This is a genomic window from Rhizobium sp. CRRU65, assembly GCF_048551595.1.
Classification (GTDB): Bacteria; Pseudomonadota; Alphaproteobacteria; order Rhizobiales; family Rhizobiaceae; genus Rhizobium; species Rhizobium leguminosarum_J.
Map to the genome: position 1 here is coordinate 54,886 of NZ_JBLYZH010000019.1, position 55,125 is coordinate 110,010.

General features: G+C 61.8%; 57 protein-coding genes and 1 other annotated feature (2 of these 58 cut by a window edge). Of the genes, 21 read left to right on the plus strand and 36 right to left on the minus strand.

Going from position 1 to position 55,125, the window contains the following annotated elements; translation table 11 throughout:
- The 5 genes in view from dhaM to ACM5SV_RS30280 are tightly spaced (at most 51 nt apart) and all read left to right on the plus strand, a layout consistent with a single transcriptional unit that may run on beyond the window.
- A protein-coding gene (gene dhaM, locus ACM5SV_RS30260; protein WP_003540653.1) for a dihydroxyacetone kinase phosphoryl donor subunit DhaM crosses the window boundary here: on the plus strand, positions 1-338 show its 3' portion. The gene continues 61 nt to the left of window position 1, outside the view; only the last 338 of its 399 coding nucleotides appear in the window; its start codon lies beyond the left edge, outside the window; its stop codon occupies positions 336-338.
- The gene (locus ACM5SV_RS30265) at positions 338-682 is read left to right on the plus strand and encodes an HPr family phosphocarrier protein (RefSeq protein ID WP_017994418.1); all 345 of its coding nucleotides are present in this window, start codon (positions 338-340) and stop codon (positions 680-682) included. Before dhaM ends, ACM5SV_RS30265 begins: the two co-directional genes overlap by 1 nt.
- Positions 666-2,270 carry a putative PEP-binding protein gene (locus ACM5SV_RS30270; protein WP_029870647.1) on the plus strand — a complete coding sequence of 535 codons (1,605 nt, stop codon included), beginning with the start codon at positions 666-668 and terminating at the stop codon, positions 2,268-2,270. Before ACM5SV_RS30265 ends, ACM5SV_RS30270 begins: the two co-directional genes overlap by 17 nt.
- A gap of 1 nt (position 2,271) precedes the next feature.
- Complete coding sequence (locus tag ACM5SV_RS30275) at positions 2,272-2,685, plus strand: hypothetical protein (protein WP_011652427.1); 414 nt, start codon at positions 2,272-2,274, stop codon at positions 2,683-2,685.
- 51 nt (positions 2,686-2,736) lie between these two features.
- On the plus strand, positions 2,737-3,729 hold the full coding sequence (locus tag ACM5SV_RS30280; protein WP_029870646.1) for a dihydroxyacetone kinase subunit DhaK: 993 nt from the start codon (positions 2,737-2,739) through the stop codon (positions 3,727-3,729).
- A 10-nt stretch (positions 3,730-3,739) separates the two neighbouring features.
- Here the strand turns inward: ACM5SV_RS30280 and ACM5SV_RS30285 are convergent, their stop codons facing one another.
- From ACM5SV_RS30285 to ACM5SV_RS30295, 3 genes are all read right to left on the minus strand, one after another.
- Positions 3,740-4,468, minus strand: coding sequence for an esterase family protein (locus ACM5SV_RS30285; protein WP_222014973.1), 729 nt, complete (start codon positions 4,466-4,468; stop codon positions 3,740-3,742).
- On the minus strand, positions 4,465-5,424 hold the full coding sequence (locus ACM5SV_RS30290) for an acetylxylan esterase (RefSeq protein ID WP_012757899.1): 960 nt from the start codon (positions 5,422-5,424) through the stop codon (positions 4,465-4,467). The genes ACM5SV_RS30285 and ACM5SV_RS30290 overlap by 4 nt, the downstream gene beginning before the upstream one ends.
- An 82-nt stretch (positions 5,425-5,506) precedes the next feature.
- Complete coding sequence (locus ACM5SV_RS30295; RefSeq protein WP_012757900.1) at positions 5,507-6,127, minus strand: NAD(P)H-dependent oxidoreductase; 621 nt, start codon at positions 6,125-6,127, stop codon at positions 5,507-5,509.
- A gap of 93 nt (positions 6,128-6,220) precedes the next feature.
- On the opposite strand from ACM5SV_RS30295, the gene ACM5SV_RS30300 reads away from it, so the two are divergent.
- Positions 6,221-6,892: a TetR/AcrR family transcriptional regulator gene (locus tag ACM5SV_RS30300; protein WP_012757901.1), complete on the plus strand. Its 672-nt coding sequence runs from the start codon at positions 6,221-6,223 to the stop codon at positions 6,890-6,892.
- Between the two features lie 42 nt (positions 6,893-6,934).
- Positions 6,935-8,446 carry an epoxide hydrolase family protein gene (locus tag ACM5SV_RS30305; protein WP_012757902.1) on the plus strand — a complete coding sequence of 504 codons (1,512 nt, stop codon included), beginning with the start codon at positions 6,935-6,937 and terminating at the stop codon, positions 8,444-8,446.
- Between the two features lie 39 nt (positions 8,447-8,485).
- On the opposite strand, the gene ACM5SV_RS30310 is transcribed toward ACM5SV_RS30305, so the two are convergent.
- Positions 8,486-9,268, minus strand: a complete 783-nt coding sequence (locus ACM5SV_RS30310; protein WP_222014974.1) for an alpha/beta fold hydrolase — start codon at positions 9,266-9,268, stop codon at positions 8,486-8,488.
- Between the two features lie 371 nt (positions 9,269-9,639).
- Between ACM5SV_RS30310 and ACM5SV_RS30315 the strand changes: the two genes are divergently transcribed.
- Complete coding sequence (locus ACM5SV_RS30315) at positions 9,640-10,332, plus strand: GntR family transcriptional regulator (protein WP_012757904.1); 693 nt, start codon at positions 9,640-9,642, stop codon at positions 10,330-10,332.
- A gap of 5 nt (positions 10,333-10,337) precedes the next feature.
- Here ACM5SV_RS30315 and ACM5SV_RS30320 read toward each other — a convergent pair whose 3' ends face one another.
- Positions 10,338-10,733, minus strand: coding sequence for a hypothetical protein (locus tag ACM5SV_RS30320; RefSeq protein ID WP_003540671.1), 396 nt, complete (start codon positions 10,731-10,733; stop codon positions 10,338-10,340).
- Between the two features lie 120 nt (positions 10,734-10,853).
- The gene (locus ACM5SV_RS30325) at positions 10,854-11,465 is read right to left on the minus strand and encodes an O-methyltransferase (RefSeq protein WP_012757905.1); all 612 of its coding nucleotides are present in this window, start codon (positions 11,463-11,465) and stop codon (positions 10,854-10,856) included.
- Between the two features lie 262 nt (positions 11,466-11,727).
- Between ACM5SV_RS30325 and ACM5SV_RS30330 the strand changes: the two genes are divergently transcribed.
- Complete coding sequence (locus tag ACM5SV_RS30330) at positions 11,728-12,498, plus strand: siderophore-interacting protein (protein ID WP_222014975.1); 771 nt, start codon at positions 11,728-11,730, stop codon at positions 12,496-12,498.
- A gap of 190 nt (positions 12,499-12,688) precedes the next feature.
- Here the strand turns inward: ACM5SV_RS30330 and ACM5SV_RS30335 are convergent, their stop codons facing one another.
- The 6 genes from ACM5SV_RS30335 to ACM5SV_RS30360 form a co-directional block, all read right to left on the minus strand.
- Positions 12,689-13,903: an FAD-dependent oxidoreductase gene (locus ACM5SV_RS30335; protein WP_221962026.1), complete on the minus strand. Its 1,215-nt coding sequence runs from the start codon at positions 13,901-13,903 to the stop codon at positions 12,689-12,691.
- A 1-nt stretch (position 13,904) separates the two neighbouring features.
- On the minus strand, positions 13,905-15,134 hold the full coding sequence (locus ACM5SV_RS30340) for an Atu1372/SO_1960 family protein (RefSeq protein ID WP_012757908.1): 1,230 nt from the start codon (positions 15,132-15,134) through the stop codon (positions 13,905-13,907).
- Positions 15,135-15,157: 23 nt separating this feature from the next.
- Entirely contained in the window at positions 15,158-15,820 is a 663-nt protein-coding gene (locus ACM5SV_RS30345; RefSeq protein ID WP_012757909.1) for an amino acid ABC transporter permease, read from the minus strand.
- Entirely contained in the window at positions 15,817-16,476 is a 660-nt protein-coding gene (locus tag ACM5SV_RS30350) for an amino acid ABC transporter permease (protein WP_017994424.1), read from the minus strand. Before ACM5SV_RS30350 ends, ACM5SV_RS30345 begins: the two co-directional genes overlap by 4 nt.
- A 7-nt stretch (positions 16,477-16,483) precedes the next feature.
- Positions 16,484-17,236, minus strand: coding sequence for an amino acid ABC transporter ATP-binding protein (locus ACM5SV_RS30355; RefSeq protein WP_029870632.1), 753 nt, complete (start codon positions 17,234-17,236; stop codon positions 16,484-16,486).
- A 183-nt stretch (positions 17,237-17,419) separates the two neighbouring features.
- Positions 17,420-18,298: an ABC transporter substrate-binding protein gene (locus ACM5SV_RS30360; RefSeq protein ID WP_012757912.1), complete on the minus strand. Its 879-nt coding sequence runs from the start codon at positions 18,296-18,298 to the stop codon at positions 17,420-17,422.
- Positions 18,299-18,460: 162 nt separating this feature from the next.
- On the opposite strand from ACM5SV_RS30360, the gene ACM5SV_RS30365 reads away from it, so the two are divergent.
- A complete protein-coding gene (locus ACM5SV_RS30365; RefSeq protein ID WP_128438444.1) occupies positions 18,461-19,516 on the plus strand; it encodes a GlxA family transcriptional regulator in 1,056 nt (351 codons plus the stop codon).
- 149 nt (positions 19,517-19,665) lie between these two features.
- Positions 19,666-20,139: a MarR family winged helix-turn-helix transcriptional regulator gene (locus ACM5SV_RS30370; protein WP_018074510.1), complete on the plus strand. Its 474-nt coding sequence runs from the start codon at positions 19,666-19,668 to the stop codon at positions 20,137-20,139.
- Between the two features lie 32 nt (positions 20,140-20,171).
- Here the strand turns inward: ACM5SV_RS30370 and ACM5SV_RS30375 are convergent, their stop codons facing one another.
- On the minus strand, positions 20,172-21,473 hold the full coding sequence (locus tag ACM5SV_RS30375) for an epoxide hydrolase family protein (protein ID WP_222014976.1): 1,302 nt from the start codon (positions 21,471-21,473) through the stop codon (positions 20,172-20,174).
- A gap of 231 nt (positions 21,474-21,704) precedes the next feature.
- Between ACM5SV_RS30375 and ACM5SV_RS30380 the strand changes: the two genes are divergently transcribed.
- Entirely contained in the window at positions 21,705-22,121 is a 417-nt protein-coding gene (locus ACM5SV_RS30380) for an NUDIX domain-containing protein (RefSeq protein WP_222014977.1), read from the plus strand.
- 41 nt (positions 22,122-22,162) lie between these two features.
- Here ACM5SV_RS30380 and ACM5SV_RS30385 read toward each other — a convergent pair whose 3' ends face one another.
- Together ACM5SV_RS30385 and ACM5SV_RS30390 are read right to left on the minus strand one after the other, a co-directional pair.
- Positions 22,163-23,224 (minus strand): DUF3095 family protein, encoded by a 1,062-nt coding sequence (locus tag ACM5SV_RS30385; protein WP_012757917.1) that lies wholly within the window; start codon positions 23,222-23,224, stop codon positions 22,163-22,165.
- A 117-nt stretch (positions 23,225-23,341) separates the two neighbouring features.
- The gene (locus ACM5SV_RS30390; protein ID WP_419425469.1) at positions 23,342-23,737 is read right to left on the minus strand and encodes an Ohr family peroxiredoxin; all 396 of its coding nucleotides are present in this window, start codon (positions 23,735-23,737) and stop codon (positions 23,342-23,344) included.
- 262 nt (positions 23,738-23,999) lie between these two features.
- Between ACM5SV_RS30390 and ACM5SV_RS30395 the strand changes: the two genes are divergently transcribed.
- Entirely contained in the window at positions 24,000-24,797 is a 798-nt protein-coding gene (locus ACM5SV_RS30395; protein ID WP_222014979.1) for a class I SAM-dependent methyltransferase, read from the plus strand.
- Positions 24,798-24,814: 17 nt separating this feature from the next.
- Here the strand turns inward: ACM5SV_RS30395 and ACM5SV_RS30400 are convergent, their stop codons facing one another.
- The 3 genes from ACM5SV_RS30400 to ACM5SV_RS30410 form a co-directional block, all read right to left on the minus strand.
- Positions 24,815-25,162: a hypothetical protein gene (locus tag ACM5SV_RS30400; protein WP_012757920.1), complete on the minus strand. Its 348-nt coding sequence runs from the start codon at positions 25,160-25,162 to the stop codon at positions 24,815-24,817.
- 137 nt (positions 25,163-25,299) lie between these two features.
- Positions 25,300-26,616, minus strand: coding sequence for an extensin family protein (locus ACM5SV_RS30405; RefSeq protein WP_113545882.1), 1,317 nt, complete (start codon positions 26,614-26,616; stop codon positions 25,300-25,302).
- Positions 26,617-26,767: 151 nt separating this feature from the next.
- Positions 26,768-28,585: a methyl-accepting chemotaxis protein gene (locus ACM5SV_RS30410; protein WP_012757922.1), complete on the minus strand. Its 1,818-nt coding sequence runs from the start codon at positions 28,583-28,585 to the stop codon at positions 26,768-26,770.
- 290 nt (positions 28,586-28,875) lie between these two features.
- On the opposite strand from ACM5SV_RS30410, the gene ACM5SV_RS30415 reads away from it, so the two are divergent.
- A complete protein-coding gene (locus ACM5SV_RS30415) occupies positions 28,876-29,262 on the plus strand; it encodes an acyl-CoA thioesterase (protein ID WP_012757923.1) in 387 nt (128 codons plus the stop codon).
- Positions 29,263-29,281: 19 nt separating this feature from the next.
- On the plus strand, positions 29,282-29,869 hold the full coding sequence (locus ACM5SV_RS30420; protein WP_222014981.1) for a hypothetical protein: 588 nt from the start codon (positions 29,282-29,284) through the stop codon (positions 29,867-29,869).
- 304 nt (positions 29,870-30,173) lie between these two features.
- Here the strand turns inward: ACM5SV_RS30420 and ACM5SV_RS30425 are convergent, their stop codons facing one another.
- From ACM5SV_RS30425 to ACM5SV_RS30445, 5 genes are all read right to left on the minus strand, one after another.
- Entirely contained in the window at positions 30,174-30,842 is a 669-nt protein-coding gene (locus ACM5SV_RS30425; RefSeq protein ID WP_222014982.1) for a DUF4405 domain-containing protein, read from the minus strand.
- Between the two features lie 33 nt (positions 30,843-30,875).
- Entirely contained in the window at positions 30,876-31,358 is a 483-nt protein-coding gene (locus tag ACM5SV_RS30430; RefSeq protein WP_113545884.1) for a cytochrome P460 family protein, read from the minus strand.
- A gap of 71 nt (positions 31,359-31,429) precedes the next feature.
- Positions 31,430-31,822, minus strand: a complete 393-nt coding sequence (locus ACM5SV_RS30435) for a carboxymuconolactone decarboxylase family protein (protein WP_260690150.1) — start codon at positions 31,820-31,822, stop codon at positions 31,430-31,432.
- A gap of 49 nt (positions 31,823-31,871) precedes the next feature.
- Complete coding sequence (locus ACM5SV_RS30440) at positions 31,872-32,960, minus strand: alpha/beta hydrolase (protein WP_222014986.1); 1,089 nt, start codon at positions 32,958-32,960, stop codon at positions 31,872-31,874.
- Positions 32,961-33,101: 141 nt separating this feature from the next.
- Positions 33,102-34,001, minus strand: a complete 900-nt coding sequence (locus ACM5SV_RS30445) for a LysR family transcriptional regulator (RefSeq protein WP_012757929.1) — start codon at positions 33,999-34,001, stop codon at positions 33,102-33,104.
- Between the two features lie 155 nt (positions 34,002-34,156).
- Here ACM5SV_RS30445 and ACM5SV_RS30450 point away from each other — a divergent pair, with 155 nt between their 5' ends.
- Positions 34,157-35,146, plus strand: coding sequence for an aldo/keto reductase (locus ACM5SV_RS30450; protein ID WP_222014988.1), 990 nt, complete (start codon positions 34,157-34,159; stop codon positions 35,144-35,146).
- A gap of 101 nt (positions 35,147-35,247) precedes the next feature.
- On the opposite strand, the gene ACM5SV_RS30455 is transcribed toward ACM5SV_RS30450, so the two are convergent.
- The 3 genes from ACM5SV_RS30455 to ACM5SV_RS30465 all read right to left on the minus strand — a co-directional run bounded on the left by ACM5SV_RS30455 (position 35,248) and on the right by ACM5SV_RS30465 (position 38,617).
- A complete protein-coding gene (locus ACM5SV_RS30455; protein ID WP_012757931.1) occupies positions 35,248-36,432 on the minus strand; it encodes a DUF1501 domain-containing protein in 1,185 nt (394 codons plus the stop codon).
- 114 nt (positions 36,433-36,546) lie between these two features.
- Positions 36,547-38,058, minus strand: coding sequence for a DUF1800 domain-containing protein (locus tag ACM5SV_RS30460; protein ID WP_222014990.1), 1,512 nt, complete (start codon positions 38,056-38,058; stop codon positions 36,547-36,549).
- 211 nt (positions 38,059-38,269) lie between these two features.
- Positions 38,270-38,617, minus strand: coding sequence for a DMT family protein (locus ACM5SV_RS30465; RefSeq protein WP_012757933.1), 348 nt, complete (start codon positions 38,615-38,617; stop codon positions 38,270-38,272).
- Positions 38,618-38,930: 313 nt separating this feature from the next.
- Here ACM5SV_RS30465 and ACM5SV_RS30470 point away from each other — a divergent pair, with 313 nt between their 5' ends.
- Positions 38,931-39,767 carry an RDD family protein gene (locus ACM5SV_RS30470; RefSeq protein WP_222014992.1) on the plus strand — a complete coding sequence of 279 codons (837 nt, stop codon included), beginning with the start codon at positions 38,931-38,933 and terminating at the stop codon, positions 39,765-39,767.
- A 79-nt stretch (positions 39,768-39,846) separates the two neighbouring features.
- Here the strand turns inward: ACM5SV_RS30470 and ACM5SV_RS30475 are convergent, their stop codons facing one another.
- The 3 genes from ACM5SV_RS30475 to ACM5SV_RS30485 all read right to left on the minus strand — a co-directional run bounded on the left by ACM5SV_RS30475 (position 39,847) and on the right by ACM5SV_RS30485 (position 43,362).
- A complete protein-coding gene (locus ACM5SV_RS30475; RefSeq protein ID WP_222014994.1) occupies positions 39,847-41,097 on the minus strand; it encodes an MFS transporter in 1,251 nt (416 codons plus the stop codon).
- 465 nt (positions 41,098-41,562) lie between these two features.
- Positions 41,563-42,366 carry a class I SAM-dependent methyltransferase gene (locus ACM5SV_RS30480; protein ID WP_024322382.1) on the minus strand — a complete coding sequence of 268 codons (804 nt, stop codon included), beginning with the start codon at positions 42,364-42,366 and terminating at the stop codon, positions 41,563-41,565.
- Between the two features lie 84 nt (positions 42,367-42,450).
- Complete coding sequence (locus ACM5SV_RS30485) at positions 42,451-43,362, minus strand: AraC family transcriptional regulator (RefSeq protein WP_222014996.1); 912 nt, start codon at positions 43,360-43,362, stop codon at positions 42,451-42,453.
- A gap of 92 nt (positions 43,363-43,454) precedes the next feature.
- Between ACM5SV_RS30485 and ACM5SV_RS30490 the strand changes: the two genes are divergently transcribed.
- Positions 43,455-44,192, plus strand: a complete 738-nt coding sequence (locus tag ACM5SV_RS30490) for an SDR family oxidoreductase (RefSeq protein WP_222014998.1) — start codon at positions 43,455-43,457, stop codon at positions 44,190-44,192.
- A gap of 299 nt (positions 44,193-44,491) precedes the next feature.
- Here ACM5SV_RS30490 and ACM5SV_RS30495 read toward each other — a convergent pair whose 3' ends face one another.
- Entirely contained in the window at positions 44,492-45,364 is an 873-nt protein-coding gene (locus ACM5SV_RS30495; protein WP_222014999.1) for an NmrA/HSCARG family protein, read from the minus strand.
- A gap of 100 nt (positions 45,365-45,464) precedes the next feature.
- Here ACM5SV_RS30495 and ACM5SV_RS30500 point away from each other — a divergent pair, with 100 nt between their 5' ends.
- Positions 45,465-46,385 carry a LysR family transcriptional regulator gene (locus ACM5SV_RS30500; RefSeq protein WP_221969652.1) on the plus strand — a complete coding sequence of 307 codons (921 nt, stop codon included), beginning with the start codon at positions 45,465-45,467 and terminating at the stop codon, positions 46,383-46,385.
- A gap of 12 nt (positions 46,386-46,397) precedes the next feature.
- On the opposite strand, the gene ACM5SV_RS30505 is transcribed toward ACM5SV_RS30500, so the two are convergent.
- The 5 genes from ACM5SV_RS30505 to ACM5SV_RS30525 form a co-directional block, all read right to left on the minus strand.
- A complete protein-coding gene (locus ACM5SV_RS30505; RefSeq protein ID WP_222015000.1) occupies positions 46,398-47,864 on the minus strand; it encodes a SulP family inorganic anion transporter in 1,467 nt (488 codons plus the stop codon).
- 70 nt (positions 47,865-47,934) lie between these two features.
- Positions 47,935-47,990, minus strand: a sequence feature (sul1 is cis-regulatory element that is thought to sense ions involved in sulfur or methionine metabolism; They are found in Alphaproteobacteria).
- A 141-nt stretch (positions 47,991-48,131) separates the two neighbouring features.
- Positions 48,132-48,383: a hypothetical protein gene (locus tag ACM5SV_RS30510; protein WP_222015003.1), complete on the minus strand. Its 252-nt coding sequence runs from the start codon at positions 48,381-48,383 to the stop codon at positions 48,132-48,134.
- A gap of 101 nt (positions 48,384-48,484) precedes the next feature.
- Positions 48,485-48,862: a response regulator gene (locus ACM5SV_RS30515; RefSeq protein WP_222015004.1), complete on the minus strand. Its 378-nt coding sequence runs from the start codon at positions 48,860-48,862 to the stop codon at positions 48,485-48,487.
- A 271-nt stretch (positions 48,863-49,133) separates the two neighbouring features.
- Positions 49,134-50,894, minus strand: coding sequence for a phospholipase D-like domain-containing protein (locus ACM5SV_RS30520; RefSeq protein WP_222015005.1), 1,761 nt, complete (start codon positions 50,892-50,894; stop codon positions 49,134-49,136).
- Positions 50,895-51,165: 271 nt separating this feature from the next.
- Positions 51,166-51,954 (minus strand): DUF899 domain-containing protein, encoded by a 789-nt coding sequence (locus ACM5SV_RS30525; RefSeq protein WP_222015006.1) that lies wholly within the window; start codon positions 51,952-51,954, stop codon positions 51,166-51,168.
- Between the two features lie 209 nt (positions 51,955-52,163).
- On the opposite strand from ACM5SV_RS30525, the gene ACM5SV_RS30530 reads away from it, so the two are divergent.
- Positions 52,164-52,811 carry an ankyrin repeat domain-containing protein gene (locus tag ACM5SV_RS30530; protein WP_221969514.1) on the plus strand — a complete coding sequence of 216 codons (648 nt, stop codon included), beginning with the start codon at positions 52,164-52,166 and terminating at the stop codon, positions 52,809-52,811.
- A gap of 78 nt (positions 52,812-52,889) precedes the next feature.
- On the plus strand, positions 52,890-53,381 hold the full coding sequence (locus tag ACM5SV_RS30535; protein WP_041935540.1) for a YHS domain-containing (seleno)protein: 492 nt from the start codon (positions 52,890-52,892) through the stop codon (positions 53,379-53,381).
- Positions 53,382-53,400: 19 nt separating this feature from the next.
- On the opposite strand, the gene ACM5SV_RS30540 is transcribed toward ACM5SV_RS30535, so the two are convergent.
- Positions 53,401-55,125, minus strand: the 3' portion of a protein-coding gene (locus tag ACM5SV_RS30540; protein ID WP_221969512.1) for an adenylate/guanylate cyclase domain-containing protein. 492 nt of this gene lie beyond the right edge of the window; only the last 1,725 of its 2,217 coding nucleotides appear in the window; its start codon lies off the right edge, out of view; the stop codon is at positions 53,401-53,403.

Sequence of the window (55,125 nt, forward strand, 5' to 3'; positions counted from 1 at the left end):
GGGGGATCGCCGATATGGTGCGACAGATGGTGGGCGACAGCGTGCCGCTCGCCTGGTCGGGCGGCAATGTCCATGGCGAACTCGGCACCGATGCCGGCGGTATCCTCAGGGCGATCGAGGCCGCTTGGTCCGATGCCGGCGTCGCCGTCTTCGTCGATCTCGGCGGTGCTGAAACGAACAGCGAGATGGCGATCGAAATGCTGGGCCTTCCCCGCGCAGCCCTCGTCTCCATCTGCAACGCGCCTTTGGTTGAAGGCGCCGTCATCGCCGCCGCCGAGGCGTCGGGGGGCGCTTCGCTGGCCAAGGTCGTCGCCACAGCCGAGGAACTGTCCCCCTGATGACAACAGGATTGCGTAGTGAAAAACAGGAGCCCGATCCATTGCATGTGAATTGCCAGACGGAGGTAGAAGTCAAGCACGGCGTCGGGCTGCATGCCCGCCCCTCCGTCACCTTCACGCGGCTTGCCAAGTCCTTCCCCTGTTCGATCGAGATCGCCGTCAACGGCAGCGATGTCTGGCTGAACGGCAAGAGCATCATCAAGATCATGGGCGCGCGAATCCGAAAAGGGTCGATCCTTAGAATACGGGCCGACGGCATTCTCGCCGAAGAGGCGATCCGCGCCCTGAAGGAACTCATCGAGCGCAACTTCGATGAGGAAAAGAAACATGGCCGAACCGCTTAGACTGAAAGCCAAGAGCGCATCCCCGGGCATCGCATCCGGCCCGGCCTTTCTCGCGGAGGAGCCGAAGGCTCCTTCCGCTGCCGAGCAGCCGGACACCGCCCCTGCGTCCCGAGCCGTCGGGGGATACGGCGCGCTGGAGAAGGCGATCGACATCTCGATCAGCGAACTCGAGCACCTTGCCGATGGAGCCGACGCCGAAAGCCGGGATATCATCGATTTCCAGATCGAGGTGCTGCGCGATCCGACGATCGCGGAAGCGACCGGCGCACGCCTGGAAGCCGACGAGAATGTCGTCTTTGCCTGGGTCGCCACCCTCGACGCCTATATCGGCGAACTCGAAGCGGCCGATGAAGAGCAGATGCGGGCACGCGCCGTCGATATTCTCGACATCAAGAACCGCGTGCTCGGCGCGCTCGCCGGCACCCCGATTGCCGATTTCCCGCCCGGCTCGGTCTTCGTCGGCAAGGACATGGAGCCGAGCCGCTTTCTCGCCCATGACTGGTCGAAAGGCGGCGGCATCGCGCTGTTCGCAGGCAGCACCGCCGGCCATGTCGCCCTGCTCGCCCGGGCGAAATCGGTGCCGATGGTGATCGGCACAGGCCGCTTTTCAGCCGCAGACGGAGATCCTGTCAGCGTGGATGGCAACGCCGGTGCGGTCATCCTGCAGGCGGGCAGCATGCTGATCCCGCCGCTCGCGCCTGCACAAGAACCCGCCGGCGACACGCAAACCACCGGCGGCGAGTTGCGCACGGCGGACGGCGTGCCGATCCTGCTCTCGATCAACATCAACGATCCCGCCGAGATCGATGCGCTCGATCCGGCAACGGCAGGCGTCGGCCTGATGCGCTCGGAATTTTCGATAACCTCAGTGGCCGATGCCGCCAATGAGGAACAGCAGTTGGCGATCTATCGCCGCGTACTGGAGCAGGCAGGCGACAGGCCGGTAACGATCCGCATGCTCGATATCGGCGGCGACAAGCCGCTCCCCGGCCTGGAAGATCTGCCGGCTCTTGCCTCGGGCCTACGCGGCATCCGACTGCTGCTTGCCCGGCCGGAAATCGCCCGCGTCCAAGCCCGCGCCCTGCTGCGCGCCGCCGTCTTCGGTAGGCTGTCCGTAATGCTGCCGATGGTGACCTTTCCCGACGAAATCGACAGGATGCGCGACATCTTCCGGGAGGAAGCCGAAAAGCTCGGCCGCCGCGCCCTGCACCACCGAATGCCGCCGATCGGCATGATGGTGGAGGTGCCGGCTGCCGCTTTGATGCTCGACGCCTTCGGGGCGGCGGCATTCTTCTCGTTCGGAACCAACGACCTCACCCAATATCTTGCCGCCTCCGCCCGCGACGATATCGACGCCGATGCCGGCAAGGCTGCACCCGCCGTGCTCCGGCTGCTTGCCCAGGCGGTGAAGCTGACCGCCGGCAAGCCAGTCAGCATCTGCGGCGACATGGCCGGCAATCCGCACTATCTGCCCGGCCTGCTCGCCGCCGGTCTTAGGCATTTTTCCGTGGCGCCGGCCCGGCGTCCCGCGATAAGATCGGCGATCATCGGCCTCAACGCCGATGGCACAAAGGCTGCCGGAGAGTAGAATGGCGCGCGAAGACACCGAAGACGCCATTATCGCCTACAAGTCCATTCTGGCGCAGATCATCGACAACAGGCCATCCGGCACGCGCCAGCGCCTGGCGACGGCGCTTGGAAAACATCGCAGCTTCGTCACCCAGATCACCAGCCCGACCTATGCAACGCCGCTGCCGGCGCGCCATCTCGCCACCATCGTCCGCGTCTGCCATTTTAGCGCCGCCGAACAGGAGCGCTTTCTCGAAGCCTATCAGGCCGCCCATCCCGGCAAGCTGCCGGACCTCGGCCATTCCGAGAAATTGCGGCACCTTTCGCTGATGGTGCCCGACTTCGGCGACGACAGGAAAAACCGCCTATTGGAAGAGGCGATCTCCGATCTGGTGCAGAAGATCGTCGCGATTTCAGGGGCGAGTGAGCAGTGAGTAGTGAGCGGGTTGACGTAACGTAATGCTTTTGGCCTTGGGAGGGGCTTGATGAAGAAGTTCATGAACACTGCGGAAACCATGGTCGCCGAAAGCGTCGAAGGCTTCGTGCGCGCCCATGAGGCCTTGGTGGTGTTCGGGCCTGAGCGCAGATGCATCCGCCGCCGCCATCTCACCCCTGGCAAGGTGGCGCTTATATCTGGCGGCGGCGCCGGCCATGAGCCGATGCATATCGGCTTCGTCGGCCACGGCATGCTGGATGCCGCCTGCGTCGGCCATATCTTCACCTCTCCGACACCGAGTCAGATCATCGCTGCGATCGAAGAGGCCGATACCGGCGCCGGCTGCCTGCTCGTGGTCAAGAATTACGACGGCGATCTGATGAATTTCGAAATGGCGATCGAGATGGCCGGCGACCGCCACAACATCGACATGGTCGTCGTCAGCGACGATATCGAGACATCAAGGTCCGGCGAAGGCAATGGCCGGCGCGGCGTTGCCGGAACGCTGATCGTCGAAAAACTCTTGGGTGCTGCGGCCGAACGCGGCATGTCGCTTGCCGAATTGAAGCAGCTTGGCGAGGGATTGAACACCCGCATCCGCTCGATGGGTGTCGCGCTGAACGGCGTGACGGTGCCGCAGACCGAGCGCACGACATTTTCGCTTGGGCCGGGCGACATGGAAATGGGCGTCGGCATCCATGGAGAACCCGGCCATGCCAGGCAGCCCTTCGCCGCCTCCGACGCCATCATCGGCCATCTCTGCGAAACCATCGCCGGCGATATCGCGGTGGCGCCGGGTACCCGCGCACTGCTCTTCGTCAACGGCCTCGGCGGCACGCCGCCGGCCGAACTCTACCTCGCCTATAACGGCGCCCGCCGCTTTATCGAGCAAAGCGGCATTCCGATCGAGCGTTCGTTGGTCGGAACCTATGTCACCTCGCTCGACATGCAGGGACTGTCCGTCACCCTTGCTTTGCTGAGCGACGAGGAGATCGCCCTCTGGGACGCGCCGGTGGCGACGGCGGCGCTGCATTGGCCATAATGGCGCCCCGTCAAATATAAAGCGTTGCCATCTTCCGCCAGGCGCCGGCGCGGTGGGCGCGTCCATCCCAGACATGCAGCTGATGGCCGATATTCTTTTCGCCGAGCAGCCGACTGAGATATCGGTTGTTGTCGAGGAAAGGGTCGGCGTCGCCGATGGTGAGAACGATGTCGCGCTCACGCAGCCTGTCGAGCCGCCAGTCGCTGCCGAGCCCTGGAAGAAAATGCGCCGGCGTGTGGAAATAGACGCTGTCATCGTAATAGCCGTCGAACAGGTCGCCGAAGGATTCCACCTTCGTCGTCAGGTCGTAACGGCCGGAAAAGACGACGAGCTTGCGAAAGAGATGCGGATGGCGAAAGAACAGGCTCGCCGCCTGGAAGGCCCCGAGGCTGCAGCCATGCACGATGGTGCAGTCATGTGGATTTTTCGTCGCCATCAGCGGCAGCACCTCGTTGAGAATGTAATCCTCAAGGGCACCATGCCGGCGGATGCGCTCGGCGGGGTGACGGTGAAAGCCATAGAAGGTCTCTGCCGCCAGGCCCTCGATGCAATAGAGCTGGAGATGGCCAGCTTCCAGCTTGTCGGCGAGACTCGCGACTAGGCCGAGCTGTTCATATTCGAAGAAACGCCCGTCTCGCGTCGGAAAGACCAGCACCTTGGCGCCGGCATGGCCGAACACCAGCATCTCCATGTCTCGATGCAGCCGCTGACTATACCAGCGCAGATATTCGCGGTTCATGGCACCCTGAAAAACTGTCTCACCTTGTCGCGGAGAACCGCCTCTTGCTCAGCGCTGCCAGGATAGTCGAAATGCCCCGCATCCAGGATGAAGATTTCATTAAATTTTGGTATCGCATTCGCGACAGCGAACTGGCAGGGTGGCGCGACGGCAGGATCGAAAAGGGCGACGGCCGTCAACATCGGCACCTTGATCCGGCTGGCGGCGGTCGCCGCATCGTAGAAGCGCAGCGTTTCCAGCACGTTTCCATGTTCAGCCTGATATTCCTGCACCGATTCCGCACTGCCGACGCTCGGCAGCATCAGCCGCAGCGGCTGATGCCCGAAACTCGGCAGCGCCAGATGGCCGCGATCGATGCGCTCGTCGTAGGCGATCGCCATTGCTCCGACACCGCCGCCAAAGCTGATGCCGCTATAGCCGATATACCCTGAAAGCCAGGGATAAAGTGCCGTAAGCGTCGAAACAGCGAGCCAGATATCCTCGACGCAGCCGCCGATGATATAGGCCTCCGGTGTGTCGATGTCGTGCAGCACATGCCAGGACGGGTTCTCGGAGATCGGCGGATGGGCGCTGAGCGACAGCCCGCGGCAGCAGGGAAATATGAGCGCCGTTTCCCTGACCGGTAGATCGAAATCAGGACCATCCCGCCCGCCGTAACCGTGCCCGACGACGAGGCCGCGCCGCACCTGCCCTTCCCGCGGCAGGAGCAGCCAGCCGCCGATCCGGAACTCGCCGGTCGAGAGATAGACGAGGTCGAGCACATGCCAGTCGGGATGGGTGATCCGGCTGCGGGAAAGCACCGGCTGCGGATCGACCGTCAGCGCCTCGAGATAACGCGCCTTCCAGAACACATCGAAACCCTCAGGGGCTTCGGGCGGCTCGACCGCAAGAAGCTCGTCAAGCTTCATGCCGTAGGTTGGATCGAAGGCGAAGGGATGTGTCGTCGGAATAGTCATCCAAGGCTTGTCTCGTGAAAAGGCCGGCGGCGCAAGACTCTGCCTTAGCCAGCCGATAAACCTTACCGACACTCGGACACCTTTACGCGGCGTCAGTCGCCTCGTATCGCCCGGATGTGACGAAGAGCCTGCGGCCAACGGCACGCGCAGCCTCCAGATGAGCGGTCGCATGGTCCGGTCCGGCTTCGAACAGCACCTCTGATGTCACGACCCGGGCGCCGCAATAGTCGAAGATCCCATGATCGATTTGCGTCTTCATCGCGCCGAAATAACCGTGCCGCGCATAGGTCCTGACATCAGCGCCGCCGAGGCCGACCAGATGCACCGGCAGTCGGCCAAGCCGCTTCACCAGCCTAGCATCCGCGCCGTAGTCGTAAGCCCAGCCATTGGTGAAGACCCGGTCGATCCATCCCTTGAGCAGCCCCGGCATCGACCACCAATAGACGGGATAGACGAGCACCAGCGCATCGGCGCGATCGATTCTTGCCTGCTCGGCGGCAACATCGGCGGGCAACACCCCTTCCCTGAGATGCAGGGCGATATCGGCAGCACTGAAGCGAGGATCGAAGGCCTCGGCCGCAAGATCGGCGATCTCGAAGGAATGGCCGGCATCGGAAAGAGTGATGCCCTCGGCGAGATGCGCAGCAACGCCATGGGTAAGCGACCGGGGATCGGGATGCGCGACGACGATGAGCGCGTGCATGCAGAAAACTCCCGTTGAATGATTGCGGACGGAAGTCGCGGGCTGTATACCTTTGGTAAGCTACTTTCAGTAAGTTACTTTTGGTATATAGCGATGTCAAGCGCCGAAACAACAGGTCAGCCGACCAATCCGCAACCGCGCCGCCGCCTGTCGCGGCAGGATCGGCATCGCCAGTTGCTCGACGTCGCTTGGCAGATCGTCCGTGACGAAGGAACGGAAGCGCTGACCCTCGGCCGGCTTTCAGAGCTGGCGGGCGTAACGAAACCCGTGGTCTATGATCATTTCGAAACCCGCCCCGGCCTGCTCGCAGCGCTCTACCGCGAATTCGACGCCCGCCAGACGGCTGTGATGGACGCAGCCCTTGCGGCAAGCCAGCCGTCGCTCGCCGACCGGGCCACAGTCATCGCCACCTCCTATGTCGACTGCGTGCTTCTTCAGGGCCGCGAAATCCCCGGTGTGATCGCAGCACTTGCCGGCTCGCCGGAACTCGAAAGGATCAAGCGCGAATACGAAGCGGCCTTCATCGAGAAATGCCGCATCGCGCTTTCGCCCTTTACCGGTGCCGGCACGATCGCCGCAGCCGGCCTCTGGGCCATGCTCGGCGCCGCCGAAGCCCTCTCTTATGCCGCCGCGTCGGGCGACATCACCGCCGTCGAGGCAAAGAACGAACTCTTCGAAACCATCGTCGCGATGGTGGCGAGAAGTATGGGCGGCGGCACGCATCCCGATCACCTGCGCAATACGGCCGGCCTCGCATCGAGATGATCCGGCGGGGATACCTGTATCGAATCCACCGCCCGCTTCGTCATGGAACTCGGTTATTTCGCGACCCTGGCGAGCGACGCGACGGCCGCCTTCTCGCACCTAATGATGCATGCTGCGCACAAGCCGAACGGCCCGACCTACGCCCATGCTATTCTGACGACGGCCGAACTCATCGAAGTCTTGCCCAAGGCGTCTGCTTCAAAGGACAATGCCATGACCATGCTCTTCAAAATGCTCACAAGTGCCGGCTCGGAATCCCCGAACCGCGACCGGCGCAGGTTCCTGACCACCGCGGCGATCGGGATCGCCGCCGTGGGCGCGACCAGCCTGTTTCCGTCCTATCCGGCATCGGCTGCCACGGGAGATGCGATCCGCCCGTTTCGCGTCGACACTCCCGAGGCGGACCTCCTCGACCTTCGCCGGCGCGTGCTGGCAACACGCTGGCCCGAACGCGAGACGGTCGACGACCAGACGCAGGGCATACAGCTCGAAAAGATCAAGCCGCTCGTCGATTATTGGGGCACCGGCTACGACTGGCGAAAGGCGGAAGCGAAGCTGAACGCGCTGCCGCAATTCATCACCGAGATCGACGGCCTAGACATCCACTTCATTCACGTCCACTCGAAACATCCGAATGCCCTGCCCGTCATCATCACCCATGGCTGGCCGGGATCGGTATTCGAGAACCTCAAGATCATCGGCCCGCTCACCGATCCGACCGCTCATGGCGGACGCGCCGAAGATGCGTTCGACGTGGTCATTCCGTCGATGCCGGGCTACGGCTTCTCCGGCAAGCCGACCGGCACCGGTTGGGGGCCGGACCGCATCGCGCGGGCCTGGGCAGAACTGATGAAGCGCCTCGCTTACAGCAGCTACGTCGCCCAGGGCGGCGACTGGGGCTCGCCGGTCTCCGGCGCGATGGCACGGCTCGCGCCACAAGGTCTGCTCGGCATCCACATCAACCTGCCGGCTGTCGTGCCGCCCGAAGTTGCCGCGGTGCTCGCCGCTGGCGGGCCAGCGCCGCAGCGACTCTCCACCGAGGAACGCGCGGCGTTCGATGCCCTCAGCGCCGCAGCCAAGATGGGGAACAGGTCCTATGCCACGATGATGGGCACGAGACCGCAGACGATCGGCTACGCCATATCGGATTCCCCGGCCGGCCTTGCGGCATGGACGCTCGGTCATCCAGGCTTCACGCACTGGACCTACGACAGCAGCGATCCCGAAAAGTCTCCCGACGAGGTGCTCGACGACATCACGCTTTACTGGTTGACCAACAGCGCCGCTTCCTCGGCCCGGATCTACTGGGAATATGGCGGCGGGCGCAGTCCCGTCCTTGCGGCCGGGGAGAAGACCTCCAAGATCGCGCTTCCGGTCGCCATCACCGTCTTTCCTGGGGAGAGCTATCAGGCCCCGGAGACATGGGCCCGTCGCGCCTATCGCAACCTTATCTATTTCCACAAGGTCGACAAGGGCGGCCACTTCGCCGCCTGGGAGCAGCCCGAGCTCTTCTCCGCCGAGCTTCGAGCAGCGTTCAGGCCGCTGCGCCGGTGACCAGCCGGCGAACGGCCCTGCCGCTTTCCGGCCTCGGCATCAGTCCGTATTCTGCCCCGCCGCCGTGAGGATCAGCTTTGTGATCTCGTCCGAGTGGGAGATCAACGACAGATGGCTGGCCTGGATTTCAATGGTCTTCGCCCCCATGCGCTTGGCCATGAAGCGTTCGAGATCGGGATTTATCGTCCGATCCTCGGTCGAAACGGCATACCAGCTCGGCTTCGAACGCCAGGCAGCCTGTGTCGTCTTGCCGGTCAGCAGCGCCTTTTGAAATGGCTGCTGCACGGCATAAAGCACTTTGGCCTTCGCCTCCGGCAGGTCGCCGGCAAAATCACGCAGGAATGCTTCCTCGCCCAGCCGACCTTCGTCGGCGTCGAAGACGATGCCGGCGGACGCCGGCGGCGTCGGGAAGGTTTTGGCGAGAGCGGTATAATCCTCACCTGCATCCGGCGCCCGCGCCGCGACATAGACGAGCGCCGAAACGTCAGGGTGCACGCCGGCCTCGGTGACCATCATGCCGGAAAACGAATGCCCGACCAGAACCGTCGGGCCATCCTGTCGGTCGAGCACCCGCTTCACGGCAGCGACGGCCTCGGGCAACGTCGTCAGCGGGTTCTGCACCGCCGTGGCGTTGAGCCCGGCCGCCTGCAGGCGGGCGATCACCTCGGTCCAGCACGAGCCGTCGGCAAACAGCCCGTGCGCCAGCACGACGTTGCGCGCCTTAACGGCAGAGGGTGTCGCGGCCATGCCGCGGGTGGCAAGCAGAGAAGCGGCGGCGCCGGCAACAAGGGCAGCCGAGAAAGTCCGTCTGTTCATCATCATGATCTGGTTCCTTGTGCGTCCAGGAATTGAAGGATCGAAAGCATGTCGGCTCGGGACCGAAGAACCGAAGCCAAGTCAAAATCGGTTGGTCTGTGATGCCGTGTCGGAACAGTTCGCTTTGCCCGGCGCGATGCGCTGGCCTTCGTCGCGTTGCGGTTCCCGTCGTATTCAAATCGGTATTGGAAGCGGCTTCGTGTATGCAGAAGCCTGCTTGCTGGAGATTTATGTATTCCCATCTGATATAAAGTCAATTATTGAATACGTAACACCTTCGTGATGCTATCAGTGTATACGCCTAGCGGCACGTCAATCGCATTTGCATACACAATCGATCGAGCCGTCGATGCTGAAACAGATCGGAGATAACGGAAATGGCGAGTGGTTTCGAAACCGAGGATGACGGCGATGATCGCGGGTTGCTCTCCGACCGCATTCGCAACGCCCTGACGGACGAGATCGCCACCGGCACGCTGGCGGCGGGCGCAGCGTTGGACGAACAGCAGCTTGCCGATCGCTTCGGCGCCTCCCGCACGCCGGTTCGCGAAGCGCTGCGTCAGCTGGCGGCGGGCGGCCTCGTCGAGCTTCGCGCCCGGCGCGGCGGCGTCGTTGCCCGTATGACACCGGAGCGCATCATGGAGATGTTCGAGACGGTGGCCGAGATCGAGGCCATTTGCGTCAGGCTCGCCACCTACCGCATGACACCGCTGGAACGCAGCCATCTGATCGAACTGCACGACCTCTCAGAGTCGATCGTCGAGACCGGCGATTTCGATGCCTATGACAGCTTCAACCGCCAATTCCATGAAGCCATCTATCACGCCACCCACAATAGCTTCCTTGCCGAACAGGCGATCGCCGTGCGCAACCGCCTGAATGCCTTTCGGCGCACGCAGCTGCGCCAGGGCGAACGGCTCCGCCGATCCCGGGACGAACACGAGGCAATCATGCAGGCGATCGCCGAAGGCGACGGCGAGATGGCATCCCGGCGCATGCGCGCCCACATGCTGAACGCCGCCACCTCGCTCAGCCGTTTCATCGAAACCAACAAGCCGGGGGGAGTTTGACGTTCCTACGGCACGGGGCAGCGGTATTTATAGGCGATCAACGTCGTCATCAGCTCGTCGCCGGTGGCCTCGCGAATGCCGGGATTCTCTTCCAGGAATGTACACAACGTATTGCCGATTGCTTCCGCGGTCGTTCCAACCGGCACACAGACGTTTACCCCAACGGAGTTGGCAAAATACGCCGAGTTCACCATTGCTTTCGGCGCAGGAACGACTTCAGTGAAAATACGGCGGGCCAAATACTCGTCCCGGTTCCACTTGTCCAACCAACCCGCGACATATCCGACGACAAACTGCCGGGAGCCGCCGCAATCAGAATAAAGCAGGTCACCGCTGGAAAATCCGGCAGGAATCTTTGCTGAAACCGTTGCCAACAGGGTGGCGATAAGAATGCCCGACATCACATCTCCAAAGCTCGCGATGGCGGAGCTTTGATCGGGAAAGTGTCGGAAATTAGCTTCAAACGTGTCATCTTTTTTGCTGCAACTAAAAACAAAATGGCCGCTAATCTCACGTCAGCCTCAATCGAACCGACTGACCTCAAGCCCGCTGCCGACCGGCAGCAGCACGCTTGATATCCCGGGCTTGGCACGGACAGCCTCACCATAGCGTTTGAGATCATCGCCTCCCGGGCGCAGCATGTTGTCGGCGACAATGATCGCGCCTGGATTGAGCTTGGGGTAGAAGGCTTCGAGGCAGGGAACGTAGAGATCCTTCCACAGATCCACCAGCACGAAGTCGATGCCGGAGGAAAGCGCGCCGATCATCTGGACGGCATCGCCGACCTTGAATTCCACATGCTCGGCGAGCCCTGCCTTGACGGCCATGTCTCGTGCGTAGCCAGACTTGTAGTCGTGCATTTCCATGGTGATCAGCCGCCCGCCGGAAGCGCGCGCGGCTTCCGCCAGCCATATCCCGGAATAACCGAAGGAGGTGCCGAGTTCGAGAATGGTCGGGCTCTTGAGGCTCTTGGCGAGGATATTGATGAACTGCCCGGTCGCGGGCCCGACCGCGCGCAACCGCTGATCCTGTCCTCCATCGCGGCCGCCCGGAGGCAGCTCGCGCGGGCTGTTATGCTCCGTCTCGATCATCGCGTGATAGATGTCGAGCACGTCCTGGATTCTGCTGTCCATTGTCTTCTCCATAACCGCTGATCGGCCGATCATTGCCCAACCGGAACGGCACCGGAAAGTTAAACTTTGGCAATCATCGCCATTGCTAGCTCCCTTGCGGTTGCACATGCCGCCGCCGTCGGCTACATCATGCCGTCAATGGTCGGGTCACCCGGCCACGTAAGCGTTAACGTCACTCAACGCGTATGATCGAACGGCTTTGCGGCTTCGATCTGCGCGACTGTGTCCTGCGGATCGAGCTTCAGAAGCCCCGGAAGGACACATGGATAGCAATCAATTCAAAGATCAAGCTTCATCGACCCCTGGCATCGAGCGGATTCGCCACGACACGCGGCGGCGCTTACTGACAGTCGAAAGCGTCGTCGATATCACTCCGAGCATGCGCCGGGTCGTATTGGCAGGTGACGATCTCGCCGATTTCATCAGTCTCGGTGCTGACGACCACATCAAGATCTTCATTCCCATTGCCGAGGGTGGAGAAGAGCGCCGTGACTACACGCCGCGCCGCTATGACAATGCCGAGCGGAGATTGACTATCGACTTTGCCTTGCATGAGGCAGGTCCGGTGACGAAATGGGCGATCGACGCCAACCCGGGCGACAGGCTCGAGATCGGCGGACCAAGAGGCTCCGCCGTAGTCTCGAAGACCGTAAAACGATGGCTGCTGATCGGCGACGAAACAGCACTGCCGGCGATCGGCCGCCGGATCGAGGAAATCGGCGCCGGAACCGTCGTCACCACAATCGCAGCCGTCACCGGCCCGTTGGAAGAGCAGACCTTCGAGACATCAGCCGAGCTGCACCTCCACTGGGTGCACCGGCCGCTTTCGCAGGCAACCGATGCCGCAGCACTGCTGAAACTGTTGAGTACGGTCGATGTCCAGCCGGAGACCTTCATCTGGGTCGCGGCGGAAGCCTCGGTGACACGCGATATCCGCGCCTACCTGCTGGAACGAGGTTGCCCGCTCGGCTGGATCAAGGCTTCCGGCTACTGGGTCTTCGGCAAGGCCGATACGACCGAGAAATTCGGCTAGGACCAACCTCGCATTCCGGATTCCATTTGGTGATGAGCTCTGACTCCCTTCGTTCCGGATTTTATGATCCGGAACGATCAGATGGATGTGAAGAGGTATGAATTGAGCGAAGTCTCGGCAGCCTCTGCCGGAACGCTGCGGCAGGTGGAAGAGCGTCAGCAACTGTAGGCACCGGGCGCCAGCCACCGACTTATTGAAAGAGGAGATCGACCACGCGGCGGGCAGAGCCCAATGCAAGCGTCCAACCCAGCATGCCGTGACCGGCATTGATGTAGAGACCTTTGATGTGTCGGGAGGCGGCGATAATGGGTTTGGAGGTCGGCGTCATCGGCCTCTCGCCCGACCATCTCATCAGTTCGTCCGAACGCTCGAAAAGGTCGGGCAGCACAACAGACGCGGCCAGCCTCAGCGTCTCGAAACGTCCGGCATCAAAACCGGCCCCAGAACGCTCGATATCTGCCAGTCCGGCGGCACGAAAACGGTCGCCGATGGCTGCAAAGGCAAGCTTTCGCTTGACGTCTGTCAGGCTGATACTTGGTGCAAGGCCAGTTCTTGGAACGGTGAGCGAGTAGCCTCTGATGGGGCGTATGTCTCGGGCCTCGGGCAAATCGGATATGAGGGAACGGATCTGCGGTCCTGCGGCGACGATGGCTGCATCGACGTGAAGCTCATCGCGGTCTTCGAACCTCAGCCCCGTCAGCACGCCTCCCGCTTGGACGAAGCTCGAGACCCTCCTGCCGAAAAGCACCGACACCTGCCGGCGCTCGATCATCCAGGCGGTCAGCTGGCGGCAAAATCCGGCCGCATCGCCGAGGGCATCACCGGGAGTGTAAACGGCCCCGGCAATCTCTCCCTGATACGCGGCGAGCGCAGGCTCGATGTTTTCCGCCTCCACTCGCGTCAGCAGGCGCTGTTCGAAGCCGAGGGCATTCTTGCGCGCGACACTGGAATCGGCGGCAGAAAAACTTTGCCGATCGGCATAGAGGTGCAGTTTTCCGGCGACACGATAGTCGAATTCGATATCGGTTTCCTTAAGCAGGATTGCGAGCTCGTGACGGGATTGCTCGGCAAGGCGCAGGATCTCCTCTGTATTGTTCCACCAACGCCTGAACGGTGTATTGGCAAGGAATTTCAGCCCCCAGCAGAGAAAGTCCCGATCGAGTTGCCAGTGGATCCGGAAGGCTGGATCGCGGCCCATCGCAATGGCTGGCAGATGCTTCAGCAGGGCTGGTGATGCCATTGCGTCACCGTAGGCCCAGGACAGCTGCGCGGCGTTGCCGGCACTCGCCCCCATGCCGGGCTCGCTTGCCGCATCGATAAGTGTCACATCATGCCCCGCCCGGGCCAGAAGATAGGCCGACGATACGCCGATGACGCCGGCGCCGATCACCGCAACGCGCGCCATCTCAAGCCTCGTCGCCGACGACGGCCGTCAACTCGACTTCAACAGGAACCCCGCGCGGCAGGGATGTTACGCCGATTGCGATGCGGGCATGCGCCCATCGATCCGGGAAGAGCTCTCGGAGCAATTCGGAAGCCCCATCGATGACGGCGCCGTGGCGCTCGAAAGCAGCATCCGCCGCGACATAGCCCGCGAGCCGGACGAAGCCCAGGATGTTGTCAAAGCCGCCCGCAGCCCCTTCCAGCTGCGCGAGCGCATTGAGAAGCGCCCAGCGCGCGCATTCTCGCCCCTCTTCGATGGAGACGGATGCTCCGAGATGTCCCGTCCGCAGCACCACACCATCCTTCAGCGGCACCTGACCGGAAACGGTGATGATGCTGCCGGTCCGCACAGCCCCGGAAAATGCGCCTGGCGGCGAGGATGCTTCCGGCAGAGCAAGCTCGAGCTGTGCCAGCCGTTCGCGTACGCGATTGCTTCCAGCCGATGAAGCATCGTGTGCCTTGCGGACTGCTGCTTCTGCGCTGCGGTCGACGAAGGCCCTCATGATATTCCTGTCGAGTTCGCTCAGCCGGTATTCGGGGTGCCACTGGATGCCCAGGCAAAAGCCGTCCGTGTCCCCTTCGAATGCTTCGATGGTTCCGTCCGGCGCCCGCGCGGCGACACGGAAGCGTCCTCGGCCGGCCAAAGCATGCCGGTGCAGGCTGTTGACGCGTGCCGGCCCCTTCCCCACCCAATCGGTCAGCACGCTGCCTTCCTCGACGATGATCTCGTGCGCCAAAACGTCGGGGATATCTTGCGGGATGTGGGATACGGCCGCGGCCGGCAGCTCGGTTTGAAATTCGCCTCCAAGGCATTCGCCGATCAGTTGCATCCCGTGGCATATGCCGAGAAGCGGCTTGCCCGTTTTCAAGGCCTGCTCGACCAGCTGAGTTTCGAACTGTCTGCGCGCGCCTGTCACCTCAGTCCCCGGCCGCGCACCGGTGAGGACGATGCCATCGGCGAGCGCCAACGCAGATGCCAGGTTCCGGGTGTTATAAGGTAGGATCAACGGAATTCCCCCGGCCTCGGCTATGGCGTCCGCATAGTTGGCACGCACCACATACTCCGTTTCGGTCGGCGCATCGGGCGCCTCGCTAACGTCGGGTGTCATGAGGATCACCGGCCAGCGAGGTTCATGCGATTGCGTTGCATGCCGACGTGCGTTGCCCGTGGCAACGGTCGTTTCAATGGTCATGGTCTTGGCCTTGTGATGACGAGTTAGCGGGCGGCCGAAAGGGCTAGCCGGCGCGAGAGGACCGAGAAAGGCCAGGCTATCGCGAAATAGCAGAGGCCGACGGCAATGTAGATTTGCAAGGGCAGGAAATACTCGGTCGCCATGGACCGCCCGGTGAGGACCAGTTCGTTGACGGTAATCAGCGAAGCGAGAGAAGAATCCTTGAGCAGCGAGACGAAGGTGATGATCATCGGCGCCAGAATGACACGGGCGACCTGCGGCAGGATTATCAGGACGAAGCTCTGGGCCGGGGTAAAGCCCGCGGCCAACGCGGCTTCGCTCTGCCCGGCCGGTATAGCCTTCAGGCCGGCGCGGAAAAGCTCTGCGACCTGGGCCGCGAAACACAACGCCAGGCCCGCAATCGCCGCGCCGAAAGCATCAAGGACAATCCCGACACCCGGCAAGCCGAAATAAATCAGAAACAGAACCGCCAGCAGCGGCACGCCACGCACGATCGTCACATAGAGAGCCGCAAAATACCGCAGCGCTGCGAAACTGGATTTCTGGCAGAGCGAAAGCAGCAGGCCGAAAACGAATGCCAGGGCAAACGCACAAACGGAAAGCAGGGCCGTATTCACCATCGCCCGCAGCAGCAGAGGCAGCCATTCGGCACCATAATCGCCATAGGGCGCCAGGAAAGCACTCATCCTTTCAATCTCCCGTAACGTCTTTCGAGGAACTGCGTTGCCTGCATCAATGGCAGGCTCAGCAACAGGTAGAGTGCCGCCGCCGTCGCATAGATCATTGTTGTCTGGAAGGACGACGTCACCATTGAACGGGCGAAGAACATGATTTCCGGCGCCGCAATGGCCGAGACGACGGATGTATCCTTGAGAAGCTGCACCGCGTAGTTTCCGAGCCCCGGAAGCGCTATCCGCATGGCCTGCGGCGTCAGGATCTCAAAGATGGTCTGGAGTGGGGTCAGCCCTGCAGCAAGCGCCGCCTCCGCCTGCCCGCCAGGCAGCGCGGCGAAACCGGCGCGAAAGATTGCGCAGGTGATCGCCGCCCCGATGAGCCCGAGGCCCAGGATGGCCGCCGTGATCGACGTCAATTTCACGCCGAGGCTGGCAAGCCCGAAGTAGAGGATAAACAGATGCGTCAAGGCCGGCACATTGCAGAGAATCTCGCAGCAGGCATCGATCGCGAGATTGATGAACCTGATCCCGGCAAATTGCCTGAGCAGAGCGAGAAGGAACCCGAAAGCGGCTGCGAACACGAGCGAGGCGATCGTGACGAAAACGGTTACGCCAAGCCCGGCGACGAGCCCCTGGACGACCGAGAAGAATACGGAAAATCCAATCATGACACGCCTAGTGCCGGATCTTGTTGAGAAACGCTTGCGTGCGCGCTTCCCGAGGAGCGGTTATGACCTGGCGTGCCGGGCCGGATTCCACGATCGTGCCGCCGTCGAGAAACAGAACGCGGTCGGCAATCTCGCGTGCAAACGCGATCTCGTGCGTGACGATCAGCATCGTGCGCCCTTCGTCTGCCAGCTCCTCCATCACTTTCAGAACCTCCTGGACCAGTTCGGGATCGAGTGCCGATGTCGGCTCGTCGAACAGCATGAGCTTTGGCTTCTGGGCAAGCGCCCGCGCAATCGCGACGCGCTGTTGCTGGCCGCCGGACAGCTCGAGTGGTGAGGCTTCGGCGCGGTGCGTCATATGGACTTTGGCCAGCATCTCCAAAGCCAGTTCGCGTGCCTCGGCGGCAGGCAGACCGCGCACCTTGCGCGCCGCGATCGCCACGTTTTCCGTCACCGACAGATGCGGCCAGAGATTGAAGAGCTGGAAGACCATGCCCATCTCGGCGCGCTGCGGTGCAAGTTGCCGGTCGCTCATGATACGGCCATTGCGCGTACCGATCCGCTCGCCATCGAGGCGGATCTCGCCAGCACTGGGCTTTTCCAGAAAATTCATGCAGCGCAGACAGGTGGATTTCCCGGAGCCGGAAGGGCCGATCAGGGCAATCTTCTCACCTGGCGCGACGTCGAAATCGATACCTTTGAGAACTTCGATAGGACCATAGCTCTTGCGCAGGCCTGCAACGCTCAGAAGCGCATTCATCGCCGTTTCCTTATGCGATTATATCTACAGCGCCGCGCGTCTTTTCAGACGCGCCAAGGACGCTGTAGCACTTTGAATTGCTGCATAATTTTCTCCTGAAATCGATTCCGATTTAAGGAATTATGCAGTAGGCGAAGAGGGTGGACGAAAGCTGCCGACTGCTGCTTCCGTCCACACGGCCGTTCAGCCGCCAGCTGCGCAGGACGGCAGCTTGTAATCTGCGGGGCGATCGACACCGGCGCGGAAGTTTTGACCCGCAGGCTTGAACCAGACATCCGACGACAATCCGTAGCGGGCGCCGATTTCCTTCATCTCGCAAGTCTTCCACATGTCGGCGATAATGGCGTCCATCTTCTGGCGCAGATCGTCGTTCTTCTGGTTGAGGCCATAAACGACCTGGCCGAGACCGGTCAGCAGCGGAAAATCCGGACTGTTATCGGTGAAGGCGAGGAAGTGCATATTCCAATCGGGGTTCTGCTTGATGGCGTAGGAGATCACCGGCGGATCGCCGATGACAGCGTCGATGCGCCCGGCGATAAGATCGCGCACGGCCGCATCGGAAGTGTCGTAGAGCGAAAGCTGGAGATCTTTGATGCTCTTCAGTTCAGGGACGAACGAAAAGCCGGTGATCGTGCCGATCTTCTTGCCTTCCAGATCAGAAAGCTTGTCCCAGCTCGTCTTCGTCGATTGCATGATGCCGTTCTTGAAGTAGTGGATCGGCTCGGACAGCGTCATGATCTTCGTGCGTTTTTCGGTCCAGCCCATGGTGCCGAGCATGACGTCGACGCGGCCCGACTGAACGGAGGCGATCGTACCCGACCATTCCATGAGGGCAGGCTGAATCTTGAGGCCGAGCTTCTCGGCAATGCGTTGCATGATTTCACCGTCATAGCCTACCAGCTTCCCGTCCTGCCAGCCGGAGCCGGGCATGTCGCCGGTGAAGGCAACCGTCAGCTTGCCCTGCTCGGCAAGTTCGAAAGCATTGGCGATAGATGAAAGGGACATGAAGCTGCCTGCCAGCAGAGCGCACGTCACCATCCTTCTCGAAAGAGAAAGTGCCATTGTTCTGATCCTTGATTTGTTGGTTCCCCGGTCCGGTGGTTTCTGTCCCCGGAAGTCGTGTTCGACGAGAGGAAACTTGACACTGAAGGCTGCGGCTGAATTTTATAAATCGGACATTTTCTTTGAAAAAAGGACATGATGACTCTATCATCGCCACACGCCATGATCACATCCGAGGAACCTTCCGAAATATCTGCCAACGAGCCGGACTATGTGCGCTGGCTCGACGATCTTTGGGCCGAGCGGCTTCTGCTCGCACGCGACCGAAAGGCCGATCTCTCTGTCGGCATTCTCCTCTGGCCGACTTTCCCGATGATGTCGCTGACGGGTATCGTCGAGCCTCTCAGGCATGCGGCGGACTTTGCCGACAATTCCCGTCCATTGCATTGTCGCTGGTCGATCATGGGGGCTCCCGGCCATGCAGCGGTCGCCAGCTGCGGCATCCGGGTTCACGCCGATGCGCCCTACATTAACCCGACCGACTTCGACTACGTCGTCGTTATCGGCGGCCTCCTGCCACATCTGCGCGCCGCACCTAGCAAGCATCGCGACTATCTCAGGGTGGCGGCATCGGCAGGTGTCCCGCTCATTGGTGTGTGTACAGGCGCCTTCGTATTGGCGCAGGAGGGACTGCTCGCCGGACGCAAGGCGTGCGTTCATCCCTTTCACGCGGAGGATTTCCGAATTGCCTTCCCGCGCCTTGCCTTCTCCACGCGCGATGACTTCCTGATCGAAAACGGCCGCATTACCGTGCCTGGCGGCGTATCGATCCTGTCGCTGATGACGGAGCTCATCCGCACGCATTGCGGGCCGGATCGGGCGGCCAAGGCCGTGCACCAGCTTTCGCTCTCGGAGCAGAAGCACATGAGCGCCTTCGATCACGGCCGCGCCACAACATTTCGCCGCACAGAAGATTCGCGCATACAGCGAGCCGTTGTTCTCATCGAGAGTCGGAAAGGCCGCGACGTCTCACCGGAACAGGTGGCCTCTCTGGTCGGCCTGTCACCACGCCAGTTCGCGCGTCTGTTCCAGGACAATATCGGCATGACCCCGAAGCGTTTTATCGTCGAGACGAGATTGCGCTATGGCCGGTTTCTAGTCGAAAATAGCACACTGCCCATGACGGCGATCGCCTTTGAAATCGGATTCTCCGACTCCGCCCATTTCGCGACCGCTTTTCGCAAGAAGTATGGGAAGCCTCCCAGGAGTTTCCGCTGATCTTTGTCGAGTCACCACAAACGGCAGGTTCGAAAACCAACTTTGACACTATTGCGATTTAATCGGATACGATCTATATAGATGTCATCGTCAGAAAGCTTGGACAGGATGGAACGATGCCGACATCTAAAGCAGCTAAGGGGCCGGATATGCCTGCGCCCGCCTCCCCGCCAGCGGGCAAGGAAGGCAGGAAACTTTCGAATTTCCTGTGCTTCGCGGTCTATTCGGCAAATCTCGCCTTCGGCCGCGCCTATAAGCCGATCCTGGACGAGCTTGGCCTGACCTATACCCAATACATCGCCATGGTGGCTCTCTCCGAAGAGGATGACCAGACCGTCGGGGTGTTGGGGGAAAAGATGTTCCTCGAATCCAACACGCTGACGCCCATCCTCAAGAAGCTGGAGTCGAATGGTTTTATCACCCGTCACCGCGATCCCGCCGACGAACGGCAGGTGCGGGTCAGCCTGACGCCGGCAGGACGCCAACTCGTTGAAACCGATCCCGGCAACGCGCTGCTTGGCGCCATCGGCCTCGGCGACGACTTTCCCGTCGTGCAGAAATCGGTGACGACGCTGCGCGACAACCTGCTGCGGTCAACTCAGGGCGAACCGGAGAAATCGTAATCGCGGCCTCAGTCGCCTGATCCCGCCTGAGTCTACTGCCGCAGCGGCCGGAACGCGGTCCTGAGCTCGGCAGTGAAAGCCATCGGCTGTTCCCAAGCGGCGAAGTGACCGCCCTTCGGCAGCCGGTTGTAGTGGATGAGCTTCGGATAGGCCTTCTCCGCCCAGCTCTGCGGCGCCTGGTAGATCTCATCGGGAAAAGCACTGACCGCCACCGGGATCTTGATGCCCCTGGGGTCGAAGAAACCGCCCGACGGATGGTGCGCGTTGTCCCAATAGAGGCGTGCCGAGGAGATTGCTGTGTTCGTCAGCCAGTAGAGCGTGACGTTGTCGAGGATATCGTCCTTCGTCAGCCCCTCGGGCTCTCCGTCGAAAACGCGGGCGATCATCCGGTAACTGCGGATGTCGTGATCGAGCATCCACGACGCAAGCCCGACCGGCGAATCGACAATCCCGTAGAGCGTCTGCGGCCGGTTGTTCATCTCGATCGCATAGCCCAGCCCATTCTTGTAGAAATCGTCGAGCTGATTGAAGGCGCGCCTTTCGTCCGGCGACAGGTCGGATGGCGGCATGCCGCCGGCGCCAAGAGCCTTGGCGATGTCAGCCGGAACCGTGGCCGCCATGTTCGTATGGATGCCGAGCAATCCCGGCGGCTCCTGCGCCGCCATCAATTCGGTCACCGCGTTGCCCCAGTCGCCCCCCTGCGCCACGAACTTCGTGTAGCCGAGACGTTGCATCAGCGTCACCCAGGCGTGGGCGATGCGCGGCGGGTTCCAGTTCCCCGACCCCGTCGGTTTCCCGGAAAAGCCGTAGCCCGGCAAAGACGGGATCACCACGTCAAATGCGTCCTCTTCGCTCCCGCCATGCGCTGTCGGATCGGTGAGCGGTTCGATGATCTTCAACTGCTCGATGATCGAGCCAGGCCATCCATGTGTGACGATCAACGGCAGCGCATCTTTATGCTGGGAGCGCACGTGAATGAAGTGGATATCCAGCCCGTCGATCTCGGTGATGAACTGCGGCAGCGCATTGAGCCGCGCCTCCATCTTGCGCCAGTCGTAATCCGTCGCCCAATGCTTCGCGAGTTTCTGGATCGTTGCGAGCTGCACGCCCTGGGTATCGTCCGCGACGGTTTCCTTGTCAGGCCAACGGGTGGTCGCGACGCGCCGGCGCAGATCGTCAAGCTGATCCTCGGGGAAATTGACGCTGAAGGGGCTAACCCCGTCGCCGTTTGCCTGAGCGCTACGCGTCCCGGCAAGCATACTCATGGCTCCGGCGGCGGCCGTGGCCGCAAGCAGTTCGCGCCGCGTGGGCGTTGATAGGAATGTGGGTGGCATGACGCTCTCCTCTCCGTTTGATCTGTTCGGAAACGGACGAAGATCGACTGACCGACCTCGTTCGCATCAGCAGGTCATTCGCGTCTGTCCGGGGACTATGCTCCTGGGCAACGTCGGGGGTCAACCTATACGGTCAGACTATGAGTCGAGGGGCTTGATGGACACCGGTCATTGCAAAGAACCGTAGCTCCGGGCAGCATCGGCGCGAGATCGATGAGGAGAGGAGAATGCATGCCCGACATCGCGATGGGCGTCTTGAGCCAGAATGGAACCGTTCTTCCGGCCAGGCGCAGTTCCGAGCGCAAAGTGCACCCGGATCGCTGGAGCCTCCCGGGCGGCCATATCGAAGAGGGCGAAGACGCCGAGACGGCAATGTGCCGGGAATTGATGGAAGAAATAGGCGTGACGTCGGAGCTCTGGCAGTTTCTAGGACGGTTCGTATCGGAAGACCCGCCCGAAGCATCCGTCACCTTCCATGTTTATCACGTCGATAAATGGCACGGCCGGCCGCGACTTGTCGGTGATGAACACACCGAGCTCAGATGGTTCACCGCCGCCGAGATAGAAAAAGAAACCGAATTGGCGTTGCCTCAGCTCAGTGAAATGCTGGCAAATCTGGCCATGCGGGAAACAGGCACGCCCGCTTAGGTTGATAGGCGGCCACGACGTCTCTCCGGCTGGACGGGTCTTCAGCGAGCATGATGCAGGACGTCGCCAAGCGCACCGGCCTCCATCATCTCGGCCGCCTTGGCATAACCGCCGCCCATTCCGTCGAGGAAATGCAGATGCGAATCCGGGCTGCCTGATGGCACGAGGCAGGTCATCAGCGCATGCGACTGGCGGTGCAGTCCGAAATTGATCTCGCCGCGCGCCCTTGCCAGAAGAAGCATGGTTTCGACCCTGTCGATCTGTTCGCGCGTGCAGTCCAGCGTCAGGCGCAAACCGTCATCGAATTTGCGGAAATCCGAATGGGAGGCGACCTCCGACCAGCGTTTCGCATCGACGCGCTTCCCGCTGCCTTTGGGCATGGCAATATCCCTGGGGATAGCCATATCTACGGGAACCGGATGAGACCGGTGCGACGGCGCATCGAAGACGGCAAGTACACGCTTCGCCAGCGCCGCAAAGACCTCCGGGCTCGTATCGTCATCCGGCTCGACCAGCAGCGATAGGATCTCGCCCTGCTGGCTCGGGAATGGCGTCCAGTCGCAGCTCAGTCCGGTCAGATCGGGCTTCGTCGCGTAGCGGCCCGGCCTGACCAGATACCTGCCGCTCTTGATCTGCTGCTCCGCCCATTTGAGCCCTCCCCCTGCAAACATCGCATAGGTCGCGTTTTCCGAAGCCGCATAGCGCGCAACTCTTACGTCGCGCCCACTATTGCGGATTTCGCGCACCGTGAGCAACCCGATACGAAGGGTGAGATCGAGATCGCTTCTTGCAAAGCTCGCGACCTGCCGCAACGCCGAGGTCGCGGCCATGATGCCGTGCGGCGGCAAGGCGAATGCCGCCCCGTCTCCACGAAACACGAAGGGGAAATCGAACGAACCCCAGGCATTACCGAGAGCGGCGATAACAGATGCGCCTGCGAAGTTGACATCTTCATAGCGTCCCGACTTGATCGCCAGCGTCGAGCTGACGACGTCGGTGATGCCGATCAGCCAATCCTCGGGCAGCGGCTCATAGACGGCTGGGTCGAGTACGAGCGAAAACTCGTCATAGGCCTGGTGTGGCTGGGCGTGGCTATTGATCATGGCATGTTCTCCAGATCGGCAAGGTTCCGGTGCCTGCTACCTCAAGAAGGGGTCTGCCGGCCGATCGGCAGGCCCTCCGCATGAAATCCTCTGGCGGTGAGGTCCGCCCTTCCCCGCTCAGACAAGCGTAGTCTCGACGTCGATATTGCCGTGTATCGCCTTGGAATAGGGGCAGATGCCATGGGCTGCCTCGATCAATTCCTGCGCAACGTCGCGATCGATGCCGGGCAGGCTGACATTGAGGCGCGCCCTGAGGAAGAAGGAGCCATTATCGACGTTGAGATCGATCTCCGCATCGACCTCTGGACCATCAGGCAGCGTGATCTTCCGCTGCGAAGCGGCAAACTCGATGGCGCCGATATAGCAGGCAGACCAGGCGATGCCGAACAGGTTTTCGGCAGTCGGATGCGGTTGCGGCAGTTTGATGTCGATCGTGCCGTCGCTGCTGCGTGCGGAGCCATTGCGACCGCCGGAGATGTGGGTTTTGCCGGTAAAAAGAAGCTTCTCGGTCATGGTGATATCCTTTCGGTTTTAGTTTTGTACGTGTCCGATTAAATCGGATGCGCTCTAATACGCTTCGCTAAAACTGATGTCAATACAATTCCGATTTAATCGGATACGATTTATTTTTCACAGCCAGTCTCGTCGCGCCAAGGCAATCCCTCAACGGCAGCTCGGCTCGCCCCCACAAAGTCAGGTCTTGTCCGGGGGCAGAGCTCTCTATAGTTTCTGCAAACAAGCTCGCGGCGCCCGTGAAGAAGCCCAGAGAGATGCCATGTCCTCCATAACAGCAGACAATGCGGGACAGTATGGCGACAGCCGGAAGCTCGCCGCGCGGGCTCGACTGCATAGCCAATACACCATCGCCGAGACGGCCTGGTTTCCATGGGTTGCGGCGCAACTGTCCCTGAAACCGGGCGATCGCGTCCTCGACGTCGGCTGCGGGCCAGCCTGGTTCTGGGCGGCAACGGCAGGGCTGCTGCCGGCGGACCTCGACTTGACGCTCGCCGACCTTTCGCAAGGCATGGTCGACGAGGCAGCGGCGCGTTGCAGCGCCCTGCCGTTCGGCTCCGTCCGGGGCTGCCAGGCCGACGCAGCCGCGCTCCCCTTCGAAGATGACGCCTTCGATGCCGTGATCGCGATGCATATGCTCTATCACCTGCCCGACCCGGCGGCGGGCATCACGGACATGTCAAGAGTGCTGAAGCCGGGTGGCTTACTCGCGGTCACAACCAACGGCGCCGGCAATATGCGCGAGATCTACGCGCTGACGACCGTATTCGGCAGTGCTCCATCCGACCCGGCTGCCGAAGCCTTTGGATATGACGCTGCCGAACGATCGATGCGGTCGCAGTTTGGAAACGTGACCATGTCGCAGCATCCGGCCAGCCTGCGGATCACTGAGCCCGAGGATGTCTTCCTGTCGCTCACCTCCTATCCGCCCGGCGATGGCGCCTGCGAAACTCAACTCACCAGATTCCGTCAAGCCATTGCCAACGCCTTCAGCCAACGCAACGGCGTGCTTGAGGTCAGCAAAGAGACCGCGCTGTTTCTGAGCAGGAAGACGGCCTGATCGGTGCCGGGCGGCGCTCAGACCTTCTCTTTCTTCCTGATTTTTTCTTTCGGCTCGACAGGTGCATCGGGCGTCGGCGCCAACAGCTTGCGCAGTGACGAGATCTTATCCTTCACCAGCGGCCGGAAACGCGTCGCGCGATAGGGCATGTCGGCCGCGCCATAACCTTCCGGCCCGTCATCATTGCCGCGGTTGATCTCCGCGAGTTTCACCCCGATGAACGTGCCGTCGATATAATGGGTATATTCGCCCACCCAGCGGATCGTATAGATCTCGCCCTTGCGGATCAGTTGGTCGATGCTGACATGCTTGAAGGTATCGTTGATGCAGACGACCTTCTGGCCGACGTGGAAATCATAGCTCATGGATCAAACTCTCGAAACGGCAATCCGTCTGGCCGATCTATAGCGTGCCCTGCGGCGGGGATGAACCGTTTTCTGCCAGCCCGACCCAATTGCGGCCACAACATCGGCACCCGCCGCATGGTTTTGGAGGACATGCATCAGTCGCAATAGGCCTTGCCGCTCTTGCGGGAGCGAAGATCGAAGTGGAAGTGGTTCCAATGCTCCGGGTTGCTGCCGGGGCCGAGCACGGTGTTGAAATAGCGGCAGCTGTCGCTGCGCACCGCCTTCAGCAGCCGCCCCTCACGCAGCGAGAACAGGCCCTTCTTGCGCACGTCGATCTCGTGGCCGTTCTTCAGCACGAACTTGCCGACGTCGATGGCGTTGCCGCGGGCGTGTTCCGACATCGGATTGTATTTCTGCCGGCTGTTGTTCATGCGCCGGCAGGAATAGCCGCCGAGCGGCTGGATCGTCTTGATGCCGGACCAGTAACGATAGCGGGCGGACGGCGCCAGTTCGTTTTTCACCCATTTGGCGAAGGCAAGCGTCACCTGACAGTTCAGCGTTACGGCCGGGCGGACGCCGATATTGCCGGAAAGCCCCTTCAACGACACGGGATAGGGCACCTGGCAGGCCGGCCCATTCGAGATCGGTGGCTTGTCGTCGAAGAGCACGCCCATGCGCTTCAGCTCGCGCCGGCAGGCAAGCTCGGAGGACGGCATGACGCTGGGATCGACGGGTGCTGCCGGCTCGCTCATCATCGGATTATTCGGCCGCAGCATCGCGACCTCTTCGCTCTCGTCCTCTTCGGGAACACGTGATGGCGCCACCACAGGGCTGCCGTCGTTCCAGGCGGGCGCCCGGCTCATCTGTGCCTCGGCCGCCGGCTGCGGCATCGCCTGCGGTACGGGCTGGCGCATCGGCTGGTTGAGTTGCGTTGGATTGTCGGTGCCGATGCCGTCGACAACAGGCTCGGTGGCATTGCCCTCGGCGATCTGCTGCTGTTGTTCCTGTGCCAGCCCGACGACCGGCTCCGCCCCGAGATCGTCATCCATGTTGACGCCGCCGGACGGGATCGCAAGATCTTGCGTGCCGCCCCAGTTCTGGTTCTGCTGCGCCAGCGCCTCGTCGCTGTCGATCATCGGCAGCTTACGTCCCGGTGCGGTTTGCGGCGGAGCGGCTCGTGCCGCGTGGCCGGTGCCGGCGAGGTTTGGCGTGTCGAGGTAATCGACGGAGCCCTGGCTATTGCCGACGGGCGCGCTGGAAACCGGATAGGAGGCCTGGCTTTCCACCGGCGCCATTCGGACCGAAGGCGCCATGCGCGCCGCTGGTGCCCGCGCGGGCGAGATCGAACTGACCCTGGTGCCGTTGTCGACATTGGCGGGCGGCACCAGTCCGTCGCTGATCGAACAGGTCGTCAGCGCCGCCGAGAGGATAACGGGCAAAAGGGTTCGCCGAGGAAAGGAAACAAACGCCATACTCTTATCGCTTCCGCAGGCTGGCTGGGCAGTGACCGAAAAAACTCACTCCAATTTTAATTAAAAACGGTGAATGAAAACTTACCGGCACAATCTGAACGCGACGGAATTGAAAAAGGCCGGTTTCCCGGCCTTTCATCTCTCCGCTTCCTCACGCTGCCCGTGTGTATCGGGTCACCGCCGACTGCTCGGCGCGCAGGCGGAAATTCGAAAGCAGCGTCTTCAACTGAGTGCTCTCGTCGGCGAGCGTGCGGCTTGCCGCCGTCGTCTCCTCGACCATGGCGGCATTCTGCTGCGTCATCTGGTCCATGTGATTGACGGAGCCGTTGATCTCGTTCAGCCCGGTCGACTGCTCGCGCGCCGCCGTCGCGATTGATGCGACGTGATCGTTGACCTGGTTGACCAGCGCCTCGATCTCCAGCAGCGCTTCGCCCGTCGAGCGCACCAGCGCCACCCCACCCTCGACCTCCGTCGCCGACCGGCTGATCAGTTCCTTGATCTCCTTGGCCGCATTGGCGGAACGCTGGGCGAGTTCGCGCACTTCCTGGGCGACGACGGCAAAGCCGCGGCCCGCCTCGCCCGCCCGCGCAGCCTCGACGCCGGCATTCAGCGCCAGAAGGTTCGTCTGGAAGGCGATTTCGTCGATGACCGAGATGATCTGACCGATGCGGTTGGAGGAATCCTCGATCCTGCCCATCGCCGTCACCGCATTGCGGACGATCTCGCCGGATTTTCCGGCACTCGCCTTGGTCTCGGCCACCATCTCGCGCGCCTCGTTCGCCCGTTCGGATGCCGTCTTGACCGTCGCGGTGATCTCGTCGAGCGCTGCCGCCGTCTCTTCGAGTGCGGCCGCCTGCTGCTCCGTGCGCTTTGACAGGTTGCCGGTTGCCTCGCTGATGTCGGAAGCGCTTTCGTTGACGACATGGCTCGATTCGGCGATCGCATGGATGACGCCGTTCAGCGCATCGACGGCGGCGTTGAAATCGCTCCTCAGCTTGGCGTAATCCTCGCCGATATCGCCGATCGCAACCGTGAGGTCGCCGCCCGCCAGCTTCTCAAGGCCGACGCCGAGCGCCTGCATCGCTTGGGTTTGCCGCTCGGATGCTGAACGCAGGCTTGCCTCGTTGCCGCGGCGCTCTTCCTCGATCTGCTGCTGTCTTTCGTCTTCCCGCCCGCGCAACGCGCTGCGCTCGTCGACGGAATCGCGCAGCACCAGCAGCGCCTTGGCCATCTGGCCGATCTCGTCGCGACGGTCGCTGCCTGATATCTCCACCGATGCTTCTTCGGCCGCAATCGCGTTCATCGCCGCCTTCAGCCGGGCGATCGGTGCAGTCACGCTACGCACGATGGCATAGGCGATGGCAATCGTTGCGGCGGCGCCAAGCAGGCAGAGCAGCGCGGCCCACATCGCGTTCTGGCGATAGAGCGCGGCAAGGTCATCGGCATAGACACCGGTGCCGACGATCCAGCCCCAGGGCTCGAAACCTGCGACATAGGAATATTTCAGCACTGGCTGGTCGGCGCCCGGCTTCGGCCAAAGATAATCGACGAAGCCCTTGCCGTCCTTCTTCACCTTGTTGACGAACTCGACGAACAGGAACTTGCCGGTCGGATCCTTCATCTGGGAGATATCGGTGCCGTTCAGCTGCGGCTTGATCGGGTGCATCACCATGGTGGGGTGCATGTCGTTGATCCAGAAATAACCGTCGGCGCCGTAGCGCATCGCGCCGATCACGTCCTTGGCGGCCGCCTGCGCCTGTTCGCGGGTCATCGTGCCCGCCTGTTCCATCTTGTAATATTTGTCGAAGATGCCGAGCGCCGTTGCATCCATTTGCGCCAGCCCCGCCTTCCGCTCCGCTTCCAGCTCAGAATAGGAATAGTTCAGAAAGAAGACCATCGTCGCAGCGAGCACGGCAAGCGCGAATGCGACGAGGCAGTAAAGGCGGGTGGAAATCTTGACGTTGCGCATGAGGTTCCCGGCGATTCTTGTATTTGAGATCGATCGCATTCTGAATTGCCGGAATTACTGGAGCGTAAAGCTTAATTAGAAAAATATTAAATAACGTAAGGTCAGGTGAAAGCTGCAAAATTCAACCATTTGAAATCGAATGAAATTTCAATCGGAAACGGCAGCAACATTTTTCCCGTCGGCCGTCCGTAGCGCTTGGCCTTGCCGTCTTTTACACCCCACAGCCTTTGCACTAGGGTGCTTCCCAGTGAATCGCCGGCCCGTGGCCCGCACCAGATGGAGAAGACTTGATGACCGATGCCGCCAAGCCGAGAGGCGAACTGACGCTGAGGACGCTTGCCATGCCGGGCGACGCCAATCCGGCCGGCGATATCTTCGGTGGCTGGGTCATGGCGCAGATGGACCTTGCCTCAGGCATCCGTGCGGCCGAGCGCGCCAAGGGCCGCGTCGTCACCGCCGCCGTCAAAGAGATGGCCTTCGAGCTGCCGGTCAAGATCGGCGACACGCTTTCCGTCTATACTGATATCGACCGTGTCGGCCGCACCTCGATCACGCTGATCGTCGAAGCCTGGGCGCATCGTTCGCGCTACAACCAGCAGGAAAAGGTCACCGCCGGCACCTTCATCATGGTGGCACTCGACGAAGAGGGCAAACCGAAGCAAGTCCCCGAGGAGTGACAGCCTAAGGATCGAAAGCATGGAAACGGTCGGCTCGCCGGAGGTCTTCCTTCACATCAAGGTGGTGATGGGCATGGTCATCAGCCTTTCACTCGCCAGAGTGCTCACCGGCCTTGCCGGCATCGTCCAGCATCCCGCCAAGGCCAAGGTCTATCCCATCCATCTCGGCTGGGCGCTGTCGATGTTCCTGTTCATCATCCATATCTGGTGGTGGGAATATCGCCTGCAGGTGGTGCCGGCGATCGGCTTCGGCATCTATCTCTTCCTCATCTGCTTCTGCAGTCTGTTCTTCCTGCTCTGCGCCCTGCTCTTTCCTGCCTCGCTCGACGAATATGGCGGCTACGAGGAATATTTCATCTCGCGGCGCAAATGGTTCTTCGGCATCCTCGGCCTCACCTACGCCGTCGATATTCTCGACACGGCAATCAAGGGCCATGAGCGCATCCTCTCGCTCGGCTGGGAGTACCCAGCCCGCAACATCATCTACATCCTCCTCTGCGCCATCGCCGCCTGGACCCCCAACCGCCGCTTCCACACCGCCTTCATCATCGCCAACCTGATCTACCAGATCAGCTTCATTTTCAGGCTTTATGATGTGTTGGGGTGAGGCCCGGTCCCGCTTCGCGGGAGTGATCGATCCAGTGGATCGATCACAGGGCCGAACGCCCTGAGCCATGCGAAGGGCCGGGCGGCGGCGATACACAGCCTCTCCTTCATTCCTGTGCCTGTCAAAGGAATCCAGTGCGCCCAAGTCCTTGGGCGCGGGAGAGTCCCTTCGTTCTGGCAAGTCATTCACGGCGCGGACACGCCGTGGCTGGATTCCTGTGACGAGCACAGGAATGACGGAAGAGAGGTTGCCCCCTCACCGCCACAGCATCACCGCCAGCGCGAATATCACACGCGCGGGCACCCTATATCACCCGCCGAAGCCAGACGACCGCATAATGAGCAGCGCACGCACACGTCCCCAGGATCGCGATGTGATGCAGGAAGGACCCGATCGTGGACTCCTGGAAGTCCCAGAAATCGATCGATGGCCGGGCAATGAGCCTGTCTCCGATTCCCATGACGAACAGGCTGTGGATGCCCCACGCCGCTATTGCGCTCGCGGCTACGCGAAGGGAAGCGGTCCTGATCGGGTTTGGGGCACCGACCCGCAGCAATCTGCCTATGACCGCCATGATCATCGACCAGTGGAGGCCGAGATGGGCGGCTGCGAGGATGAACACCCAATAGGCCGCAAGGATGTGAATTTCGCGCGCCGTCGGCCGGCCGCTGACGGGAAGGAAAGCAAACACGCTGCGCGATATCAGCAGACTGGTCACCAGCAAAGCTGATATCGCCAAGGCGATCGAGATATTCGAAGCAATTGTCAGAAAGCTCCGCTTGCCGCGCTCCACCTTCGGAAGCCTCGCCCACCACCGCCTGTTGAAGACGTTGTGCGATAGGAGAAGGATGAACATGCTGGTGCCGATCAGCTCATGCGAGGTGTTGTCGAGCCACCAGTAGGCGAGCGCGGCCAAGAGCAGCCCAGCGGCGGTGAAGTCAAGCACGAGGCGGATCACGAAAAAAGGACTCACGATGCGACGCCCTCGCCGGAGATTCGATCCGGCCTAGTCAATGACGGCTCCGTCAAACTCCTTGAGAGCGTCGAGCGTGTAGAGGAAGTCTTCGTCGGCCCTGGACGAATGACAGGATTGGCATCGCGCCGTATTCTCGGCCATGTTGACGCCGCCGTCAGGCTTGAACCATTGGAACTGCCAGTCGCCAGTGCGACGGTCTTCGTCATAATCGCTGCCCCAGCCGGAACCCTTTTCCATGACGAAGGTGCGATAGATTTCCCCATCACGGTAGTCGACCAGCACGAAGTGCGTACCGTCTGGAACGGGCTGCCCATTCTTCACAGCCTCGATCGCTTCGTTCGTCGTCATGATGTGTTCGGTCACGTTGCCGCGCCTGACGGTCGTGTAATGGACAAGGCCCGCCAATTCGGGCAGCGTCGTCCGGTTCGGTTCGGCATCGACGTTCCAGCCGACCAGAACTACGGCGCCGGCCATGGCAAAGAGAATGGAAATGCGCTTGATGAGATGACGCATGGATGTCTTTTCCTGGTTTTGTGCGGAACATTCGGGCGACCGGCTTCGGCAAAAGCGGCAGGCCAATCGCCTCATTCACGTCCGAAGACGTCCTTAGCGACGGCAACGGCCGAGACCGCATTCGGCCAGCCGGCGTAGAAGGCAAGGTGGGTGATCGTCTCGATCAACTCGTCCTCGGACACACCGTTCTGGCGGGCCATGGCTAGATGGGATCTGAGCTGGTCGGGCCGGTTCATTGCGATCAGCGCGGCAACGGTCACCAGGCTGCGATCCCGCTTCGACAACTGCGGGCGCTCCCATATGTCGCCATAAAGGACGTCGTCGGTCAGTTCAGCCAGCTTCGGCGCGGTCGCACCCATCAGTTGCTGGGCGCGCGAACGCCGGGACTTGTCGTCGCCTTCGGCCGGTGCCTGAGCGCTGACGACGCCCGGCAGAACAGCAAGCATCATGCTGGCGGACAGCATCAAGTTTCCCAACAGTTGTTTTATGGTCTTCACCTCATAATTTCCGAGATCAGTCGAGCTTCTTCTCGCTAAGGAAAGCCGAGACCAGGTCGGCGATCTCTACGTTGTTCAGGTCGGAGAACGCGAAGTGGGTGTTGCCGCGGATGCCGATCTCGGGAAGGTGCACGACGGTGACATCACCGCCATGCTTGTTCACCGTATCGCGCCACAGGCGGGCCATTGCCAGGCGTACCCGCCAGCTGTCCTGCGCCGGCATCGTCGTTGGCTGGTCTGGGATGTTGTCGCCGTAATAGATGACGATCGGGATCTTCGTCAGTTTGATAAAGTCATCCATCGGTACCGGCACGCCCGTCAGCGTGTCGAAGGCGCTCGGCATATCGGCGGGAACCTCGCCTGCCGGGAACACGAAGCTGCTGCCGGGTTCGAAGGCGACGACGGCTTTGACCTTGTCGCTCTTGATGGCCGTCAGCCAGCCCGGTCCGCCGCCCTGCGAATGGGTGAAAAGAATGCCGGGACCGATTTTCTCGAACAGCTTTGCCACCGCATTCGACACAACGTCCATATCGAACGGCCCGGTGTTCGGCGTCATCGCGCGGAAGTACTGGTTCAGCGCTTCCGGATCGCGGGAGAATTGCACGCCGTCGAAATAGGTCGGCCAGGTGCCGACGCGAAACTGGTTGAACCAGAGCTGCTCGTCCGCTGTCGGCTTCACCACCGTCTCGGCCATGCTCCGCCCGGCGCCGCCCCGGCGCGGCTGGTCGACGAGATAGGTGGAGAAACCTCGACGCAGGAAGATGTTCTGGAAGCCCTCGCGGCCGTCGGGCGTCGTCTCCCAGGTCTTGGAGAATTGTCCGGCACCGTGCCACATCACGATCGGATACTGACGCGGGTTTGCCGGCACCTGATAGAAGGCAAAGGCATGATCGCCGTGATAGGTCTGCCCTGAGGGATCGAGAGGTTTCAGCGGATCGAAGGTTCCGGGCGCCGTCGTGCTGGTTCCCCCGACGGCAAAGCTGCCCTGCTCCTGGATGACCAATGGCTCGGGCTTTGCCGCATCGGCAGCCGTCGCCAATGGCGCGGCAAGCTGCGCTGAGGCAAGCAGCAATGCGGCCAGGGTGTTGGACAATCCATATCGCATGTCGGCTTCTCGCTTCGTTTCAGATGGCGAGATGGTAACGGCATCGGACCGAAAGGATTAGACGCCTCGGACAGCTAGGGTCTATTAGGTAGACTAATTAATCACAAGCTGTTGATAAGTCGTGATGGAATAAAATCGGCATTACTTTCCTCTATAGCGGAGCGCATCGACGAACAGGGTGAAGGCGGGAGATGCATGCCGCCTGTTCGGATAGTAGAGATGGTATCCTGGAAAGGGCTGGCACCAGTCCTCCAGAATCCGGATCAGCCGCCCGTCTTCAATGTAGGACTGAACCTGGTCCTCAGGCATGTAGGCCAGCCCCAGTCCGTCCAGCACGGCGCCGATCCGCATGGCGATGTTGTTGAACACCGTCTGGCCCTCGACACGGACGCGCAGTTCACGTCCATCCTTCTCGAATTCCCAGGGATATATCGTTCCGTGTGTCGGCAGCCGCATATTGATGCAGTTGTGAGCCGTCAGATCCTGCGGGATATCCGGGCGCGGATGGTGCTCGAAATAGGAGGGCGCTCCAACAACTGCCATGCATATTTCAGGACCGATCCGGACCGCGATCATGTCCTTTGCCAAATGCTCGCCGAGCCTGATGCCGGCGTCGTAGCGCTCGGCGACGATGTCGGTCAGGCCGTAGTCGACGATCACCTCGACATTGATATCCGGATGATCAGGAAGAAACCGCGCCAATGCTGGGGCGAGGACGGAAATCGCAGGATGCTCGCCTGCCGTGATGCGAATCGTGCCAGCCGGCCGCTCACGCATTTCGCTCAAGGCGGCGATCTCGAACTGGATCTCCTCGAATCTGGGTCCGACCCGCTCCAACAGACGTTCTCCTGCCTGTGTCGGCGACACGCTTCTGGTCGTGCGGGTCAAAAGGCGCAGCCCGAGCTTCTCTTCGAGACCGCGTACCGTCTGGCTCAACGCCGACTGCGACACGCCGAGCTTCGCGGCCGCCCGGGTAAAACTCCGTTCCCGGGCGACGGTCAGAAAGGCCACGAGTTCGTTGAAATTGTTGTCCAGGGGCATTCATTAGTCCGTCTTATAGGTCCATGCGCATTACAGCATCTAATCGAAAGCTGACAAGAGGACTAAGTTCGCGTCAACCCGACGGCAAGCCCGGCTGCTCCCGCACCGCGGAACGGACTGCCCGAGCCCATGCAAAACCAGGAACGGATACGACCATGAAAACACGCAATATCGGCGGCCTCGAAGTCTCGGCACTTGGTCTCGGCTGCATGAGCATGAGCGCCGCTTACGGCCCGCCCGCCGACGAGGGCGACATGATCAAATTGATGCGCACCGCCCATCATCAGGGCGTCACCTTGTTCGACACCGCCGAAGCCTATGGCCCTTTCGTCAATGAAGAGCTTGTCGGCAAAGCGCTCGCACCGATCCGCGACCAGGTGGTCATCGCCACTAAATTCGGCTTTGATATCGATCAGCAAACAGGTGAACGCCGCGGCGGCACGAACAGCCGCCCCGAACATATCAAGGCGGTTGCCGATGCTTGCCTGCGCCGCCTGAAGACGGACTGCATCGACCTGTTCTATCAGCACCGTGTCGATCCCGGCGTGCCGATCGAAGACGTGGCCGGTGCCGTCAAGGACCTGATCGCAGCGGGCAAGGTCAAGCATTTCGGCCTTTCCGAAGCCGGCGTCCAGACGATCCGCCGCGCCCATGCCGTTCAAAAAGTCACCGCCGTCCAGAGTGAATATTCGCTCTTCTGGCGCGGCCCCGAGGCGGAACTGCTGCCCACCCTTGAGGAACTCGGCATCGGCTTCGTGCCCTTCAGCCCACTCGGCGCAGGCTTCCTGACCGGCAAGATCGACGAGAACACCAAATTCGATCCAAGCGATTTCCGCAACAGCGTGCCGCGTTTTTCGCTCGAGGCGCGCAAGGCCAATTTTGCACTCGTCGACCTGATCAGGCGTATCGGCGACCGCAAGGGCGCAACGCCCGCGCAAATCGCCCTCTCCTGGCTGCTGGCCCAAAAGCTATGGATCGTCCCGATCCCGGGTACAACGAAGCAGCACCGGCTGGAAGAAAATCTCGGGGCGATAGACGTCGACCTGCTGCCCGAGGACCTCGCCGAAATCGATGCCGCCCTCTCCGGCATCGAGGTTCACGGCGAGCGGCTTCCCGAGGCAGCGCTCAAGATGACCGGCCGATAGCGCCTGTCGCCGATGCCGCCCGGCCCTTCGCTTGGGCTCAGGGCGTTCGGCCCTGCGATCGATTCACTGGATCGATCGCTCCCGCTTTGCGGGACCGTGCCTCACCCACGCAGAAACTGCGACCCTTTGTCGAACCCCAGCCCCGGAAAGATCTTCCCGGTCAAATCATCGGCGCTTACATCGAACTGCCGGTAGAGCATTGCCGCGGCGAGCTCGCGCACGTCGGCGGTCGGCATCAGGTCGCGGTCGTCGAGCAGTTGGCCGTCGCCGATGCCCGGCCAACGGCCGAGGATGCGGCCGCCGTTGATGGTGCCGCCTGATAGCAGCGCGCAGCCGCCGGTGCCGTGGTCGGTGCCGGCTGAGCCGTTCTGACGCACGGTGCGGCCGAACTCGGTCATGGCAAGCACCACCGTCTTTGCCCAGATCTCAGGCCCGAGCGTGGTCTTCAACGTATTGATCGCCTGCGAAAGGTCCTGCACCGGCCGCTTGAACTGGCCGGCCTGGCCGATATGCGTGTCCCAGCCTGATATCGAGAAGCTGGCGATGCGGTAATCGCCCTTCAGCATGTTGGCCGCGAGCGCCGCCACATCGGCGATCTTTGCGCCGCGCTGGCCCTCCGGCTCGATGATCATCGAGGCGCTATTGGCCCGCGTCGCCTCGGCAAGCGCCTCGGCGAACGGCGGATCGCCGGCATAGAGCCGCGCCAGGAACTGCATCTCGTCACGCGCCGGCGCCAGATTGGAATCCGACGCCCAGACATCGACATTGTTGGGTCCGGAGAGGATCAGCTCCGTCGAAGTGTTGATGTCGATCGCCTTGCGCGCATCCGAGCGCGGAATGACGGCGAGCGCCCGGTTCAGCCAGCCGGTCTTTTCCTCGGCGACATGCTCGCCGCCGGATTCCAGCATGTCCTGCCCGTCGAAATGGCTGCGCTGGTCGCGGTAGGGCGTCGACACCGCGTGCACGAAGGCAAGCTCGCGGCTCTTCCACAGCGGCATCAGCTCTGCGGCAGCCGGATTGAGGCCGAAATGGCCATCTAGATCGAGAAGTCCGGTATCGGGCGTCAGCGCCAGTGTCGGCCTAAGCGCCGCAAAGCCGGCATCGCCATAGGGCTGCACCAGATCCAGCCCGTCCATCGCGCCGCGCAGCACGATGGTGACGAAACGCTTGTCACCCGGCATCGCCGCGAAAGTGACCGGCGTGAAGGCGGGGGCAGCGGCAAGACAGCAGGCAGAGGTCAGAAAGCCGCGGCGGGACAGCGAAATCCGGTTCATGGGCAGCGTCATTGGCGGGCCTCCTAAGCAGGTTCCGGAAAAGTGTCCGACGGTTTTCCAGCCAGAACCTGCGACAAAACAAAGGAGCTAAGCAGACGAAGCGTTGGCTTGCCAACGAAAGTCTGCTCAGCGGCGATTGAATTCGGGCGATGCCAGCACCAGCGTCAACCCGCTGATCTTGTTCGGCGCCTGCGACACCACGCGGATCGTCTCGTCTCGGGCGGCATCGGCAAGCGTCGACTTCAGGAATTCGCGCGGATCCACATCCCGGCCGAACTGGGCTGCGGCCCGCCTTGCCCAGGCCAGCCGCTCGGCGAGCTGGCTGCCGGTGATCCAGGCGGAGAAGCCTTCCTCGAAACCGGCCGGACTCGGCGGCAGCCAGGTCGGCTGGCCCATGCGCCTGAGTGCCCCCTGCCCCAGCGCCCGCGCCGTCTGGAAGGCTTTGAGGCGCTTCTCCCTTGCCTCGCCGGCGGGATCGGTCGTCACCGGCGATCCAGCCATGCCAGGCGTATTCGCCGCCATGTCGCCCTCGTCCGTGCCCTGCTGGTTGGCCGCCAGGAAACTGCCGACAACGCCGTTGACCGGTCCCGCATTCAACGCCCTCAGGCCGGTGACGACATAGTCGAAAGGCTGGCGCGCCTTGGCGCCCTCGTCGCGCCAGGCGGCGGGATGGTCGAGCATGGCGGTGTAGACGGCGGTCAGGTCGCCATCCGTTTTCTTCCAGGCTTCGGCCATGTCGGACACCATCCCCTCATCGGGCTGGTCGGCGATGAAATGCACCGCCAGCTTGCGGCTGATATGCGCCGCCGTCTTCGGATGGAGGGCGAGATCGTCGAGCATGTCGAGATAATCGTCGCGCGAGCGCCTGCGCCCGCCATAACTGACGCCGAGCACCTCATGTGTCCCGGGCTCCGAAATATTCGGCCGGAACGCGATGTCCATCTCCTTGCGGTCGATGGTGAGCCCCGTCAGCACCATGGCTGCCGCCGTGACGTCCGCTTGACTATAGCCGCTGCCGGCGCCGAGCGTGTGCAGTTCCAGCAGTTCGCGGCCGAGATTTTCATTGAGCCCCTTGTTGCGCTTGATGCCGCCGGCCGAATCCGGCCCGAGCGAATCCGCCTGGTCGAGATAGATCAGCATGGCCGGATGGGCGGTGGCATTGCGCAAGAGATCGCCGAACGTGCCTGATATGAACGGCCGGATCGCCTCGGCCTCGTAGAGCGGCACGATGAGGCGCATCGGCAGGCTCTTGCTGGCGCTGGTGGAGAAATGATTGGTCCAGAAGGTCGAAAGCCTCTCGTAGAAGCCGTACGGCGACAACACGGCCTGCATCAGCCGCAGGTTCGCATCGTGCTGGAATTGCTGCTGCGTCTGACGCTGCACCCCTTTGCGCATCTCGCGCTGCGTCGTATCGTCGGTCACCGTCTTGGCGTCTTGTCGGATCTGCTGCAACTGCTCCTGCAGGCTGAGGATCGCCTGGTGGCGCATGTTGGGGCCGCCGAGGGGAAAGTCCGGCGTCGCCGCCGCCCCCTTGCGCAGCTGGTCGATGAGCTCGTCCTTGCTGCTCGGCGGCGCCTCGCCCGGCCGGAAACCATAGCCGAACCGGATCGCCGCCATGGTCGGGAAAGACAGGCTCATGGCCGTTCACCTCATGATCACCGCTAAAGCAATTCCAGCAAAAGCGCGTCGCGGTTTTGCGTCCGGAATTGCGTCAAACAAACGTCAGAGCATTTCCGCGACCCGGAAATGCTTGAACTGACAGGCTGCCAGCCGATTGCGACGCCAATCTGTAGGAAATGTGGCGATATCTAGACATGGACAATTTGTAATCTATTGAAAAGGCTAAAGTTTATGCACGAAAGATGAAAGATGCCCCGATTGCGATCAGGGCGAAGCCGATCGCATGGTTCCAGGTCAGGTTCTCGCCGAGCCAGAAGATCGAGAAGCCGGCAAAGACGATCAGCGTGATCACCTCCTGCATCGTCTTCAGCTGTGCTGTCGTATAGACCGCCGAACCGATACGGTTGGCCGGCACCGCCAGGCAATATTCGAAAAAGGCGATGCCCCAGCTGACGATGATGGCGAGGAAGATGGCGCTGTTCTTGTGCTTGAGATGCCCGTACCAGGCAAATGTCATGAAGATGTTGGAGGCAAACAGCATGACGACGGGCCAGAGGGCGGCGGGAGAAAATGACATGGAAAAACTCGGGGCTGCGGAGGGGAAGGATTCATCCGGCAGCAGGAGATCGATGCCGGCAGCCCTTACCTAGCATGGCGGCGTTCGGCGACAAGCCCCACAACGCTCGAGGACGGTCGGCATATCGTCACGCCATCGAGGCGATGCGGATGGCCGGCAGGTCGCGCGGCGGCTCGCCTTCCAGGCCCAGAAATCGCCCCAGAACTGGACTCGCAAGAGCATGATACCTCTGTGATAAGATCATGCATTTTTGCTACTTCATGTTGAAACGAATCAACGTGTTGGATCAGGTAGCGTGGACATTGGGGGCGACATGGACACTACACCGCAGATGCCGCAAAACGTCACTCTGCCTTCCCGCCACTTCTGGCAACGCTTCGCTGCCTATACCGTCGACATCATCATCTTTCAGGCTGCCATCCTCATAGCCGTCTACTACTTTTCAACGATTTCTCCCTTGGACTTCCTTTTGCACGGCCGGACGTCCGTGCAATGCAGCGAGGCGGTGCCCGATCAACTTGCACAGCGAATTGACGCGGGATGGCCGTTGAGAGCCACGGAAATTCGCACCAGTGAGATTTGCGAGGTAAGTCAAATCGATTGGCGAAAACAGAGATATTTGCAAATAAATGTTGCCATCGAGCCATGGGACTACGTGACACCGGCGCAGGTGCTAACCATCCCTATCGACGCAAACAACAATCCGCTGACCGAAACCATACCTGCATATTCCAGCTTGATGTCAGGCATAGCCAACACCGCGCTGATAGCCTTGGCTTTCGCCTGTTTTTCTGCCAATAGCCGCCGCACATTCGGAAAGGCGGTTTTCTTCCTGAGAGTCCAATCCGTCGATGGAAAAAATCCCGACTTCGGCACCGCGTTTAAACGCGAGATCCTGAAATTCAGCCCGAATCTCCTTTTCAGCGCTGCCGTTTTCGCAATCTCGCTGCTCCCGGTCTATCCCACGGAAGACTTCGACGCGTTGCTTGGAATGTTCCGCAGCGGATACACGCCTGAGGACCATGGCACCGCCAAATCGTACTTTATCTGGACTATAGCGGTCGTGGCTTGGTGGGTATGGCCGTTCATCGTCTGGAAGGGACAGACATTTTACGATCGCATCTGCGCCTGCAAGGTGGTGAGTGCCTGAAAGGCATCCGGGATCGGGCCACAGGGCACAAAGAAGGGCCGGCGACAACTGCCGCCGGCCTTCATAACCGCAGGCAGCGCTAGATTCGCATCGCGCCATGCGGCTCCTCGGCCTCCTCCGTGCCGAAGCGGACATCCTTCTTCTCGTAGCCGAAGCCGGCAAGGGCCGCGACGACGAGTGCCACCACGGCTGCAACGATCAGGAGCGCATAGGCATAGTCGCCGTCCCAGCGGGCGGCCAACCCGGCCTGCAGCGTCGCATTGCCTGACGCCAGCAGATTGCCGAGCTGGTAGGCAAAACCGGGGAAGGTGCCGCGCACCTCGTCCGGCGACAGCTCGTTCAGATGCACCGGCACGATGCCCCAGGCGCCCTGGACGAAGAACTGCATCAGGAAGGCGCCGATGGCAAGCAGCACCGGCCCCGGCGCATAGGCCCAGAGCGGCGCGACGGGTACCGCGATCAGTGCTGCGATGACGATGGCCTTCTTCCGGCCGATCCGCTGCGACAGCGCCCCAAAGAACAGCCCGCCACAGATCGCCCCGATATTGTAGACGATGGCGACAGCCCCAACCGTATAGCTCGAATAGTTGCGCTGGGTTTCGAGGAAAGTCGGGTAGATATCCTGCGTGCCGTGGCTGAAGAAGTTGAACGCCGTCATCAGGAACACCGCCCAGATAAACAGCGGAATGTTTTCGCGCAGGACCGTCAGGAACGGCCGGCGCCCCTCGGCTTGCCGTTTCAGGAAGGCCGGGCTCTCCTCGACATTGCGGCGGATATACAGCACCAGCAGCGCCGGCACCGCGCCGACAAAAAACATGCCACGCCAGCCGATGACCGGGAAGAGCAGGAAGAACACGATCGAGGCGATGAGATAGCCCGAGGGATAGCCGGCCTGCAGGATGCCGGAAACGATGCCGCGGCTTTCCTCCGGCACCGTCTCCATAACAAGCGAGGCGCCGACGCCCCATTCACCACCCATGGCGATGCCGTAGAGCGCTCGGAGCACGAGAAACATCGTGAGCCCCGTGGAGAAGCCGGTCAGGAATTCGAACAGCGAATAAAGCAGCACGTCGGCCATCAGCGTGATGCGCCGCCCGTAACGGTCGGCCGCCAGCCCGAAGATCAGCGCGCCGAGCGCCCGCATGGCTAGCGTCAGGAAGATCGCAACCGAGACGGCAGGAACGTCGGTGTGAAATTCCTCGGCGATATATTTGAGAACGAAGACGAGAATGAAGAAATCGAAGGCGTCGAGCGTCCAGCCGAGATAGCTGGCGATGACGGTGTTGCGCTGCTGCGGCGTCAGCCGGCGCAGGCTTTCCAAAGCGGACATCTGATATTCCTCCGTCCGAAAGCGGCGGCGAGGCGGGCAATTCCGGATGCCGTCGGAAGGGGTGCCCGAACCGGGCGGGTGATGCTGTTGCGGCAGCGTTTGCAGTCGGAGACAGCGGGCAATAACGTCAGCAATGCTGCCCGCGTTCCATCACGATTGCCGTGATCGGCCGGGCGCGTCCAGCGCCACCATTGAAGGCGTAGACCTTCCCGCACCCTGGCTTTCACGTTGGCGCATGCGGCCCGCTGCCTGCCTCTTCTCCCCAGCGGGGAGAAGTGCCGGAGCGATAGCGAGGCGATGAGGGGGTGAGCGGCAAAGCCGCGAATGCACGGAGCGTAAGCGAAGGGCAATATTGAGTGGTGTGCCGTAGGCCCCCTCATCCGACCCTTCGGGCCACCTTCTCCCCGCTGGGGAGAAGAGGGAGCACCACGATTCTCCCTTTAGAGGAGGTGGCCCTCCCGCTAATCAGTCCGCCACCCTGCCCCGGCACGCCCACGCCACCGATGCGAACGATCGCGGCCCATTCGGCTCGCCAGCTTCGTAAGCGGCCCTGACGGCGGCATCGACGGCCTTTCGCTTCGCCGGATCCAGACCGGCAACATATTTGCCGAGCGGTCCCTCGCCGGCGGCGATCGGATCCCAGTAATCCTCGAAGGAAAGATATTCCATCCGGATCAGCAGCGAGGTCTCCTCGACATCGGCTAGGCCCTGCGCGATGAAGCTCTCCTTCATTTCCCCCGGCCGCATCATCGGCTGGAAACAATATCTGCGGCGCATTGCCAGCGCGTTCTCGTCGAGCATCGCCACCGTATCCCACATCATCCGCATGCCGGACATGCCGCCATAATGGTCCCAGACGGCGGCCGCGACCACGCCGCCCGGGCGCACCACACGGCGCATCTCGGATACCGCCTTTCCCGCCTCCGGCACGAAATGCAGCACGAGCAGCGACATCGCCCGGTCGAAGCGGTTATCCTCGAAGGGAAGCGCGCAGGCATCGGCCTGCCGGATCGATACGCGTGGATCGGTGTTGCGTCGCGTTGCGGCCTCGACGAAAACCGGCGAATAGTCGACGGCGACGATCTCCTGCAGACCCGGCGTTTCCGCCAGCGTGAATGCGAGGCTGCCGGTGCCGCAGCCGACATCAAGCACGCGGTCGCCATCCGCGAGGCCGGCGAAATCGACCAGCATCGGCGCCAGCTTCCTGCTCCAGCGTCCCATCAGCCGTTCGTAACCATCTGCACTTTCGACATTGAAACTCGACGGCATTGAAGTCTCCCCCCCTTCAAGGACGATGGTCTGCCGCCGGACAATAGGATTCCCCAGCAACCCTCGCAAGCGGAACAGCCGTTCTCACCCGACCTTCGCGTCCGACCAGTAGCGCTTCGGGGCACGCCCGAAGACACGCTTGAACGCGTTTCCGAAGGCGCTTTCGGAGGAATATCCGAGTAGGGCGGCAAGACCGGCGACCGAGACGTCCTCCTGGCGCAGGGCTTCGCGGGCGCGATGCATGCGCCAGCGCGTGACATAGTCGAGGGGTGCAACGCCGACCAGTTCCTTGAAGCGTTGCGCAAAGGCGGAGCGCGACATGCCGATCCGGGTCGCCAGCGCCTCGACCGTCCAGCGGTGGCCGGGGCTGTTGTGGATCAGGCTGATCGCCGCGCCGATCTGCGGATTTGTCAGCGCGCCGATCCATCCCGTTTCGGCAGCACCCTTCCGGCCGACATAGGCCCGCAGCGCCTGCACGAGCAGGATGTCGCCCATGCGCCGCGTCATCAGCGTCGAGCCCATCTGCACGGCCTCGAGTTCGCCGTCGAGGGTTGCAAGCGTAGTGCTGAGGAGCGCGGCGGCGCGGTCGCTGGCCGGGATATGAATGAACGGCGGCAGCGCGTCGAGCAGCAGCCGGGCGTTGCCGCCGCCGATGACAAAGCTGCCGCCGATCAGCGCGGTCTCGTCACCGCCGTGCCGGGCGATGTTGGAATGCTCCCAGTCGAAGAAGGCGATCCCGTCCTCCGGCTCCCTATCGAGATCGTTGGCGATCACATAGGCGGGTGCATTGGCAAGCAGGAAGGTGTCGCCCGCGACAAGCGAAAGTGGCGGCTCACCCGGCAGAACGATCGAGCAGGCGCCGCGGAGGACAGCGACGAACTTGAGTGCGGGCTTGGCCGGAAAGCGAAACGCCCATTGCCCGCCGACCTCGAAACGCGTGCAGCGCGCACTCTCTATGTCGAGCAGCGAAAAGACATCGGACAAGGGATCGATCATGGGATTGGACGATCTCGACGAAATCATGGAGCCAATAGCATAGATTCTCCAGGCAGCACCTGCAATCCTCAAAGACACAAAGGAGAACGAACATGTCTGATATCAAGGATAAGGTTGTCGCCATCACCGGCGCAAGCAGCGGCATCGGCGAAGCCACGGCGCTGCTGCTGGCCGAGCGCGGCGCGAAGCTCGTGCTTGGCGCCCGCCGCGTCGACCGGCTGCAAGCGCTGGCGCAACGCATCACCGACAAGGACGGCGAGGCCGTCTGCCTCGCCATGGACGTCAAGAAGCGCGAGGATCTCACAGCTCTCGTGGCGCTTGCCTGCAACAGCTATGGCAGGATCGACGTCATGATCAACAATGCCGGCATCGGGCCGATCTCCCTTCTTGATGAACTGCGGGTCGAGGATTGGGAGGAGATGATCGACGTCAACATCAAGGGCCCGCTCTATGGCATCGCCGCAGCCTTGCCGGTGTTCCGCCGGCAGGGTTCCGGCCACTTCGTCAACACGCTCTCGACCGCCGGCCTCATCATCAAGCCGACCATGGCCGTCTATGCCGGCACGAAAAACGCCATGCGCACCATCGCCGAGGGCCTGCGGCTGGAGGCCGGCCCGCATCTGCGCGTCACCAACATCTCGCCGGGGTTTATAAGAACCGATTTCGCCGGCTCCATGACCAGCCCAGAGATCAAGGCCGAGATGGCAAAGCGCATGGACGAGATGGCGATTTCACCCGATGCCATCGCCTGCGCCATCGCCTTCGCCATCGAGCAACCCGCCGATGTCGATATCAGCGACATCGTTGTTAGGCCCACCGCTCAGGCGTGAGGTATCGTTGGCAGCGGCGGCTCCTGTCTATCTTGAACAGCAGGACAATCGCCATGCGGCGTGGAAGCGATCGATCTGCCGGTCCAGCGCTCTTCAATTCTGCGATGTAGAGTTCGGACATGCCCCCTGCTCTCCGTCATGCCCGGGCTTGACCCGAGCATCCACGCGGCACCCGTAAGCGGCCGTGGCATGGATCCTCGGCTCAAATGTAGAGCCCGAGGATGACGGAGAGTGTGGCGAAGGCCATCAAGGCATCACCTGTCGGTGACACCGGTCAGATCACCGGTGTCACAGCGAATTCACCCAGCCGCCACACTCCAATCGAACCCCTTCGCCCAGTCGGCGTAGCTGTGCCAGCCGACCTCAGGAAAATCGCGGCGCAGGGCGGCAAGATCGACGTCGTAACCGGTACGGTCGAACCATTCGAACATCAGCGCCGTATCCTCGCTCTGCTGCCGTATCGCCGCGATCGGCAATTCCCGGTAAGTGATTGGGCGGCCGAGCACCTCGGACAAGATCTTAGCCTGCTGCTCGCCCGACAATTCGTCGCCCGCGATGTCGAAACGTTTGCCGAACACTTGCTCGCGCCTCTCGGCCAACGTCGCGACGAAAGCGCCGATGTCATCGATGGTGACCTGTTGCAGCACACGGGCGGGCGGCAGCGCTGCGGCATAGACGCCCTGGCGCAGCCCGTCGATCGCCCAGGGCGCCACGGTGTTCTCCGTGAAGGCGACGGGTGCGCTGATCGTGTAAGGGATGCCGAGGCCTGCAATGTGCTTCTCGACGAGATACTTGCTGTCGAAATGCGGAATGCCGGTCGTCTTGTGGGCATCGGCGACGGAGGAATAGATCAGGTGGCCGATGCCGGCGGCCTTTGCCGCATCGGCGGCGGCAATGCCCTGACGGGTTTCCGCCTCCGTTCCGGCTTCGTAGCTGTTGCCCATCAGGAACATCGCGTCGACGCCCTCTGCTGCTGCCGCCACGGATGCCGCGTCGTCAAGATCGCCGGCGACGACCTGGACTCCTGCCGCGGTCAGCCGCTTCGCGCCGTCGCTCTCGGGCCGGCGGGTGATCGCCTTGACGCGGTGTCCCCGCGTCATCAACGCGCGTACAACCGCGCCGCCTTGCTGGCCGGTGGCGCCTGTGACCAGTACGCTTCGTGTGTTGCTCATCTGCCTGCTCCTTGTTGTGACTGATGCAGCAAAGTTAGGGCCTGTCGCATTGAACCATAATGGCATATAATTGGAAAACATCGTGCCATTCAAGGATACAATGCTCGATCTCAACGATATCATGATCTTCGCCCGCGTCGTCGAAGCGGGCAGCTTCACCGCCGCCGCGCGCTTGCTCGGCATGCCGAAGACGACGGTCAGCCGCCGCATCGCCGCGCTGGAACGCGAACTCGGCGTGCGGCTGCTGCAGCGCACGACCCGCAGCCTCAACCTGACGGCTTCGGGGCGTCTCTACTACGAAGAAAGTAGCCATGCGCTGCGCACCATCGAAGGTGCCAACCTGCGTCTTGCGGAAGCGCGTGCTGAGCCTGCCGGCACCATCCGCATATCGGCGCCGGTCGGCTTCGGCGGCCACTTCCTCCAGGATACGATCTTCGAATTTCTTTCGACTTACCCGAAGACGAGCGTCGAGCTGCGCCTGACCGACGACAGGCTGAACCTCGTCGAAAGCGGCATAGATCTCGCCTTCCGCACCGGCGTCCTCGAGGATTCCACCTTGATCGCCCGCAAGCTCGGCTCGACGCACCGTCTTCTCTGCGCGAGCCCGGATTATCTCGCTCGCTGCGGCCCACCTGACGTGCCTGAAGATCTCACCCGCCATGACTGCGTCATCGCCGGCCAAACCGCCCAGGCGCAATGGCTGCTGGAAGGTCCGCACGGTCAGGAAACGATCGCGGTTTCGGGGCGCTTCGCCGCTAACGAGATGCAGGCGGTGATGGCCGCCGCAATCGCCGGCCACGGCATTGCGCAATTGCCGCACGGCGTCGCCGATGCCTGCATCAAGGACGGGCGGCTGCGCCGCGTTCTCGACGGCTACACGACGCCGGCCGGCGGCCTGCATGTCGTCTATCCCAGCAGTCGGCACTTGCCGCCTTTGGTCAAGGCGTTCATCGAACTGGCCGTCAGACGGCTGAACGCGATAACCGGCAACAGCGACGATTACGTGATCGTCTCGCGGTAGCTCTCGCGCCCCTCACACCTCTTTCAGCACCACCTTGCTGTCGAGGCTTCCGATCAAGGTTGCGCTCGCCTGGTTGAGGCCCGCGACCTCCACGGCAATGCCGTGCGCTCCGAACCGATGCACGACCTTGTCGAGCGCGGCAACGGCGGTGATGTCCCAGAAATGCGCTTCGGACACGTCGATCAGCACGGACTTGCCGACCGCGTCCTGAACGTCGAAGGCTTCGACGAAGACGTCGGCGGAAGCAAAGAACACCTGGCCAGACACGCGATAGATCAGCCGCCCGGCGGCTTGGTCGGGCGCCACGTCGACGCGCAGCAGGCTGGCGACCTTGAAGGTGAAGAACACGCCGCTGAGGAGAACGCCGACCGTTACCCCAAGCGCCAGATTGGCGGTGAAGACGGTGACGAGGACGGTTGCCACCATGACGGCGCTCGACATCCGGGGATGGACGATAACCGCTCTCAGCGACGACCAGTCGAACGTATCGATCGACACCATGACCATGATCGCCACCAGCGCGGCGACTGGAACCTCGGAGACCCACGGCTTCAGGAGCACCATGAGGATCAGCAGGAACGCGCCGGCAAACAGCGTCGAGAGCCGGCCGCGGCCGCCATATTTCACATTGCTCACCGTCTGGCCGATCATGCCGCAGCCGGCAATGCCGCCGAACAGGCTGGCGGCCGCGTTGGCGAGGCCGAGACCGGTGCATTCGCGGTTCTTCGAGCTCGGCGTATCGGTGAGATCGTCGACGACGCTCGCCGTCATCATCGATTCCAGCAGTCCGACCATGGCGATGGCAAGTGCGGGTGCTGCAATGATCCGAAGCGTTTCCAGCGTCAGCGGCACGGCCGGCCAGCCGAACACCGGTAGCGAATCCGGCAGTTTGCCGAGATCGGCGACGGTGAGAACCGGAAGCCCGAGCGCAATCGAGGCGACGGTCAGGATCAGGATGCAGATCAGCGGCGACGGGATCGCGGTGGTGATCCGCGGCGTGAGATAGATGATCGCGAGCCCTGCAACCAGCACGGCATACTCCATCCAGCCGGCGCCAATGATGTGTGGCATCTGCGCGGCAAAGATCAGGATGGCGAGTGCATTGACGAAGCCGGTGCGCACGGACTTCGACACGAAGCGCATCAACACGCCAAGCCGCAGCAGGCCGAACACGATCTGCATCAGCCCCGCCAGCAGCCCGGCCGCAAAGAGATAGGGCAAACCGTGGGCATGCACCAGCGGTGCCGCGACCAGTGCCACCGACCCGGCCGCCGCCGAAATCATCGCCGGGCGTCCACCGGTAAAGGCAATGACGATGCTGATCACGAAAGAGGCGAACAGACCAACCTCGGGATCGACCCCCGCCACGAAGGAAAAGGCGATCACCTCGGGGATGAGGGCGAAGGTCGCCACCGCTCCGGCAAGCATTTCGCGCATGGGATTGGCGGACCAATCACGACGGATGGAGGAAAGCAGCATAGGAAGGATTCTCGCAAAGCATGGCCGGACCCACTCTTTCGAGCGGTCGCGTGATGGCATGCAGGTTTTGCGTTGTCTGGCGGATCGGCGGCCAGAAGAGCCACCCGGGATCTCACCGGGTCCGTGGTGAATGCCTGGGGTATAGACGAGATCTTTACCGCAGCGCAACATTCAATTGCGCTGGAGTGAAAAACGCGAAAGTCGACGAGCAGCCTTTGCAGACACTCGAAGCGCGCCCCTTGCGCCCCTCTGGATTGCGGAACCTCCTCACTGCCAGAGGAAGTCCGGTCCCGTGCTCTGGGATGTGAGCTTGAGCGTCCCGTCCGGTTGGACGACATAGGTCTCGAACACACGGTAACCGAAATCGCCAAGAAATGTATTCTTGACCACCGTTCCCGGACGGTAGGGCGACCGCAGGACCTTGCCGCCATAGGTGAGGCTGCCTGGAAGAGGCTGCGGATCCCCGGCGCTGGCGCAGGCCGAGAGTGCGAAGAGAACGGCAAACAGCGCGTGTTTCATCCGGACTATCTCCTCGGGCAGGCGTCAGCGGCCTGACGACATCGATTTCCTTCTTATCACAACGCCGCCGGTCGCTGTTCACAACGTAACGTCACGGCCGTTCAGAACGCAGCCTTACTGCTGTCGAAGTTTTTGCGTCGGGCCTCTGCCCGCGAGAGCGCGCTGGCGATCCTCTCATCGGTGAAGGGCTTGGAGATCACATCGAGCGCGCCTTCGATACCGTGACCGACATTCTCGGGACTGCCGGTCACGAAGATGACGTCAACCCCATGGCGGTCGATCAGCCGCCGCGCGAGCTGGGCGCCGCTCAGCCCATCGGAGAGACTGAGATCGACGAGCGCGACATCGCTTCTTTTTGCGTGGGCGAGAGCCTGCTCCACCGTCGATACCGGCCCGATAGTCTGGTGTCCTGCCTCTTGCGCAATGCGTTCGAGCTCCAGAGCGATAAAATTCTCATCTTCGACGATCATGACCTTCATAAATAAGCCTCCTCCTAGACGGGATGTCAGTCGCACTACCGGTAGCGGGTAAAACGCAACCGTCCCCGGAATGTTTCCACCTTGAGAAGAATATGTTGGCAACCGGCAAAGTATTAATTTGACTTCGGGATATCAGGTGCTCCCCGGCCATGCGGACAGCCACTTTGCATACTCTTCGACGGACAAGGCCATCGTCCCCAAAGCGAAGACCGCCTTTCGAAATCACCCGCGTGGAATGGTTGAGGTTCAAGGGCCATCGTGACCAGCCACATTACTCCGCCCGGGCAAACAACTCCCGGTCCCGGGCGCGGATGGGGTCGGTCCAGTCGCGTTCGAACCACGGCGTGCCGCCGGGCTGAGGCGGGCGTTTGAGCTCCAGCGGACGGGCCGGGCCGTTGCTCGCTTCGGAGGCGACGCGGAAGATATAGTGGTCGTACATCCTGAGCGCCTCGATCATGTAGCTGGTCGCAACCGTTCGGTCGCGCACGACGACGAGGTTCTCGCCGTTCTCGTCATCGGCGGGGTTCGAGAAATTGTAGGAGCCAAGATAGACGCGCGCCGTCGGCTTGTCGAAATCGAGCACGATGAATTTATGGTGCATGCGCGTGCCGCGCTGGTTGCCGTCGACGCCGGCAAGGCCCGAGGGTTCCGTCAGGAAGGGCGGCGGCACGTTGCCCGTCAAGGCGGCTGCCCGCACCACCCTGCGGCGATTATCCGGTGTCAGCACGTTGAGGCCGAGATTGCCGGCGCGCACCTCGGCATCGGCGATGCCCATGACATGCACCTCGGGGCGTTCGAGCGCGCGGCCGAGCGCCGGACCGATCGCTCCCCTGGTCATCTGGCCGAGGAAAGCGAGCGAGAACAGCACGCTGGACTGGGCGGTATCGATATCGGCGCCGATCTCGTCCAGCCGGCCATTGGCATCGCTGTGTGGGGAGAAGGCAACCTTGGCGTCGACGCCGTCGAGGCCGAGGTCGATCCAGCCAGCGGAACTTGGCGAGTCACGGAAGTTTTCTGCGCGTTTGGCGGTGAAATAGCTCTCGAAGGCGGTAAAATAATCGTCGATCGCCTTTTCGCTGTGGACGGCAAGGCTGTTGTTCGACTGCACATAGAGCCCGCGCCAGCTGAGATTGGTCGAACCGTAGAGCACTGTCGAAATGCCGCCGCCGCGGACCGCGATCGACTTCTGATGCTGCAGGTTGGCCATGTGCTGGCGCTTGACGTTGGCAGCACCCGCCGAGGCGATCAGCCGCTCCGCCGCCCTCGTCTCCGGCGAATTCGGGCGGCCATGGCCCTTGGTGCGGTCGCTGTCGTCGATGATGATCTTGAGCTTCGGCCCCAGCGCCTCCAGCCGGGTGACCACCTCGGGCAGGTTGAGATCATAGGCGATGACGCGCACCTCGGCGCCGGCGTCGCGCGCTTTGTCAAGCAGCGCGAGGGTTTCCGCCCGCGCCTCGAAGCCCATCCAGGTAAGCGCCCGCTCGGCATCGGCATGAGTCGGCACGAAGTCCAGCCCCTCATCGCCGACAGGCGGCACCAACGTGATGATCGTCGGCGCGTCGGGGGCAAAATTGCGCACGAAGGCCTGCGACGAGACGAAGCCGCGGGTGAAGGCGACGTTGAGCTTGCCGGGAATGGTCTCGCGCATCAGCGCCAGCTCCGCCTCCTGCGCCTCACCCGCTGTCAGCGCGCCCGCGGCATCCATGAACTTTGGCGTGACGCGGTAGGTGAACTTGCCGGGCAGATCGGCATTGAAGGGAAAATGCACCCATCGGAACTTCTGGATCGGCGCTTCCGTGGTGCGGATGCCATCTTCGGGAACCAGCTGGCCGGGAAAGCCGATGCGGTTATGCACCGTCTTGAAGAAATCAGTATCCGGCTCACGATACTGGATGGCGAAACCAACGAAATCGGCAGGCGGCCGCCCATTCTTCCAGTCCATGCCGATCAGCACCATGCCGTCGCCGCGATGGATGGTCAGCGCAAAAAGCGCAGCCGCATTCCCGCCGGTCACACGAAAATCCGTATCCATGCCCGCCTCCCCTGGAAATCGGGCGAAATCTAGCACGGTTCCGTGACAGTAAGGAGATATGTCGGTGAAATTTTGCGCGCAGAAGGTGCAGGGAGGAGGCGGTATGGCGCAAGCGCGTTCGGGGACGTTGCCCCTGTCGCACAGTCGTCAATCGTTGGCTCGATCGTCGACGACCGGCGCTGCCTTGAAAGGAAATCTGCGGTTCGCCAGACTTTCATGCGGACCGCCGTATCCTCCTGCCGCGAGGACGGAGGATCCGGCCGAACCGACCCTACGGTTTCTCGTTTGCACTCTCGGCCCGAAACGCCGCCTCCCCCGCATCTGACACCTCGACCCATTTCTTGTCGGGCTCGGCGTCCGGCACATAGCTGTCGTGCCAGTTCCACCACTTGTAGGTCGGGGTCTGCGGATAGCCCGCGGGCGATTCCTCCCAGACTTCCTGGCGGCCGAGCGGCGTGATGTCGAGGTAGTTCCAGGTGCCGCCCATCTGCTCGTCGCCGCGGTTGTTGATGAAATAGGTGCGGAAGATGCGCTCGCCGTCGCGGTAGAATACGTTGGTGCCGTGCCACTCGTCGACGCCGAAGTCCTTGTCGAAGCTGTCGGTGATCGTGACCCACGGCATCGTCCAGCCCATCCGCGCCTTCAGCCGTGCAATGTCGGCCTGCGGCGCACGCGAGGCAAAGACCAGCGTCGTGTCGCGGGCGTTGAGATGGGCGACATGGGCGACCTGATCGGCCACCATCGAGCAGCCGCGGCAGGCATGGTCGGGCCAGCCGAACACGCCAGGCTCGTAAAACGCGCGGTAGAGGATGAGCTGATGTCTGTTATCGAACAGGTCGAGCAGGCTGACTTTGCCCTGAGGCCCCTCAAACGCATAGGCCTTCTCAACAGCCATCCACGGCATGCGCCGGCGCTTGGCGGCGAGTGCGTCGCGGGCGCGGGTCTCAGCCTTTTCCTTCACGAGCAACTGCTCGCGGGCCGCCTCCCAGGCCTGCGGCGACACGACCGGCGGTTTGTGCATGGCTTGTCCGCTTTTCCCGTTCTCGGCTGAAGCAGTCATGGCTTTCAATCTCCTCATTGGGGCGATTTCCCGGGCTTGGAAGTCCGGTTCATCGCGCATTGGTCTGAGATAGTTTCGCATCGGAAATCGAACAGGGGGAGTAACAAGTGTGACCGTATTCCCTGGAACCGCCGGTCGCAGCCGTAGCGCGCAAGTGGGGTTGATCGGGAGCGCGTCCATTAGCGCAATCTTGTTTACGAATTGCACACGTGCTACAACGCCACAAAACGGCGCATGCGAACCCTGATCAAACCGAGATCGTGCCCGTGAATATTTTTATCGCGACTGTTGCTACGCTTGCCATTGGCGTCCTGCCGGCATGGGCAGGTCCTTTGCATCAGGCGGCCAAGGACGGCGATATCGCCCGCGTCACACAGTTGCTGGACCAGGGCTCCGATCTGTCGGAGCTCGATGAGGCGGGCGAGCCGGCGCTGATTATCGCGTCATTGGCGGGCCATGCCGATGTCGTCGTTCTTTTGCTGGATCGCGGCGGCGACATCGAAATTCGCAACAAGGGCGGGCTGACGGCGCTGCATGCGGCAGCCTATGGAGGAAATCTGGAGGTGGTGAAACGGCTTGTCGCCGAGGGAGCTGACGTCAACGACAGGAAGAATTTCTATCAGATGTCGCCGCTGCACGGCGCCGCCGAAGAGGGCCGCACCGACGTGGTCGCTTTTCTGCTGACGAAGAGCGCGGATGTCGAAGCGACGGAAAGAAACGGGTACACGCCTCTCACTCAAGCCGGGTGGCGGGCGCATTGGGATACGGCCAAATTACTCATGGAAGCCGGTGCTGTTTGCCAGAAAGCCGAGCTTGTGGGCGAACCGCTCTACAAGGAATGCACCAAACGGCAATAGCATTTCGCTTGAGGTAACAGACCGCGTCCAGGAATGGAGCTTGTTATGTCTTATCATGCGCAAAAATCCGGAAAGCGAATGGGCGTGGCTGTTGGCGCTGCGGTTATGCTGCTTTCCTTGCTTCAGCCTGCGGGGGCCGAGGAACTCGTCAATACCGGCTATTTCGGCGATGTCGCGATCAAGGGTTATGACCCGGTCGCCTATTTCACTGAAAACCAAGCCGTCGAAGGATCCGAGACCTATTCCCACCACTGGCTTGGCGCGACCTGGTATTTCGCCAGCGCGAGAAATCGCGACCTCTTCAAGGGCGATCCGTCCAAATATGCGCCGCAATATGGCGGCTATTGCGCCGACGGCGTGTCTTTCGGGACAGTGACCACCAATATCGATCCGAAAGCCTGGCGGATCATCGATGGCAAACTGTACCTGAGCTATGACCCCGGCGCGGCCGAAGGCATGGAGAAAAATCCGACCAAGGTGACCGACTCGAAGAAGCATTGGTCCGAAGTTCAGCAGACGCTGATTTCGGAGAAGATGCACACCGTCTGGCAGCAGCCGGATACGAAATGAAGCCGCAACGCCCGACCCGTCAGGGTGTGGGTGAAAAGAACGTCAAGGCGCGCGGCGTGACATGGACGTATGGCCTGTCGCGCTGTTCACCTGACGTGTTGCGGTAAACATATCCGCACACCATCCGGTCGAGAAAATAGCCGTCGAATTTTTCGCAGAGACTGTCGCCCCGCACCTCGGCGATACCGGTGATGTTGGTATTGGCACTGCGATAGGCAGTGTTTCCAGCCTTGTCGAAATACTGGGTGAAATCCGTGCCGTTCTTGTGCTTGCCGGTCCAGCTCTTGCCATCGACAAGATTGCGCAGATCTGCCTCGCTGAGCCTGTCGGCTTGATTGCCTGTAAAACCGAAGGGCCATTCGGGAATGCCGGCCTTTCGCAATCCAGCCAGATGGCGCTGCAGATCGCCGTCCCGCCAGTAATCATAGAGATAGCCGTAATAGGTGAGATTGCTTTCCGGGAAGAGCTCCAGCAGTTTTGCCGTCTCCGCTGCAGCCTTGGTTTCATTGCCCTGGTCGGCATAGGCCGCCGCCAGATATTCGCGTGCCGGCTCGACCTTCGGCAGGCTGTCAAGCGTCGGCTCTATCAGCGAGATCGCGCGCTGATCGTCACCCGCGGTATAAAACACGATCCCCGCCAGCAGTTGAAAGCTCGACGCCGGCGAAGGGTCGAGCCGCAAAGCCTTTTCCATCTCAGTGATCGCCTGCCCGCTGCTTCCGGTGTGAACCAGGATGAGAGCGAGGTTGGCGGCGGCCTCCGCATCGTTCGGCTCCATCGCAACCGCCATGTTGGCGGAATTTTTGGCCTCCATCTCGCGTCCATCCACCCATTGCAGCAGGGCAAGCACCGTGTGAGCCCTGGCATTGTTGGGATCGAGCTTGAGGGCCTGCCCGGCGGCGTCATAGGCAATCTTGCGGGCGACGGCGGCCGACCAGAGGTAATTGTAGTCGTTGCGCCAGACATCGACGGCGACGCGGGCGATTCCCGCATGGGCATTGGCAAAGCCAGGATCGAGGTCGATCGCCTTCTGGTAGAAGGACAGGGTCCGGCGATAGGTATCGACATCCCTGAAGATGAAGCCTTCCTGCTCGGCCCGCATGTAATAATCATAGGCTTCGAGATTTTCGGTCGGGATCCGGGCCAGTTGGTCGCGCTCGCGCGCGCTGAGCTTGACCGACAGGGCCGAAATGATCTTGCCGATCACATCGTCCTGAACGGCAAAGAGGTCGGCATATTGGCGATCGTAGCGCTCGGCCCAAAGCGACAGGCCGGTGACCGCGTCGATCAGTTTGACATTGATCCGCAGCCGCGGCCCGGCGCGCTGCAAGGTTCCTTCGAGCACATATTTCACGCCGAGTTCGGCGGCCACGTCCTGGATCTTGCCGACGGAGCCCTGGATGGCGAAGACCGAATGGCGGGCGATGACGAAGAGGCCCGATACTTTGGACAATTCGGTGATCAGATCGTCCGTCAACCCCTCCGCGAGATGGTCGTGCTCGCTGTCGCCGCTGACATTGATGAAGGGCAGAACCGCGACAGAGGGCCTGTCCGGCAACGGATAGGCGAAACGTTCGGCAGGCCCCGGCGGTTCTGCCGGCATCCACGGCTGCCACCAGAGTCCTGCGCCCGCAAGAGCAAGGACAACGGCCGCTGCGATGCCTGCAAAGAGGCGGCGTCTCGGCAGGCGCCTCCGGCTTGTGAGGGTTTTACCGGCAGAAGTGGGGTCAAGCAGGACACGATAGAC

Bases quoted from the DNA above. Each gene is read 5' to 3' on its own strand.
- ACM5SV_RS30525 (WP_222015006.1), bottom strand. From the start codon at position 51,954: ATGACTGCTTCAGCCGAGAACGGGAAAAGCGGACAAGCCATGCACAAA.
- ACM5SV_RS30500 (WP_221969652.1), top strand. From the start codon at position 45,465: ATGCTCGATCTCAACGATATCATGATCTTCGCCCGCGTCGTCGAAGCG.
- ACM5SV_RS30300 (WP_012757901.1), top strand. From the start codon at position 6,221: ATGTCAAGCGCCGAAACAACAGGTCAGCCGACCAATCCGCAACCGCGC.
- ACM5SV_RS30375 (WP_222014976.1), bottom strand. From the start codon at position 21,473: ATGCCACCCACATTCCTATCAACGCCCACGCGGCGCGAACTGCTTGCG.
- ACM5SV_RS30270 (WP_029870647.1), top strand. From the start codon at position 666: ATGGCCGAACCGCTTAGACTGAAAGCCAAGAGCGCATCCCCGGGCATC.
- ACM5SV_RS30365 (WP_128438444.1), top strand. From the start codon at position 18,461: ATGATCACATCCGAGGAACCTTCCGAAATATCTGCCAACGAGCCGGAC.
- ACM5SV_RS30305 (WP_012757902.1), top strand. From the start codon at position 6,935: ATGGAACTCGGTTATTTCGCGACCCTGGCGAGCGACGCGACGGCCGCC.
- ACM5SV_RS30435 (WP_260690150.1), bottom strand. From the start codon at position 31,822: ATGCTGTCCGCCAGCATGATGCTTGCTGTTCTGCCGGGCGTCGTCAGC.
- ACM5SV_RS30310 (WP_222014974.1), bottom strand. From the start codon at position 9,268: ATGATGATGAACAGACGGACTTTCTCGGCTGCCCTTGTTGCCGGCGCC.
- ACM5SV_RS30455 (WP_012757931.1), bottom strand. From the start codon at position 36,432: ATGACGCTGCCCATGAACCGGATTTCGCTGTCCCGCCGCGGCTTTCTG.
- ACM5SV_RS30465 (WP_012757933.1), bottom strand. From the start codon at position 38,617: ATGTCATTTTCTCCCGCCGCCCTCTGGCCCGTCGTCATGCTGTTTGCC.
- ACM5SV_RS30360 (WP_012757912.1), bottom strand. From the start codon at position 18,298: ATGGCACTTTCTCTTTCGAGAAGGATGGTGACGTGCGCTCTGCTGGCA.
- ACM5SV_RS30475 (WP_222014994.1), bottom strand. From the start codon at position 41,097: ATGTCCGCTTTGGAAAGCCTGCGCCGGCTGACGCCGCAGCAGCGCAAC.
- ACM5SV_RS30490 (WP_222014998.1), top strand. From the start codon at position 43,455: ATGTCTGATATCAAGGATAAGGTTGTCGCCATCACCGGCGCAAGCAGC.
- ACM5SV_RS30510 (WP_222015003.1), bottom strand. From the start codon at position 48,383: ATGAAACACGCGCTGTTTGCCGTTCTCTTCGCACTCTCGGCCTGCGCC.
- ACM5SV_RS30450 (WP_222014988.1), top strand. From the start codon at position 34,157: ATGAAAACACGCAATATCGGCGGCCTCGAAGTCTCGGCACTTGGTCTC.
- ACM5SV_RS30335 (WP_221962026.1), bottom strand. From the start codon at position 13,903: ATGGCGCGCGTTGCGGTGATCGGCGCCGGCGTCATCGGCGTATCGTCG.
- ACM5SV_RS30535 (WP_041935540.1), top strand. From the start codon at position 52,890: ATGGGCGTGGCTGTTGGCGCTGCGGTTATGCTGCTTTCCTTGCTTCAG.
- ACM5SV_RS30405 (WP_113545882.1), bottom strand. From the start codon at position 26,616: ATGGCGTTTGTTTCCTTTCCTCGGCGAACCCTTTTGCCCGTTATCCTC.
- ACM5SV_RS30495 (WP_222014999.1), bottom strand. From the start codon at position 45,364: ATGAGCAACACACGAAGCGTACTGGTCACAGGCGCCACCGGCCAGCAA.
- ACM5SV_RS30330 (WP_222014975.1), top strand. From the start codon at position 11,728: ATGGATAGCAATCAATTCAAAGATCAAGCTTCATCGACCCCTGGCATC.
- ACM5SV_RS30460 (WP_222014990.1), bottom strand. From the start codon at position 38,058: ATGAGCCTGTCTTTCCCGACCATGGCGGCGATCCGGTTCGGCTATGGT.
- ACM5SV_RS30395 (WP_222014979.1), top strand. From the start codon at position 24,000: ATGTCCTCCATAACAGCAGACAATGCGGGACAGTATGGCGACAGCCGG.
- ACM5SV_RS30390 (WP_419425469.1), bottom strand. From the start codon at position 23,737: ATGACCGAGAAGCTTCTTTTTACCGGCAAAACCCACATCTCCGGCGGT.
- ACM5SV_RS30430 (WP_113545884.1), bottom strand. From the start codon at position 31,358: ATGCGTCATCTCATCAAGCGCATTTCCATTCTCTTTGCCATGGCCGGC.
- ACM5SV_RS30440 (WP_222014986.1), bottom strand. From the start codon at position 32,960: ATGCGATATGGATTGTCCAACACCCTGGCCGCATTGCTGCTTGCCTCA.
- ACM5SV_RS30265 (WP_017994418.1), top strand. From the start codon at position 338: ATGACAACAGGATTGCGTAGTGAAAAACAGGAGCCCGATCCATTGCAT.
- ACM5SV_RS30290 (WP_012757899.1), bottom strand. From the start codon at position 5,424: ATGACTATTCCGACGACACATCCCTTCGCCTTCGATCCAACCTACGGC.
- ACM5SV_RS30410 (WP_012757922.1), bottom strand. From the start codon at position 28,585: ATGCGCAACGTCAAGATTTCCACCCGCCTTTACTGCCTCGTCGCATTC.
- ACM5SV_RS30295 (WP_012757900.1), bottom strand. From the start codon at position 6,127: ATGCACGCGCTCATCGTCGTCGCGCATCCCGATCCCCGGTCGCTTACC.
- ACM5SV_RS30470 (WP_222014992.1), top strand. From the start codon at position 38,931: ATGGACACTACACCGCAGATGCCGCAAAACGTCACTCTGCCTTCCCGC.
- ACM5SV_RS30320 (WP_003540671.1), bottom strand. From the start codon at position 10,733: ATGTCGGGCATTCTTATCGCCACCCTGTTGGCAACGGTTTCAGCAAAG.
- ACM5SV_RS30485 (WP_222014996.1), bottom strand. From the start codon at position 43,362: ATGATCGATCCCTTGTCCGATGTCTTTTCGCTGCTCGACATAGAGAGT.
- ACM5SV_RS30325 (WP_012757905.1), bottom strand. From the start codon at position 11,465: ATGGACAGCAGAATCCAGGACGTGCTCGACATCTATCACGCGATGATC.
- ACM5SV_RS30370 (WP_018074510.1), top strand. From the start codon at position 19,666: ATGCCTGCGCCCGCCTCCCCGCCAGCGGGCAAGGAAGGCAGGAAACTT.
- ACM5SV_RS30385 (WP_012757917.1), bottom strand. From the start codon at position 23,224: ATGATCAATAGCCACGCCCAGCCACACCAGGCCTATGACGAGTTTTCG.
- ACM5SV_RS30515 (WP_222015004.1), bottom strand. From the start codon at position 48,862: ATGAAGGTCATGATCGTCGAAGATGAGAATTTTATCGCTCTGGAGCTC.
- ACM5SV_RS30380 (WP_222014977.1), top strand. From the start codon at position 21,705: ATGCCCGACATCGCGATGGGCGTCTTGAGCCAGAATGGAACCGTTCTT.
- ACM5SV_RS30340 (WP_012757908.1), bottom strand. From the start codon at position 15,134: ATGACCATTGAAACGACCGTTGCCACGGGCAACGCACGTCGGCATGCA.
- ACM5SV_RS30420 (WP_222014981.1), top strand. From the start codon at position 29,282: ATGGAAACGGTCGGCTCGCCGGAGGTCTTCCTTCACATCAAGGTGGTG.
- ACM5SV_RS30280 (WP_029870646.1), top strand. From the start codon at position 2,737: ATGAAGAAGTTCATGAACACTGCGGAAACCATGGTCGCCGAAAGCGTC.
- ACM5SV_RS30505 (WP_222015000.1), bottom strand. From the start codon at position 47,864: ATGCTGCTTTCCTCCATCCGTCGTGATTGGTCCGCCAATCCCATGCGC.
- ACM5SV_RS30400 (WP_012757920.1), bottom strand. From the start codon at position 25,162: ATGAGCTATGATTTCCACGTCGGCCAGAAGGTCGTCTGCATCAACGAT.
- ACM5SV_RS30350 (WP_017994424.1), bottom strand. From the start codon at position 16,476: ATGATTGGATTTTCCGTATTCTTCTCGGTCGTCCAGGGGCTCGTCGCC.
- ACM5SV_RS30445 (WP_012757929.1), bottom strand. From the start codon at position 34,001: ATGCCCCTGGACAACAATTTCAACGAACTCGTGGCCTTTCTGACCGTC.
- ACM5SV_RS30345 (WP_012757909.1), bottom strand. From the start codon at position 15,820: ATGAGTGCTTTCCTGGCGCCCTATGGCGATTATGGTGCCGAATGGCTG.
- ACM5SV_RS30285 (WP_222014973.1), bottom strand. From the start codon at position 4,468: ATGAACCGCGAATATCTGCGCTGGTATAGTCAGCGGCTGCATCGAGAC.
- ACM5SV_RS30275 (WP_011652427.1), top strand. From the start codon at position 2,272: ATGGCGCGCGAAGACACCGAAGACGCCATTATCGCCTACAAGTCCATT.
- ACM5SV_RS30415 (WP_012757923.1), top strand. From the start codon at position 28,876: ATGACCGATGCCGCCAAGCCGAGAGGCGAACTGACGCTGAGGACGCTT.
- ACM5SV_RS30315 (WP_012757904.1), top strand. From the start codon at position 9,640: ATGGCGAGTGGTTTCGAAACCGAGGATGACGGCGATGATCGCGGGTTG.
- ACM5SV_RS30480 (WP_024322382.1), bottom strand. From the start codon at position 42,366: ATGCCGTCGAGTTTCAATGTCGAAAGTGCAGATGGTTACGAACGGCTG.
- ACM5SV_RS30355 (WP_029870632.1), bottom strand. From the start codon at position 17,236: ATGAATGCGCTTCTGAGCGTTGCAGGCCTGCGCAAGAGCTATGGTCCT.
- ACM5SV_RS30520 (WP_222015005.1), bottom strand. From the start codon at position 50,894: ATGGATACGGATTTTCGTGTGACCGGCGGGAATGCGGCTGCGCTTTTT.